The following is a 47875-nucleotide window of genomic DNA, read 5'->3' as shown; positions in this document are numbered from 1 at the left end:
CGGATCGAGCGCCCTTCGGCGTAAAGCTGGGCAATCCTGTAGCGGTCATCCAGCGACAGCTGGGCGTAGGTTCGGTCCATCGCAACACCCTAGTCTGGTGTTGCACTTCGTTTGAGAACTCAGCGGACCCATAGCCTCCGAACGCGTGGCTTCAAGAAAACACTGGCCACAGCGCGCAGCAATTCTCCAGCGTGTATGGGTCCCCGCCTTCGGGGGGACGACATGCGGAGGGTGTCACACTGCTATCACTGCGCCGGCTTGATCTCCCAGCTCACGCTGACATTCACGCGCAGCACTTCCTCGCCTTGCGCCACCGGAGCCGATGCCACGTCGGCGCCCATCTTGCGCAGCATCATCGGCGCCGGAGCGCTGCCGGAGTCCTCGGAGATACTGATCGGCGCGCCGAGCTTAACGCCGGCAGCCTTGGCGTAAATCTCCGCCTTGCGCCGCGCATCCGCAATCGCGTCGCTGCGCGCATCGTCGAGAAGTTGCGACGCCTTGGTCACCATGAAATTGATGCCGCCGACCTCATTGGCACCCGACGACACTAGCGCGTCGATCGTGCCGGCCACCTTGGTCACGTCGCGTACGCGGATGGTGACGCGGTTACTGGCGCGATAGCCCGAGATAACGTTGGGGCCAGGATTGGGATTGGGACGGGTCTGCTGCGCATATTGCGGAAACAGCGACAGCCGCGACGTCTGCATGTCCTTCTCGGCAATGCCAGCACTCTTCAGGGCCGCCAGCACCTTGGCCATCGCGGCATTGTTGGCCTCAGCAGCCTCGCGTGCGGTCTTGGCGTCGGTTGTCACGCCGCCATCGACGACAGCAAGATCCGGCGGCACCGACACGGTGCCTTCGCCGGAGACGGAAATCGTCGGCGGCGGATTGACCTGCGCGAGCGCAGGAGTGGCGATGAGCGCAATGGCCAGCGAAGCGAGAGCGAAATGATTTGTCATGCCCATTCTCTCGCGACCGTCCAAGGCTTCTTTATGACCAGAGGCTATGACCGAGCTACGGCTCGACTACTTCAGCGGCACATAGACATTGATGACCAGCTTGTCTTCCGCCGTCTTCAAGGGATCGGTCATGTATTCCTCGATGAACGTGTCTTTCGCCTCTAACTTCTTGTCATCGAGGTGATTGGTGATCGCCTCATAGGTGTTGTCCATATTGTCGTAGGAGCCGCGATGGACGAACTTGAGCGCCTTACCATCCGGCGACAGGCCCATCTTCATCGCCTTCGGCAGGTTCTTCACCTCCTGATCGACCGGGATTTCCGCGAGGAAGGTAAAGCCGGTGTCGTCGGTGGTCGTATAGACGATCATCGGGTTGCCGGATGATTTGACGCCCTGTTTGTCGAGCACGGTCGTGATCTGCTTGAACGCATCCATCAGCGTATCGAAGGCCGTGTCCCAGTTCGCCTTGCCGACGAACGTCACCATCTGCTTCGGCGACAGCGTGATTTCCTCGCCGAACGGATCGGCAACCTGGACCTGAGGCGCGGGTGGCGTTGCAGGGGCCTGCGCCGCGGCGGGCGGCGTTGCCGGCGCGGCGGGGGCCGGCGTCTCCGATGTGGCGGGAGCGGGAGTGGTAGGAACCGTTGCCGCCGGAGCTGGTGTCGCCGGCGCGGACGGGGTGGCCGGGGTGCTTGCCGCTGGCGGCGTGGCGGGTGGAGATTGCGCCCAGGCCGCGGCGTTCAGCGTCAGCGCGGCTGCCGGGATCAGCGCCGCAGTGGCGAGGCGGGACAGGCGAGAACGGGTCATTCGAAGGGTCTCCTGTGACATCCTGCGGCGCAGCGTCCGGCAACATGCGCGATACGGCACCATGGTAACACGCAGCCGCGGCTTTCGTCCCCTCCCCAAATTGCGGAGGGCCATTCAAAACAACCGACACAGAATAGCCGCACTGGTCAATCGGAGCGGCCTAGCCATATAAGGCAGGGATAACGGGACACGACATGAGCGCACTGGCCAACCATTCCTTCGCCAAGATGAACGGCATCGGCAACGAGATCGTCGTGATCGACCTGCGCGATACCGCATCCGGTATCACGCCTGCCGACGCCCGCGCCGTGGCCACTCCCGAAGGCGTGCCCTATGACCAGTTGATGGTGCTGCAGAAGCCCCGGCTGGCCGGCACCGACGCCTTCGTCTCGATCTACAACAATGACGGCTCCGAAGCCGGCGCCTGCGGCAACGGCATGCGTTGCGTAGCGCGGCAGACTTTTGCCGGTGGCGACAAGACGGCGCTCACATTCGAGACCAAGGCCGGCCTGATCAATTGCTGGCAGGGACCGGCGCCTGACCTTTACACGGTGGACATGGGCACACCGAAGTTCGGCTGGCAGGACATCCCGCTGGCCGAGGAATTCCGTGACACCCGCGGCATCGAGCTGCAGATCGGCCCGATCGATGCGCCGATCCTGCACACGCCGTCAGTAGTGAGCATGGGCAATCCGCATGCGATCTTCTGGGTCGAGGACATCCAGGCCTATGACCTCGAGAAGTTCGGGCCGCTGCTGGAAAACCACCCCATTTTCCCGGACCGCGCCAATATCACGCTGGCGCATATCGTCGGTCGCGATCACATCGTGATGCGTACCTGGGAGCGCGGCGCCGGCCTCACCAAGGCCTGCGGATCGGCCGCCTGTGCAACGGCGGTGGCCGCCGCCCGTCTCCGCCGGACCAACCGCACGGTGCATATGACACTGCCCGGCGGAGAACTCACCATCGAATGGCGCGAGAGCGACGACCACGTGCTGATGACGGGTCCGGCCGCGTTTGAGTATGAAGGCACGTTCGATCCGAAGCTGTTTGCTTCGGTCGCCTGAAGCAGACCTTCCGCGTCAGGCCGCCCGAACCCTTCCCGACCTACCCGCCATCGGCACCGGCATTCCCTCTTTTGCTTGGGCATGTTCTTTTACTCAACCATTGGTTGTTGTACGCTGATCCGACGCGCCTCGCGACGATGCGCGATGGAGGTGAGACATGCCGTCAGTCATCAGGGTCAATTTCGCAGGCAACACGAATGGCGAACCAGGCGCGACAACGGTGCCCGCCACGCCCGGCGGCGGGCCGGCTTACGAGTTGAAATTTTTCAACAATAGCGCTTCAACACAGACATTCGTCTGCTTTCAATCCAGCCAGAGCCCGCCTTCCGGGCTTGTCCCTGCCTGGTTCGTCATGCGGGTCGGCCCCAGGACGGAGCTGATCTTTTCCTGGCAGCCGACCTATGACTTCGTCTGGATGGAGAGCGGCACGCTCGCGCCGGGCATCACATTCACTGCGGTAGAGCTCTTGCCGGCGACATTGCAGGCCAGCAGCCTTGTGACATTGACCTATGGCAGCGGGGCCTTTGGCTTCATTGACCAGCGGCAGGGGCGAAGCGACTCCCTGATGATCACATGCGACGGGACAATCCCGATGGATACGGCAAGCGTCGGCATTGGCATGGCCGGATCAGCAACCGAGGTGATGCAGGCCGCGCCGAACATGACATTCACCTTCACGTCGACGGCGAGATACTGGATGACGCTCACTGATGTCGTGCAGGGCGAAATCTTCGATCCGTCCAAGCTGGCGGTCGTCGTGCCATTGGTTTTCGAACCGAACGTGTGTGCACTCACCGTCACGTTAAACCCCGATGGCACGGTGACAGTTCAGGACGGTGCTGCCGCGTGAGCTTAGCTCATCAAAGCGCCGCTGATGCAGCGCTATTCCGGTGCGTCATTCCCCGTTCCAGCCGCACGCTTTGAGCCGCTCATGCAGATGCGGCGGGGCCGGCGCGACGACGCGGATTGGGTCCTTGTTGCGCGAGATCGGAATCACGATCTCGCGGGCATGCAGATGCAGCGTCGGCTCACCGAATCTTGGCCCGCTGCCGTAGATATTGTCGCCGACGATCGGGAAGCCTGATGACGCGCAATGCACGCGCAGTTGATGCGTCCGACCTGTCACCGGCTCCAGCGCCAGCCAGCTCATGTCGCCACCGCGGCCGAGCACGGTGAAATTCGAGACGGCCTTGAGACCCTCGGGATCCGGCTTCATCCACCAGCCCCGGTCGGCATTCAGCCGCCCGAGCGGCATGTCGATCACGCCCGACTCCTCGGCAGGGCCGCCCTCGACCACGGCCCAATAGGTCTTGCGGATACGGCTGTGCTTGAACAGCAGGCCCAGCGACGCCGTGGCCTTGCGGTGCCGGCCGAGCACCAGGCAGCCCGACGTGTCCCTGTCGAGCCGATGTGCCAGAACAGGGGCGCGCGGCAGGCCATAGCGCAGGAATTCGAACGAGGTTTCCAGATTGGCGCCACCCTTGGGGCCGCGATGCACCGGCAGGCCAGCCGGCTTGTCGATCACCAGCATCAGGCCGTCACGGTGCAGCACCCGCGCCAGAATCTCGGCCTCGGTCAGCTCCACCGCATCGGTGCGGGGTTCCAGCCGGGGCTCGGCCTCCAAGCTTACGTCTTCGTCACTTTCACTGGTCATACTTTGAATCATGGCGCGAAACGGCTAACACACCCCCGACATGAGCGACACTCCCGAAACGCCAAAACTGAGCTGGTGGCGACGGCTCTCCGGCGGGCTGAAGCGCACCTCAAGCGCCCTTGGCACCGCGGTCGCCGACCTCGTGACCAAGCGCAAGCTCGACCGCGCCATGCTCGAGGACATCGAGGACGTGCTGCTGCGCGCCGATCTGGGTACCGAAGTGGCGGCGCGGATTTCCGCTGCCGTCGGCCATGGCCGCTACGACAAGGCGATCTCCGCCGACGAGGTCAAAACCGTCGTAGCCACGGAGGTCGAGAAGGTGCTCTCGGCGGTCGCGAAGCCGCTGGTGATCGACACAACCCACAAGCCGTTCGTGATCCTCGTGGTCGGCGTCAACGGCTCCGGCAAGACCACCACCATCGGCAAGCTGGCGTCCACCTTCTCCGCCGAAGGCCGCAAGGTGATGCTCGCCGCCGGCGATACGTTTCGCGCCGCGGCCATCGAGCAGCTCAAGGTCTGGGGCGAGCGCAACAAGGTGCCGGTCATCGCCGGCGCGCAGGGTTCGGATTCGGCGAGCCTCGCCTTCACCGCCGTCACCGCGGCGCGCGACGACAATCGCGACGTCCTGCTGATCGACACCGCCGGCCGGCTGCAGAACAAGACCGAACTGATGGTCGAGCTCGAGAAGGTCGTGCGCGTCATCAAGAAGGTTGATGCAACGGCGCCACATGCGGTGCTGCTCGTACTCGATGCCACGGTGGGACAAAACGCGCTGTCGCAAGTCGAAGCGTTTCATCGTACGGCTGGCGTCACGGGCCTCGTGATGACCAAGCTCGACGGCACCGCGCGCGGGGGCATCCTCGTGGCTCTTTCAGAAAAATACAAACTACCGGTGCATTTCATCGGCGTCGGCGAAGGCATCGACGATCTCGCGCCATTCACCGCCAGGGATTTCGCGCAGGCGATTGCAGGAATTGAAAGCTGACATGACTGACGTGATCGACAAGAAGCAGCCGCACCCGCTATTCAAGCTTGCCACCGAGCTCGGCCCGCTGATCGTGTTCTTTGTCGCCAATGCGAAGTTCAACCTGTTCGTCGCGACAGGCGCTTTCATGGTGGCGATCGTCGCGGCGATGATCGCGTCTTACGTCGTGGTCAAGCATGTGCCGATCATGGCGCTTGTCACCGCCGTTATCGTGCTGGTGTTCGGCACGCTGACGCTGGTGCTGCATGACGAGACCTTCATCAAGGTCAAGCCGACCATCATCTATGGCCTGTTCGCAGCGATCCTCGGCGGCGGCCTGTTGTTCGGCCGCTCCTTCATCGCCATCATGTTCGACCAGATGTTCAATCTCACACACGAAGGCTGGCGCGCGCTGACCTTGCGCTGGGCGCTGTTCTTTTTTGCCATGGCGCTTCTCAACGAAGCGATCTGGCGCACCCAGAGCACGGATTTCTGGGTCACGTTCAAGGCATTCGGCGTGATCCCGCTGACCATGGCCTTCGCGGTGGCGCAGATGCCGCTGATCAAGCGCTACAGCATCGAGCCGGCCACGCTCGCGGAGAGTGCGGCGGACGAAGGCGATCTGAGGAAGTAGATAGTCGCGCGGCGTTTTTCGTTCTGACCTGAGTCACCCGCCACAAACACCGCCCTCATCCTGAGGAGCGGTCGTCTTCGACCGCGTCTCGAAGGATGTGCCCAGCGCTCCTCATGGTTCGAGACGCGCGCCAAAAGGCGCGCTCCTCACCATGAGGACTGAGTTTGGCGGGACTATCACACCGCCAGCGTGCCGGCCTTGGCTGCCGCGTAGCGCTCGCCGACCTTTGTCCAGTTGACCGTATTCCACCATGCCTTGAGATAGTCCGGGCGGCGGTTCTGGTAGGTCAGATAATAAGCATGCTCCCAGACGTCGTTGCCCATCAGCGCGCGTTTACCGTCCATGATCGGATTGTCCTGATTCGGACGCGTCTCGATCGACAGCTTGCCGTCCTTGTCGACGATCACGAACACCCAGCCAGAGCCGAACTGACGGCCACCGGCGGCGTTGAAGTCGGTCTGGAATTTCTCGAGGCCGCCGAGGTCGCGATCGATCGCAGCGAGCACATCGCCTTCGGGCTTGCCACCATTCGGGCCCATGATCTGCCAGAACATGGTGTGGTTGGCATGGCCGCCGAGATTATTGCGCACACCGGTGCGGATTGCGTCAGGCACGCTGCCGAGATTGCCGAGCACCTCGACCAGCGGCTTCTCGCCGATCACCGGCGTATCCTTGGCGAAATTGTTCATGTTGGCGACATAGGCGGCGTGATGCCTGTCGTGATGGATCTCCATCGTCTTGGCATCGATATGCGGCTCGAACGCCGCGACCGGATAGGTCAGCGGCGGCAGGATGAATGGCGCATTGCCGGCTGCAGGCGCCGCGGCCTGGGCAAACACGGTGCGCGGAGCGATGGCCGCGGCAGCGATGCCGGTCGCAGCGAGCATGAGATGGCGTCGGGACATCGATGACATGGGGCTTCTCCCTTGAATATGGACGGCTGCGTCTGGCAAATACGCACCGCATCTCTGGCAGTTTCGTGTGCGGGCATTGTGACGCAGCGGGACATAGCACATCACAGGTCTGAGATACCGTCTCACATGGGGCGAATCATGATCCGCCGGGCCGGACGCTGCGTTGGCCGTCGCGGTGCTTCAGGAGATAATGCAAGCCGACCAGGGCCGCAGCCATTCCCGAGATCGCGCCGATGGCGAGCGCCCAGCGCGGACCGAATCGATCAGCGGCCCAACCGACGATCGGCGCACCGATCGGCGTACCACCGAGTGCAATCGCCAGCAGGATCGCCATCACGCGACCGCGCATGACCGGCTCGGTCGAGAGCTGCACCAGGCTGCTTGTCGAGGTGGTCACGGTTTGAGCTGCAATACCGATCACGATCAGCGCAACACCGAACAACCAGTAATTCGGCATGGCGGCGGCGAGGGCGAAGCCTGATCCGAACACAGCGGTCCCGATGATCAGGAGACTGAGGCGCGGCCTGCCGCGCCGCGCCGCCAGCAGCGAACCGATCACCGACCCGACCGCCATGATCGATGTCAGGACGCCATACTGGCCGGCGCCGGCATGAAAGACCGTGACCGACATGGTCGAGATGAAAATCGGAAAGTTCAAACCGAAGGTGCCGATCAGGAACAGCATCAGCAGGATGGCTTTCAGGTCCGGCCGTTTCCAGACATAGCGAAAGCCTTCGACCAGACTGCCGCGGCCACCTGCGGCACGCTGCGTCGGATACATCTCATCGGCGCGCAGCAGCATGAGGGAGCCAAGCACCGCCATGAACGAGACCGCATTGAGAATGAACACCCAGCCGGAGCCGACATGGGCAATCAGGAGGCCAGCAACCGCTGGACCGATCATCCGCGCCGCATTGAACGAGGTAGAGTTGAGCGCGACGGCATTCGACAGATCGGCCTCGATGACCAGTTCGGAGACGAAGGTCTGCCGGGCCGGAAAATCGAAGGCCGCAACACAGCCGAGCAGAAGCGCGAACACATAGACATGCCAGAGCTGCACGTGACCGCTGATGAGGAGTAGACCCAGCCCGAGCGCCAGCACTCCCATTGCCACCTGTGTCGCGATCAGCAATTTGCGGCGATCCAGATGATCGGCGGCATAACCCGTGAACGGCAGCATCAGAAGCATCGGCCCGAACTGCAGCGCCATCATGATGCCAACCGCGGTGGCGTTGTTGTCGGTGAGCTGCGTGAGCACCACCCAGTCCTGCGTGGTGCGCTGCATCCACGAGCCGATATTCGACACCAGCGCGCCACCTGCCCAGACGCGATAGTTGAAGCCGCGCAGCGAGCGGAAAGTGCCGGTGGCGGATGCGCTCATGAGCCAAGCGGCGTGTTGCCGCCGTGAAGGCGCCCGAACAGCCGCGCTGTAAAGATCGCCATCAGCAGAGCGCCAAGACCGAAAGCGGTGACATCGATCGTGGAATGCAGATCGAAATCACCAACGCGGACGAGGAGGAGATAGCCGATCACCAGGTTGACGAAGCCCCAGATCACATTGACCGTCGATGATGACAATCCCTTGCCCGGCGGGTTCGCGAACGGACTTTGAAACGGCCGACCGGACACGCCGCTGACGAGATGCGGGATCACATTGATGAGGAAAGCGCCGCCGAAGAACCAGGCGAGATAATGAAGCCAAAGCATGTCACACGCTCCGTTTGTCGAGCAGGTTGATGATATCCTGCGTGGTGCCGGTCTCACCGAGTCGCGGGAACACCTTGGCGATGCTGTAATCATGCGCTTCGGCGCGCATATCCGTCATCGCATCGATCGCGAGCGTGACGTTGAAGCCCGCTTCATAGGCCTGCCGCGCAGTAGCTTCGACACCGGTCCCCGTCGCAACGCCAGCGATGACGACTTGCGCGACACCGCGCGACTCCAGTTGCTGTTGGAGATCGGTCGTGGCGAACGCGCCCCAGCTGTTCTTGGTCACGGTGATATCGCAGGATTGCTGATCGAGTTCGGGGATGAGATCGGTCCAGCCCTCGGCAAGCGGCACCGATCGGCGCAGCTGTTCGGTGCGGCCCGGCGCACCGCCGGCCACGTTGACGAGCACGACCGGCAATTCGCGGACGCGAAACGCATCGAGCAGCAAACGGGTCTGCTTCAGGACGTCCCCGATCGGATGCACCGTCGGCAGCGCGACGATGCCTTGCTGCAGATCGACGACAACAAGTGCCGTGTTCAGATCGAGCGTGGTGAGGGGCATGGGGCTGTCCTTTGAATTCGGTGGCGCGATCAGGCGTCGACGATGCGCTTGAGCAACCCGATGCTGCCGGCAAGCTGATCCTGCTCGGCGGCGGTCAGGGTTTTCTGGATAGCGTGGAACAGCCAGTCCTCGCGGGCGGCGCGGCCGACACGGATCCATTCCTTACAGGCAGGGGTGAGCGCCCAGATGGTCTGGCGTCCGTCATTCGGATCGGGAGTGCCGCTGACCAGCCCGGACGTCTCCAGCGCCACCACCGTGGCGCCCATGGATTGCGGCCGCACGCCCTCAGCGCGAGCGAGGTGGGTCACCGTCGCCGGGCCGTCGCGATCCAGCCGACTCAGCACCGACACCTGGGACATCGTCAGGTCGCCGATGCCGGCCTTTTCGCGCAATTTGCGCTTTACCTGACCGATCAGGTCGCGAATCTCGGTCGCCAATGCCAATGCCTGGGCATCTTCGGGGTTGTCACGATGGTCCATCATGACTTCGGACTACAGGATACGAAGGAAAACTACAAAGGAAGGCTTCGTAGTTTGGCATCACATCTCTGTGCGCCGCATGGTGAGGCGCCTTACCCGCGGCTCGTCTTCTCCCTCCCCTTGTGGGGAGGGTGGCTGGCCGTCAGGCCAGTCGGGTGGGGGTGCCACGGACGGCAGCGTCTGTGGAGAGACCCCACGGGCCTCGCAGAACAATCACAAACAAAAAGGGCGGCCTCTCGGCCGCCCTTTCGCATTCACTATGTCGCGAAAATTACTCCGCTGCAGTCGCGCCTTCGGCGGCCTTCTGCTTGGCTTCGAGGTCTTCGCCGGTCTCCTGATCGACAGCCTTCATCGACAAACGCGTCTTGCCGCGATCGTCGAAGCCGAGCAGCTTGACCTTGACCTTGTCGCCTTCCTTGACGACGTCGGAGGTCTTCTGGACGCGACCGCCGGCTAGCTGGCTGATGTGAACCAGACCGTCCTTGGCGCCGAAGAAGTTCACGAACGCACCGAACTCCATGACCTTGACCACGGTGCCTTCATAGATCGCGTTGAGCTCCGGATCCGAAGCGATCGACTTGATCCACTTGATCGCAGCCTTGATCGACTCACCATCGCTCGAAGCCACCTTCACGGTGCCGTCGTCTTCGATGTTGACCTTGGCGCCGGTCTTTTCGACGATCTCGCGGATCACCTTGCCGCCGGTGCCGATCACTTCACGAATCTTGTCGGTGGCGATCTTGAAGGTCTCGATGCGCGGCGCGTATTCGCCGAGCTCGGCACGGGCGTTGTTGAGCGCCTTCGACATCTCACCGAGAATGTGAATGCGGCCTTCCTTGGCCTGACCCAGAGCGACCTTCATGATCTCTTCGGTGATACCGGCGATCTTGATGTCCATCTGCAGCGAGGTGATGCCGGTATCGGTACCAGCCACCTTGAAGTCCATGTCGCCGAGGTGATCTTCATCACCCAGGATGTCCGACAGAACCGCGTATCGGGCGCCTTCGAGGATCAGGCCCATGGCGATACCCGCCGTCGGACGCTTCATCGGAACGCCCGCATCCATCAGTGCCAGCGAAGCACCGCAGACCGACGCCATCGACGACGAACCGTTGGACTCGGTGATTTCCGACACCACGCGCACGGTGTACGGGAACTCGTGGTGACCCGGCAGAACCGGATGGATCGCGCGCCAGGCGAGCTTGCCGTGGCCGATTTCGCGACGCTTGGTGCCGCCCATACGACCGGTCTCGCCGACCGAGTAGGGAGGGAAGTTGTAGTGCAGCAGGAACGTCTCTTTGTACGTTCCCGACAGCGAGTCGATATACTGCTCGTCTTCACCGGTGCCGAGCGTGGTCACGACCAGCGCCTGGGTTTCACCGCGGGTGAACAGCGCCGAACCGTGGGCGCGCGGCAGCACGCCGACTTCGGCGACGATCGGACGAACCGTCGTCAGGTCGCGGCCGTCGATGCGCTTCTTGGTGTCGAGGATGTTCCAGCGAACGATCTTCGATTCCAGTTCCTTGAAAACGCCGGCGATGCGGAGCTTGTCGTATTTCGGCTCCTGACCTTCCGGGAAGTAGTGCGCCATCGCCTTCGCCTTGACGGCGCCGACGGCAGCGTAGCGGTCCTGCTTCACAGGGATCGCGTAAGCAGCACGCAGTTCGGCTTCGACGAGACCGAGCATTTCCTTCTCGATTTCGCTGTCATCGATGGTCTTGACCTCGCGCGGCTCCTTGGCGGCCTTCTCGGCGAGTTCGATAATCGCCTTGATGACCGGCTGGAAGTGGCGGTGACCGAACATCACGGCGCCGAGCATCACGTCTTCGTTGAGCTCCTTGGCTTCCGATTCCACCATCAGCACGGCATCGCCGGTGCCGGCGACGACGAGGTCGAGATTGGTGTCGGCCATCTCGTCGAGGGTCGGGTTGAGGACGTATTCATCGTTGATGAAGCCGACGCGGGCTGCACCGATCGGACCCTGGAACGGGGCGCCGGAAATCGTCAGCGCAGCCGAGGTGGCGACCAGCGCGAGAATGTCCGGATCGTTCTCCATGTCGTGCGACAGCACGGTAACGACGATCTGGGTTTCGTTGCGCCAGCCATCGACGAACAGCGGGCGGATCGGACGATCGATCAGGCGGGAGACCAGCGTCTCCTTCTCGGTCGGACGACCTTCGCGCTTGAAGTAGCCGCCGGGAATGCGGCCGGCTGCATAGGTCTTCTCGATGTAGTCGACGGTCAGCGGCAGGAAGTCGATGCCATCCTTGGCAGTCTTCGCGGCGACGACGGTGGCGATAACGACGGTCTCGCCATAGGTCGCGATGACGGCGCCGTCAGCCTGACGGGCAACCTTGCCGGTTTCCAGCTTGAGCGGACGACCGCCCCAATCGATCTCGACGGAGTGAACATTAAACATCTTAGGTTTCTTTCATGGGTTCACGGAGGACGTGACGGCCAAAAACACTGAAGTCCAAAACACAAAAGCCATGCGCAAGACGGCAAGAAGCTGTTCGCGATGTCGCGAAATCAGCGTCCGGCGATCCTGCCATGGCTCTGGTATTCTGAATGGCGTCCATCCTTCCGATGGTCGCGGGGATCTTTGGAGGATCGCGCCGCGCGACGGGCACCTTGCCCGTCATCGTCCAGTTGCCGGATTGCTTCTGAACGTTATCGCGAAAGCCGCACATGGCTTCCGCTACAAAAAACGCGCGCAAAGGGTTTTTGCGCGCGTGATTTCGCTTAGCGGCGAATGTTGTGCTTCTCGAGCAGCGCTTTGTAGCGCGCCTCGTCCTTGCGCTTGATGTAGTCAAGCAGCGAACGACGCGTCGAGACGAGCTTCAAAAGACCACGACGGGAATGGTTGTCCTTGGTGTGGGTCTTGAAGTGTCCGGTCAGGTTGGCAATGCGCTCGGAGAGAATCGCAACCTGAACTTCCGGCGAACCAGTGTCGCCGGTCTTGTTGGCATTGGTCTTGATGACTTCCGCTTTGCGTTCTGCGGTAATCGACATCGTCAGTTACTTTCTTTGCGGGCCGAACTGGCGGTCAGTCCGGTCAGGTTAAACACGCGCTTGGGGATGAGTTCGCCATTGCCAACTTCAGCGAGGGCCAATAATCGCCCTGCCACCGTGACATAAACTGTGCCGCTACAATCGGGCGCATCCCGTCCGCGCAACAAAACGGCCTGGCCCCGATGGAGCCTTGCCGCATCCGCCCGTGTGACGGCCAGTGCCGGGATGTCGTCCAGCGCGGTCTCAACGGGCAGTAGCGCGTCGGCGAGGCTACCCTCGCCAGACGCGGCTCTATCGCACAAAGCCTCCAACTGTTCCAGCGGAATCATGTCGGCTTCGGCGAAAGGTCCGACCAGGGTACGCCTGAGCGCACTGATATGGCCGTAGCAGCCGAGCAAACGGCCGATATCGCGGGCCAGCGCGCGCACATAAGTGCCCTTGCCGCACTCGGCCTCGAACACGGCGTGGTCGCTATCTGGCTGTTCTGTCAGGACTAATTCGTGAATCACGACCGGTCGGGGAACCAGCGGCACCACCTCGCCGTCGCGGGCAAGATCATAGGCGCGCTCGCCCTGAATCTTGATCGCCGAGTATTGCGGCGGGGTCTGTTCAATATTGCCGGTAAATTGCGGCAGCAGCGCCCGGATCTGGTCGGCCGTTGGCCTATTCGGGCTGGTGAAGGTCGCACGGCCCTCGGTGTCGTCGGTATCGCGCTCCTCGCCCCAGGCGACTGTAAAACGATAGCGCTTGCGGCCGTCCATCACGAACGGAACCGTCTTGGTGGCTTCGCCGAGCGCGATCGGCAGACCGCCGGACGCCAGCGGATCGAGGGTACCGGCATGGCCGGCGCGCTTGGCCTGGAACAGGCGCTTGGCGATCGCGACCGCCTGGGTCGAGGTCATGCCGATCGGCTTGTCGAGGATCACCCAGCCATGGACGTCGCGCTTGTCGCGCCGGACCTGGCCCTGCTGACGCTGCTTGCCGCCCTGATGGCGGGGATCGTTGTTGCCGCGATGACCCTGATGCTGATGCTGACGCTGGTCATTGCCGCCGCGGTCACCTTGCTGACCGTGGTCGCCGTGCTGCACGGCCGGAGACAGGGTGGACTCGCCATTGCCCGCTTCATCGAGGCGTGAATCGAGGGCGGCGGCTGGGGTCGTCACAGTCATTCGTTTTCGTCCGAGTCTGGTTTGAGGTCGCGCGCAACGGCAGGCGTGCGCAGGAGTTTGTCGATGCGCTCGGCTTCGTCGAAGCGCTCATCGATGCGGAAGCGAAGATCGGGGGCGTATTTGAGGTTCACGCGATACGCGACCTCGGTTCGCAGGAAGCTCTTGTTCGCCGCGAGCGCCTTCAGCACCGGTTCGGTGTTCTGGCCGCCGAGCGGCATCACATAGACGGTGGCGAGCTTGAGATCGGGCGACATCTTCACCTCGGGCACGGTGATGATGGTGGTCTGCAGAACGGGATCGTGGACCCCACCCTGGGACAGGATATCGGCAATCGCGTGGCGCATCAGCTCGCCAACGCGCAATTGACGCTGCGAGCCGCCCGGCGCCGCGGACTTCTGGTGATGCTTGGGCATCGGTTTCCCTACGAAAACAACATACGTCATGGCCGGAATTGTTCCGGCCATTCACGTTTTCAACGACTGAAATTCAAAGACGTGGATGCCCGGCCATCTAGCGAAGCTAGCTTCGCGCAGGCCGGGCATGACATCTCGTTAAATCCGGTCTCTCTGTAAGATTTGGACTTACAGGGAGCGCTGGATGGTCTCTACGCGGTAACACTCGATCACGTCGCCGGCGCGCATATCGCCGTAGTTCTCGAACGCCATGCCGCATTCCTGGCCTGACGCCACTTCCTTCACTTCGTCCTTGAAGCGCTTCAGTGTCGACAGCTTGCCTTCGTGCACCACGACGTTGTCGCGGATCAGACGCACATTGGCGCCGCGTTCCACGGTTCCGTCGGTGACGCGGCAACCCGCAACCTTGCCGACCTTCGAGATGTTGAACACTTCGAGGATCTGCGCATTGCCCAGCATGGTTTCGCGCAGTGTGGGCGCGAGCAGACCGGACATGGCTTTCTTCACGTCATCCACGAGATCGTAGATGATGTTGTAGTAGCGGATTTCGATGCCGTTGCGCTTGGCAGCCGCGGCAGCTTCCTTGTTGGCACGAACCGAGAAGCCGATGATGGCGGCGTTGAAGCCTTCCGCCAGCGTGACGTCCGATTCCGAAATGCCGCCGACGCCTGCATGCAGGATCCGCGCCGTGACTTCGTCAGTGCCCAGTTTTTCCAGCGAACCAAGGATCGCTTCGAGCGAGCCCTGCACGTCGGCCTTGATGATCAGCGGGAAGTCCTTGCGACCCGTCGTCTTGAGCTGGCTCATCATCTGCTCGAGCGAGCCGCGCATGCCGTTGGTGGAGGCCGCGGACTTCTCACGCTTCTGATGCGCACGGTAGCCGGTGATTTCACGGGCGCGGGCTTCGTTCTCGACCACGGCCATACGATCGCCGGCTTCCGGCGGACCGTTGAAACCGAGCACTTCGACCGGCACCGACGGACCTGCTGCGGTCAGCGTCTCGCCCTGATCGGAGATCAGCGCGCGGACACGGCCCATTTCGGCACCGGCCACGATGATGTCGCCGACCTTCAGGGTACCGCGCTGAACCAGCACGGTCGCCACCGGACCACGACCACGATCGAGCTTGGCTTCGATCACGGTACCTTCCGCCGGACGTTCCGAATTGGTCTTCAGGTCGAGAATATCGGCCTGCAGCGCGATCATTTCCAAGAGCTTGTCGAGGTTGGTCTTGTTCTTCGCCGACACTTCGACGTCGACCACGTCGCCGCCGAAGGATTCGACCTGCACGTCATGCTGCAGCAGTTCGGTGCGCACGCGCTCCGCCTTGGCATCGGGCTTGTCGATCTTGTTGATCGCCACGATCATCGGCACACCCGCCGCCTTGGCGTGGTTGATGGCTTCGATGGTCTGCGGCATGACGCCGTCATCGGCCGCCACCACCAGGATGACGATATCCGTGACCTTGGCGCCGCGGGCGCGCATCGCGGTGAACGCGGCGTGGCCCGGCGTATCGATGAAGGTGATCTTCTTGCCGCTTTCGGGCGAGGTCACCTGATAGGCGCCGATATGCTGGGTAATGCCGCCGGCTTCGCCGGCCACCACATTGGCATGGCGCAGCGCGTCGAGCAGCGAGGTCTTGCCGTGGTCGACGTGGCCCATGACGGTCACGACCGGCGAACGCGGTTCGGTATCGGTGGAATTGTCGACGACGTCGAACAAACCTTCTTCAACGTCCGACTCGGCAACGCGCTTGACGGTGTGGCCCATTTCTTCGGCCACCAGCTGCGCGGTGTCGGCGTCGATGACGTCGTTGATCTTGTGGATCGCGCCCTGCTTCATGAGCAGACGGATAACATCCACGGCGCGCTCGGCCATACGGTTGGCGAGTTCCTGAATCGTGATCGCTTCCGGGATCGTGACTTCACGAACCAGCTTTTCCTTCGGCTCGTTCGACTGATGACCCTTCAGACGCTGGGTGCGGCGGCGGAACGAGGCAATCGAACGCTCGCGGACGTCGCCGGCCGACAGCGCGGTGACGACGGTGAGACGGCCGCGCTCCTTCTGCGGACCGGGCTTGGCAGTGGGCTTCGGCGCGATCACGGGGCGCGCAGCGCCACCGGGACCACGGCGAATGACGCGTGGACCTTCATCCTCGTCGGTGCCGTCGGCAGCGACGCCGGGCGCACGCGCAGGCGTAGTTGAGGTGGCGCCGGGACGGGCCGTCGTCGTGGCCGGCTTGGCTGCCTTCGCATCGGCTTCAGCCTGACGGCGCTTGGCCTCGACTTCGGCGCGGCGCTTGGTTTCTTCTTCCTGGCGGTGACGCTCTTCCTCGGCCTTGCGACGGGCTTCGGCGGCTTCACGCTCTTCCTGTTCCTTGAATTCCTTGGTGTTGCGGCGGGCAGCCTCGATCTCGGCGAGGCGGCGCTCTTCCTGCTCGCGCACGCGGGCATCGGCCAGCGCGCTGGCGCGGGCATTGCGCTCTTCTTCGGTCAGAGTGCGGAGCACGACGCCCGAACCCGAACGGGCCGGAGGCTGCGGGCGCTGCGGCGCGCGCGACGGCGGCGCTGCGGGAGGCGGAGCGGAGCTGCGTCCTGCGGGAGAAGGTGCAGCAGTGCGGGAAGCCGGTGCGGCCGGTGCAGGCGCAGCAGCGCGCGCAACCGGCGCCGCGGGCGCAGCAGTTGCAGCGGGAGCAGCCGGCGCAGCAGCAACGGGAGCTGGTGCAGCAGTCTCGACAGGTGCGGGAGCAGCAGTTGCTGGCGCGGCGACAGGCGCAGCCGCGGGCGCATCGCCGGGCATACGGCGCTTGCCGCGCTTCTCGACCACCACCTGCTTGGTGCGGCCATGGCTGAAGCTCTGGCGCACAGTGCCCTGCTCGACGCGCGGCTTGAGCGTCAAGGTCTTGCTGGGAACGCTCAGAGTCTTGTCACCAGGCGTTTTCGTATCAACCATTCAGCAGTCCTAATCTTGTTGCGTTGTGCGCGGTCGCACAGTCGTCGAAGTTTCGATCAGCGAGATCGTTGGCGTCAGCGGCTCCGTCTCCGGCGCAGCAGTTGTCAGCGAAGCTTTGGCGCTTGCGTTGATGTCGTCGTCAGCCAGCCGGTATTGGACCAGAGTCTGGCTGCGCGACAGGAACGTTTTGCCCGCCGGGCCCGTAAGCACGGCAGCATGTATCACATTTGACCGCCCCAATGCCAAATCCAATTCATCGGAGCTCAAAACAGTAAAGATCGGCAGTTTCGCCGCGTCGTCGCCGGATTCCACGTCAAATTCCACGCGTTGCCGGGCGATGCCGTCCAGTTTGCGGATTCCGTCGGGGGCGCCGTTGGAGGCGTGGAGCAGAACACCGACCGTTCCACGACGCAGGGCATCCTCGACTTTGGTGAAGCCGGAAACCACCTGACCGGCCTTGGCGGTCATGGCCAGCGCCTCGATGACGCCGCGCACCATGAGCTTGTCGGTGTCGTCGGCCAGTGTCGGCGACGCTTTGACGGCTTTCTTGAAACCCTTGGCAAAAAGATTGCGCTTGGTCGCCTCGGCCACCGCCTTGCGGGAGGCCGTGACCCAGAGGCCGCGGCCGGGAAGCTTGCGCTTCAGGTCCGGGATCGCCTCGCCCGTGGGCGCGACGACGAACCGGATCAGTTCATCGATCGGGCGCACGCTCCGCGTGACCGCGCACATCCGCTCGGTCCCGGGCTTGGTGCTCCGGGGGCCGTTATCCAGATCTGCTTGGTCAGCAATGGCGAGCATGCGCGTGGCATTATCCTTACGCTTCTTCGGTGGCGTCGAGCGGCGCACCCTTGTCGAGATCGGCCTGGGTGATCCAGCCGGCTACGACGCGGGCCTGCATGATCAGATGCTCGGCGTCCTCACGCGAAATTTCGCTGGCATCGAGAATGCCCGGGTGCTTGGTCGGCTCGGAGCCTTCCTTGCGTTCGGTCCAGCCCACCAGATCGTCAGTGGCGCAGCCGGCAAGATCCTCGACGGTCTTGATGTCGTTTTCGCCGAACTTGACCATCATCTTGAGGGTCACGCCCGGAACGTCCTTCAAAGCGTCTTCCACACCCAGTTCCTTACGTTTGCCTTCGAGTTCAGCTTCGAGCTGCTCGAGGTATTCACGTGCACGGCTCTGCAATTCGGCCGCTGTTTCGTCGTCGAAGCCCTCGATGCCCGACAGTTCCTTGGCATCGACCATCGAAAGTTCTTCCACCGAGGTGAAACCTTCCGACGCGAGCAGCTGACCGACGACTTCGTCGACGTTCAGCGCTTCCATGAAGACGCGCGTGGAATTTTCGAAATCGGCCTGGCGACGTTCGGATTCTTCCTGCTCGGTCAGGATGTCGATATCCCAGCCGGTCAGCTGCGAAGCCAGGCGCACATTCTGGCCGCGACGGCCGATCGCAAGGGATAGCTGGTTATTCGTGTCCGGAACGACAACCTCGATGCGCTCACGATCTTCATCGATCACGACTTTCGAGACTTCCGCCGGCGCCAGCGCGTTCACCACGAAAGTGGCGATATCCGGCGACCATGGAATGATGTCGATCTTCTCGCCCTGCAGCTCGTTGACCACGGCCTGCACGCGGGAACCACGCATACCGACGCAAGCGCCGACCGGATCCACCGACGAGTCGCGCGAGATCACGCCAATTTTCGCACGCGAACCGGGATCGCGGGCCACGGCCTTGATCTCGACGATACCGTCATAGATTTCAGGCACTTCCTGCGCAAACAACTTGGCCATGAACTGCGGATGGGTGCGCGACAGGAAGATCTGCGGACCGCGGGTCTCGCGGCGCACGTCGAACACATAGGCGCGAACGCGGTCGCCGTTGCGGAACACTTCGCGCGGCAGCATCTCGTCGCGACGCACGATGGCTTCGCTGCGGCCAAGATCGACGATCACCGAACCGTATTCGACGCGCTTGACGATGCCGTTGACGATCTCGCCGATGCGATCCTTGAATTCCTGGTACTGCCGGTCACGCTCGGCTTCGCGCACCTTCTGCACGATGACCTGCTTGGCGGACTGCGCGGCGATACGGCCGTATTCCAGCGGCGGCAGCGTGTCGGCGATGGTGTCGCCGATCTGCGCACCCGGATTGGCGCGCTGCGCGTCAAACAACGAGGTCTGGAAAGACGAATTCTCGACGTCCTCTACCACCAGCATGTGGCGGGTCAGAGAGAGCTGGCCGGTCTTGGGATGAATCTCGGCATGCACATCGGTCTCGGAACCGTAACGCGCGCGGGCCGCTTTCGCGATCGCCTCTTCCATCGCCTGGATGACGATGTTGCGGTCGATCGATTTTTCGCGCGCGACGGCGTCGGCGATCTGCAGCAGTTCGAGTTTATTGGCGCTGACAGCGGCCATAGCTCATTCTCCTTCGATGGGATCGATTTCGCCTCGGCGCGCACGGTCGGCGGCCAGACGATGTTCTTTGGTATTCTTCGGCAAAGGCTTCTTGGCAGCTTTCGCGACCTTGAGTTTCGGCTTCGGCGCAAAGCTCTTCTTGGGATCGCTGCGCTTGGCATGCGGCGCCGCCGGCGGCGCCAGACCGAGCTCCCGCTTGAGATCGATCTCGGCGTGCTTGCCGCGGCGCATGGACTCGGCGATCAGTTCGTCGGTCAGGACCAGACTGGCATTGGAGATGTCTTCCAGCGGCAACCGCGTGATGGGGTCCTCGCCGTCGCGGGCGCCTTCGCGGTCGATCAGCACGACATCGCCTTCGATAGCGCCGAGCAGGCCACGGAAGCGTTTGCGGCCGCCGACGGCGACAGCCATCTCGATCTTAACCAGATAGCCATGATAGCGCTCGAAATCGGAGCGCCGGACCAGCGGACGATCGATGCCGGGCGAAGAAATTTCGAGGCGATAGGCGCGCTGGATCGGATCGGCGACGTCCATCACCGGCGACAGCGCGTGTGAGATCGCCTCGCAGTCCTCGACCAGCATGGTGCCATCCGGCCGCTCCGCCATGATCTGCACGGTGCAGCCGAGCTCGCCGGAAATCTTGATCCGCACCAGCCGGTAACCGAGGTTTTCAAGCACGGGCGTGGCGACTGCCGATACCCGCGCCGCAGCACCCGGCTCGATCACCAGGCGCGGCTCGGAAAGCAGCTCGGTATCAACGGTTTCTGGGTTTTGGTCGGTCATGTCCAGGATCGAAGTATTCCGGTTGGAAGATGTCTGAATTCGCGTGCCGCCTGCAGATAGGGTCGTGTCGCGTCGGGCTTTCGGCCCTTCCTTGGACCCGGACGAGCCTCGCCGGAATTATCGGCCAAGGTCCATTCAGGTAATAAAAAAGAGCGGGTCCCGAGGGGCCCACTCTCAAACGTGATCGTATGAGAACCTAATAAGTTGGGGGCGATATAGCCGTTTTCCGGCACCCCGGCAAGGCCGCAGTGGCTGTCTCGCAATATTTCTGCAACCCGCGGTAGCCTAATCCTGCGGCTAACCGTTCCTTCATCAACCCCATCTAGGGTGCCCCAGCCTTTCCGTATGGTGGTGTTGAGTATTTTTTGATGGCTGAGGCGAAATCGCTCATTCCGGGGCTGGATAACATCGTCAGAGATGGCGATCCCAAGCGCCGCGGCGAGGCCGTGCGTAAGATTTCCGAGCTTTTCCTGCGGGGCGCATCCCGTTTTCAGCCGGCCCATGTCGATCTGTTCGACGGCGTTCTGACGAGTCTGGTTCCACAAACCGAGGTCGAGGCACGCAGCGCGCTGGCCGAACGGCTGTCCGATCTCGTCAACGCACCGCCGCAACTGGTGGCCCTGCTCGTCCGCGATGACGAAATCCTGATCGCCGGGCCGCTGCTGCGCCGCTCTCCTTTGATCGACGAACCAACACTGGTCGATATCGCCAAGGCCCAGGGCCAGTCGCATCTGCTGGCGATCTCCGATCGCTCGACACTGACCCCGCGCATTACCGATGTGATCGTCCGCCGTGGCGACCGCGACGTGATCCGCCGGGTCGCCGGCAATGCCGGTGCCGCTTTCTCGCAACTTGGCTATACCGGCCTCATTCGCCGCGCCAGCGATGATGGCGCGCTCGCCGTCACGGTCGGGCAGCGCGACGATCTCGCGCCGGAACAGCTCAAACACCTGTTGGCGCAGTCGGTCGAGGTGGTTCGCCGCCGGCTGTTCGACGCCGCCGCGCCAGAACTGCGCAACGCGATCAACCGTGCGATGCAGGACATCACCGGCGCGCCGACGCATCTCGCCGTCACCCGCGACTTCGCCACCGCGCAGCGTGCCATTCGCAAGCTCCACCAGGCCGACGAGCTGGACGAAGGCGCTTTGTTGCGCTTTGCCCGCGCCCATCAATATGAGGAAACCGCCGCCGCCCTCGCCGCTCTGTCGGGCGTGCGGATCGGGACCATCGACCAGCTCCTCAAGGGCGACCGCGACGATCCGATGCTGATCCTCGGCAAATCGATCGGGATTTCCTGGGCCACCGTCCGCGCCCTGATGACGCTGCGTCTCGGCCCCGGCCGTTCGCCTGCCGCCGCCGATGTCGAGGAAGCCCGGCAGAATTTCGAGCGTCTGGTGCCCGCCACGGCGCAGCGTGTGCTGACCTTCTGGCAGACCCGCGAGACCGCCTCAGCGATCCCCCTGCCGCTCTGATCCGCTGGGGTTCTCGGGGGCCGCTGCCCGGCGCTCCCGTTTGCGCCACTCCGCCACAAAACTCACGAACGCCGCCAAGGCCGGCGGCGGTTGCCGGCGGCTCGGATAATACAAAAACGGGCCCGGGAATGGCGGCAACCAGTCCTCCAGCACGCTGACCAGAGTGCCGGTCGCGAGGTCGTCCCGGACATAGCCCTCAAACACCGCATAAAAGCCAAGTCCGTCCCGGGCCGCTTCCAGCCCGAGCCGGGAATAGCTCGCCAGCAGCGGCCCCCGCGGCGGGATCCGGACTACCTGGCCGTCCTTTTCGAATTCCCATTCCGGAATCGAACCGTTGTCGAAACGGGTTCTGATGCAGCAATGCTGCAGCAATTGCTGCGGTGCAACAGGTCGCCCATGCTGCGCAATATATTGCGAAGAAGCTACCATCACGAAGCGCTGCGGCGGCCCCAGCGAGACTGCGATCATGTCCTGCGCCAGATCCTCGCCATAGCGAATGCCGGCGTCGAACCCCTTGGCGACGATGTCGATCAATGACGTCTCGGCAACGATCTCAAGCTCAACCTGCGGATATTGCTGCAAAAATGGCGTAACCATCGGCGCCACGACGATATCGATGGCTGGTGCTGGACCGTTGATCCTGAGGCGGCCAGACGGCACATCACCGAAATCGCGAACTTGCTGCAGCGCAGCATGAACATCGCCCATGGCTGGAGCTATTTTGCGTTGCAGCAATTCTCCAGCCTCGGTGAGTGCCACACTGCGCGTTGTGCGATGCAGCAACCGAACACCGAGCCGCTCTTCCATGTCGCGCAGCCGCTGGCTCAGGCTGGACACCGAGACATGGGTCTCCACCGCAGCCCGCCGGAAATTCCGGGTCCGGGCCACCGCCAGAAAGGCCGCGAGATCGCGCAGGTCGAGATCGCTCATTGTTCGACAGAGTGAACAAGCCTTTCGGGATTGTCCAGCTTATCGGATCAATGGAGCGGGCTCATATCGGGGCGGCAGCGGCAAAGGATCGGTCCGGCCGCCTTCTGGGAGAACCACCATGAAACACCTTCAACTCGGAAAGACTGGCCCCACAGTGGGCGCGCTCGGCCTCGGCTGCATGGGCATGTCGGATGTCTACGGCCCGGCCGACCGAGGCGAAAGCATTGCCACCATCCACGCCGCGCTGGAGGCCGGCGTCACCCTGATCGACACCGGCGACTTCTACGCCATGGGCCATAACGAGCTCCTGATCGCCGAAGCCTTGCGCGGCCGCAACCGCGACAACCTGCAGCTTTCGGTCAAATTCGGCGGTATGCGCGATCCCGCCGGTGCCTTCATGGGCTTCGACAACCGCCCGATAGCAATCAAGAATTTCGTGGCCTATTCGCTGGTTCGGCTCGGCGTCGAGGTCATCGACATCTACCGCCCCGCGCGGCTCGACCCCAATGTGCCGATCGAGGACACCGTCGGCGCCATCGCCGACCTGATCAAGGCCGGCTACGTCAAACATATCGGCCTGTCCGAAGTCGGCTCCGAGACCATCCGCCGTGCCCACAAGGTGCATCCCATCACCGACCTGCAGATCGAATATTCGCTGATCTCGCGGGGCATCGAGGATAACATCCTGCCGACCTGCCGGGAACTCGGCATCGGCATCACGGCCTACGGCGTACTCTCGCGCGGCCTGATCGGCGGCCACTTCACCAAGAACGGCATGAACGCGAAGGACTATCGCAGCCACAGCCCGCGCTTCAGCGCCGCGAATATCGATCAGAATCTGGCTCTGGTTGAAAAAATCCGCACCATCGCCAACGACATCGGCGCCTCGGTCGCGCAGGTCGCGATCGCCTGGGTCGCCGCACAGGGCCAGGACATCCTGCCCGTGGTCGGTGCCCGCCGACGGGATCGGCTGACGGAAGCGCTGGGTGCACTGGATGTGAAACTCACGCCCGCACATCTCAGGGCGCTAGCGGAGGCGATTCCAGCAGACGCTGCGGCTGGTGGCCGTTATCCGGACGAGCACCTGGCGCATATGGACAGCGAGAAGAAGCGCGCCTGAGGCAAGCGCACCGAACTCTCCGCATGTCGTCCCCGCGCAGGCGGGGACGACGACGGAGACAAGCCGCATCGTCTCACAAATACGCGCTCAGATCCCTGATGCTCGGCGCATCCCCGTTCAGCGGATTCGCCGGATCGCGCCCGTAACGCAGCGTCTCGAAGCGCATGTTGCGGGCGTCGATCATCAGCAGTCGCCCGACCAGCCCCTCGCCGAAGCCAACGATCTCGCGGATCGCTTCCAGCGCCATCATCGAGCCAACCATGCCGGCCAGCGCACCCATCACGCCGGCTTCCTGACAGCTCGGCACTGTGCCCGGCGGCGGCGCTTCGGGAAACAGACAGCGATAGGTCGGGTTCAATGCGCCCGCGGCATTGGTCTCATGCGCACGGATCGTGGTCAGCGACGCATCGAAAGTGCCGAGCGCCGCGGAGATCAGAGTTTTTTTCGCGAGATAGCAGGCGTCCGATAACAGATAGCGCGTGGTGAAATTGTCGGAGCCGTCGAGCACGAGATCGTAACCCGACAACAGCGCCATCGCATTCGCCGCATTGAACCTGACGGCATGGCCGACAAATCTGACATGCGGGTTGAGCGCATGGATCTTTGCGGCGGCGCTGTCGGTCTTCAACGCGCCGATATCCGGCGTTGCGTGAATGACCTGCCGCTGCAGGTTTGACAGCGACACCGTGTCGTCATCGACCACACCGAGCGTGCCGATGCCCGCGGCCGCGAGATACATCAGTGCCGGTGCACCAAGCCCGCCGGCGCCGATCACCAGCACTTTCGCGCCCTGCAGCGCGGCCTGGCCGGGACCGCCGACCTCGCGCAACACGATATGGCGCGCATAGCGCTCGAGCTCGTCGGCATTCAGCATCGTATCGTGACATCCTCATCCGGCATTGTCGTGAACCCTTCCCGCGCTGTCACCGACCCACGAGATGTGTTTAATTCCACCGAAATCAATCACCAGCTTCAAGACCGGACATGTCATGAGATCGATGCTTTCAGCAACATTGATGATCGTGGCAGCCTCGGCGGCGCACGCCCAGGTCCAGGCAACACCTCCCGCGGTGCAGGGTGTGAAACCCAAGCCGGTCACCACGACGCCGATCCGCCCGGCGCTGCAGACCCCCGCCGACACCGCCAATGCCATGGCGCAGGCCGAACGGCTCGGTATCCAGTCGGATCTGGCGTGGACCGGGCAATATAACGGCGCCATCACCGGCGAGGTCTCGGATCGCATGGTCAATGCGATCAAGACGTTCCAGAAGGACAATGGCGCGAAACAAACGGGTGTGCTGAACCCGCAGGAGCGCGATCTGCTGCGCGCCGCGGCGAAAAAACTTCAGGACAATGTCGGCTGGAAAATGGTCACCGACATGGTGACCGGCGCACGGCTCGGCATTCCCGGCAAGCTGGTGCCGCAGCAGGCCTCCGATGCGAACGGGAGCAAGTGGTCGTCCTCCACCGGCACGATCCAGATCACGCTGGCGCGCCGCAAGGAAGACGCACCGTCCACTGCAAAGCTTGCCGAGACCGAACGCAAGGAGCCCGGACGCAAGATCGACTATCAGGTGGTGAAGCCGGATTTCTTTGTGTTGTCCGGGTTGCAGAACCAGAAGAAGTTCTACATTCGCGGCCAGTTCAAGGACTCTGAGGTCCGCATCCTCTCGATTTTCTACGATCAGGCCACCGAAGGCACGATGGAGCCTGTGGTGATCGCGATGTCATCGGCCTTCAACGCTTTCCCCGCGGGTGCGCAGGCGATGGGCCCGCCGCCACGCAAGAAGGTCGAATATGCGTCGGGGATCGTCGTGAGCGATGACGGCGCCATCGTCACCGACCGCCAGGTGGTCGATGGCTGCATGTCCATCGTCGTGGCCGGCTATGGCAATGCCGACAAGCTCGCCGAGGACAAGGTGCGCGATCTCGCACTGCTGCGCATCTATGGCGCGCGCGAGCTGAAGCCGCTGTCGCTCGGCACAGGCGCTGCGAAGCCGAATCTCGATCTCGTGGGCATTGCCGATCCGCAGAACCAGGGCGGCGGCGCAGCGATCACCAGCGTGAAGGCAGCCACCACGCCGGTCGGCACCGGCACAGAACTGGCGCTGTCGCCCGCGCCGGGTCTCGGCTTTTCCGGCGCAGCCGCCATCGACAGCGACGGCAAATTCGCAGGCCTTGCGCAATTGAAACCATTGCTTGTGGCCGGTCCGCCGAACGCGACACCACAGGCGGCGCTGGTGCCCACGGAGCTCGTGCAGAATTTTGTGAAAGCAAATGGCGTGAACGCAAACGGCGCCTCGACCGATGCCAGAGCGGCGATGGTCCGCGTGATCTGCGTACGGAAGTAGCTATCGGGATCCGGAGCGCGCCAACGCTTCTCTAATCCACTTCCTCGTACATCGAATCCATCTGCGCCGCGAACGGCGTCGCGCGCGGCGGCGGTGCCGCCGGTGCGCGGATGATCCGGCGTTCAAGCTGTTCGCGGTTCTGCTGCTCGATGAATTTCACTGCGAAACCGCCCTGGAGATGGCGCACCACGCGGCCGACGCAGGCGCCGACGGCGAGCGGCGTTCCGACCTCCGGCTGCACATCGGCGGAGACTGCAGCACCGGACACCGACATGTCGACGACGAAGCAGCTTTTCATGCTGCCGTCAGCGAAGGTCAGCATGGAATGCGGGCTCGCGGGAATGAGGCGCGCCTGCTTGCGCTCTTCGCGCACCGTGGGGTCTTTCTGGAATTTCTCCAGCCAGGTCAGCTTGTCCGAGAGCTTCTGACGCATCGGCGGCGTCATGTTGAGTTCGAGCAGGAAGCTACCGGAGATGGTGTCGCTGATGCGACCTTCGAGCTGACCGAAGTCGCTGAAATAGGGCGTGATGCGATCGCCGATACGACCGACGACCGGCACGTCGACGATCATCCGGAACGGCGAGACGCGGCTGGTCCGGCAGGCAAAGCTGCGCGGATTGCCTTCGGCATCCAGCCAGTTCGACAGCGTATATTGCCCGCTGACGACAACATTGACGGCGCGTTGCTTGAGGAATTTTTCGACAGACACACGTTCATCCTCTACGGTACATTTCCACCACCATAGAAAATCCAACCACGCCAGCATTTGCGCCCGCCTTGGTTATTGCGCTACTTATATACCCTTTCAAGTTGAAGAAATATTACCGGCAAAATCCCGGCGATCTAACGGAGGATGCTCTGCCTCAGCCGGGCACCCGCCCCTTGATGGCATTGGCCCGGGCACTGCAGGTGATACGGCCCGTTGGATCCTCCGCAAGTCCCGCCCGGACACGCGATTTGAGCTGCGCGATCTCCTCCGGTGTCATCACCGTCAGAGCTGCCTTTACCGATGGCCCAGCGGACGAGGCCGACCAGAAGTCGTCGAAATCGGTGAACTCCCTGGTGACATCGATCACGCGGGTTTCGACGTCCACCAGGCCGGCAGAGGTCCACAACGACTGCATCACGTCGAGGCGTGACGCGTCCACGCCCGGCGGCAGCGACGGCACCTGGCCCATAGTCCTGAGTTCACCGAGGATCGGCTGCAGCGGAAAGCCGCCGCCATCCATATCCCAGGCATAGGCGGCCACCGTGCCCCCGGGCGATACGACGCGCACCATCTCCGCCACGCCCTTCGATGGCTCCGGCACGAAGAAGATCACAAGCGCCATCACGGCCACATCGAAGGATTTGTCGGAAAACGGCAGCGCCATCGCATCGCCCTGATGAAACGCGGCCAGCGCCGCGCCCGGCCGCGTTCGCGCATAAGCGAGCTGCGGCTCGGAGGGATCGATGCCGTCAATCACCGACGGCGCATGCCGCTCGGCGATGAGCTGCGTGAACGCACCATTGCCGCAGCCGACATCAACCCATGCGAGCCCCGGCAGCGGCGCTACCCAATCCAGAAAGACCTCGCCGGCGCTGCGGCTCCACACGCCCATCATGCGCTCATAGGACGCGCCGTCGTTGAAGCGGATGGAGGGAGACGATGCATCGGTCATGGGGAGTCCTCAATACGGTGTTGGCGGCAGATCATGGCCGGAAATGCCGGGCGCGCAACCACGTTGCCTTCACGGTGGGATCGGCGCGATGCGCACGCATCGGCACGGTTGTTGCTTGGTTTATCGCAAGCAGAACAGTTCGCGACGTCCCGAGACGTCACCCTGTTACAGAGGAGAGCGAGATGAAGGTCGGCGTATTCATTCCAATCGGGAACAATGGCTGGTTGCTCTCTGAAAATGCCCCGCAATACATGCCAACTTTCGACCTCAACAAGGAGGTGACGCTCAAGGCCGAACATTACGGGCTCGATTTTGTGCTCTCGATGATCAAATTGCGTGGCTTCGGCGGGAAAACCGAATTCTGGGATCACAATCTGGAATCCTTCACCTTGATGGCCGGGTTGGCCGCAGTGACCAAGCGAATAAAATTGTTCGCCACGGCAGCGACGCTCGTGATGCCTCCCGCGATTGCCGCGCGCATGGCTGTGACCATCGATTCGATTTCACATGGCCGCTTCGGCCTCAATCTCATCACCGGCTGGCAACGTCCCGAATATTCGCAGATGGGGCTTTGGCCGGGCGATGACTATTTCGCACGCCGCTACGAATATCTGTCGGAATATGTCGAAATCCTGCGCGAGCTCTGGCAGACCGGCGCATCCGATCGCAAGGGTGAATTTTTCCAGATGGAGGACTGCCGCGTCAGCCCGCGGCCGCAGGCCGACATGAAGATCATCTGCGCCGGCCAGAGCGGCGCCGGGATGGCCTTCTCCGCACAATATGCCGACTATAATTTCTGTTTCGGCAAAGGCGTCAACACCCCGACAGATTTCGCACCGGCTGCCGAACGTCTGATCGAGGCCACACGGGACACGGGCCGCCACGTGACGACCTATGTGCTGTTCATGGTGATCGCAGCGGAGACCGACGAAGCCGCGTTTGCAAAATGGGAGCACTACAAAGCCGGCGTCGATCACGAAGCCGTCGCCTGGCTGGGCGTACAGGGTGCCGTCGACACGAAGTCCGGCAAGGACACCAATATCCGCCAGATGGCGGACCCGACCTCAGCGGTCAATATCAACATGGGGACCTTCGTCGGCTCATTCGCCAACGTCGCCCGCATGCTCGACGACGTCGCCACCGTGCCAGGCACCGAAGGCGTATTGCTCACCTTCGACGACTTCGTTCAGGGCGTTGAAGACTTTGGGCAGCGCATTCAACCCTTGATGACATCGCGCAAGGGGGTGGCAGAGGCCGCAGCCGCCGCATTGAAAGATATGTGACTGTCGATATTCAGTGACCACGCACCGGCAAGATCGGGCCGACTCGGTGTCACCTCTGACACTTCGGGCACCAGAACGTCGATCGCCCGTTCTGCACGAAGCGCTTCACAATGCCCGAACAGCCATCGGTCTGGCACGGCTCGCCTTCGCGGTCATAGACCTGAAACGAATGCTGGAAGTAACCCAGCTCGCCATCGGTCTGGCGGTGATCGCGCAGCGACGAGCCGCCGGCCTTGATCGCCTGGTTCAGCACCTCATGGATTGCCGTGACCAGCCGTTTGGAATGATCGGTCGGCTCGCCCTTCTTGGTCGCCAGTGTCGCGGCCAGCCGCCGCGGTGACAGATGCGAGCGAAACAGCGCCTCGCAGACATAGATATTGCCGAGACCGGCGACGACGCGTTGATCGAGCAGCGCGGCCTTGAGGCTGGTCTTCTTGCCTGCGGTGGCGCCGGCCAGCATGGCCGCATCGAAGGCGTTGCCCAGCGGCTCGGGGCCGATGTCCTTCAGGAACGGCTCGTTCTCGATCTCGCTGCGCGCAAAGATCTTCATGAAGCCAAAACGGCGGGGATCGTTGTAGATCACCGACGGGCCCGACGACATGTGGAAGACGACGTGATCGTGTGCCCGCTCGTCGCTGCGCGGATGATGGAAGGCACCCGGCATCACATTTTCTTCATCAGGCGCATCGGACACCACCCGGAATGAACCGGACATGCCCAGATGCATCAGCAGCACATCGCCGGAATCCAGATCCGCCAGCAGATATTTGGCGCGGCGGCCAAGGCTGGCGACGGTCCGGCCCTGCAACCTGCCGGCAAAATCCGGCTGAAACGGAAACCGCAGGTCTTTTCGCCGCAGCTCCAGACGGGTGATCTTCGACCCCTCCATGGCCGGCTGCAGGCCGCGGCGGACGGTCTCGACTTCGGGTAATTCAGGCATGATTCACGTCATTCACGCGGTGTGGTTGTTCAGAAGTTCTCTGCAGAGCTTGCCGTTAACTCAACCAGAGAACTTCTGAACCAAAACCACACCCAGCTGATATATTTTTAGTGTCCTTGTAAAATCCGAAGTTCGCTTGAGGGTGCGGCAATGACGGCGAACTTCGGATTTTGGACACTAATGAGGCTGACGTGATAGCCCCATTGCCGCAGGCGCGCTATGGTCCGCCGCGATGAGGCTTTTGAGATGAAAACGATGGATCAGCCGGGCGAAACCACCCATTTCGGCTTCAGGGACGTCCCGGTGGGCGACAAGCAGACGCTGGTGAACGATGTGTTCCACAGCGTGGCCCGGCGCTACGACCTGATGAACGATCTGATGTCCGGCGGCATGCATCGCGTCTGGAAGGACGTGATGATCAATCAGCTCAACCCGCCGCGTTCGGATGCGCCCTTCGCCCTGCTGGATGTTGCCGGCGGCACCGGTGACATTTCCTTCCGCGCCGCCAAGGCGTCGGGCCTCGGTTTCTCGGCGACGGTCTGCGACATCAACACCGGCATGCTCGATGTCGGCCGCGAGCGCGCCATTACCCACCATCTCGAACATCAGGTCTCCTTCGTCGAGGGCAATGCAGAAGAGTTGCCGTTCGCCGACAAGAGCTATGACGCCTATACGATCGCCTTCGGCATCCGCAACGTGCCGCGCATCGACCGCGCGCTCAGTGAAGCTTACCGCGTGCTGAAGCCGGGCAGCCGTTTTCTCTGTCTCGAATTCTCGACCGTCGACGTGCCCGGCCTCGACAAGATCTATGACCTGTTTTCGTTCAAGGTGATCCCGCCACTCGGCAAGGCCGTCACCGGTGATTCCGAATCCTATCAGTATCTCGTGGAATCGATCCGCAAGTTTCCGAAGCCGCCGATTTTCGCCGACATGATCCGCGAGGCCGGCTTCTCCCGCGTGAAGTATGAACTCCTCTCGGGCGGCATCGTCGCGCTGCATTCGGGCTGGCGTTTGTGATCTCTGCACTCAATCATATGGCGCGGCTGGCCCGCGCCGGCTTCGTGTTTGCGCGCGAAGGCGTGTTCGGCGTCGTCGATCCCTCGCTGGTGCCGCCGCCGGGACAGCTCGCGCTGCGCATGGCGCGGCTGATCGAACGGCCCGGCGCAAAATCCGGCGCGCGGCTGTCACGCGCACTGACCCGGCTCGGCCCGGCCTATCTCAAGCTGGGACAGTTTCTCGCGACGCGGCCCGACGTGGTCGGCGTTGCCATGGCGCGCGATCTCGAAAGCCTGCAGGACCGGCTGCCGCCGTTCTCCCTGACCGAAGCCGAAGGCGTCGTCGCCGCTTCACTGGAACGCCCTGTGGCGCAGCTCTATGCGAGCTTCAGCCCGCCGGTCGCCGCGGCCTCGATCGCGCAGGTGCATCGCGCCGAGATCGACAAGGACGGTGTCCGCAAGACCTACGCCGTGAAAGTGCTGCGCCCGAATGTCGCCGCGCAATTCCGCCGCGACCTCGGCGATTTCGCTTACGTCGCCCATAAGGCTGAAGAGCATTTTTCCGAAGCGCGGCGCCTTCGGCTGATCGAGATCATCAATACCATGTCGCGCTCGGTGGCGATGGAGATGGATCTTCGTCTCGAAGCCGCAGCACTGTCCGAGATGGCGGAGAACACCCGCAACGATCCGGACTTCCGCGTCCCGGAAGTGGACTGGGATCGCACCTCGCACAATGTGCTGACGATGGAGTGGATCGACGGCATCGCGCTGAACGATCACAAGGGCCTGGAAGACTCCAACGTCGATCTGCCGGACCTTGGCCGCAAGGTGATCCAGAGCTTCCTGCGCCACGCGCTGCGCGACGGCTTCTTCCATGCCGATATGCATCCGGGCAATCTGTTCCTCGATCCTGACGGCCGCCTCGTCGCGGTCGACTTCGGCATCATGGGCCGACTCGGTCTGAAGGAGCGCCGCTTCCTCGCAGAAATTTTGCTGGGCTTCATCACCCGCAACTATCGCCGCGTCGCCGAAGTGCATTTCGAGGCCGGCTATGTGCCCGGCCATCACTCGGTCGAAAATTTTGCGCAAGCGATCCGCGCCATCGGCGAGCCGATTCACAATCGCACCGCCGAAGAAATTTCGATGGCCAAGCTGCTGACGCTGCTGCTCGAGGTCACCGGTCTCTTTGATATGCGCACGCGGCCGGAATTGATCCTGCTGCAGAAGACCATGGTCGTCGTCGAAGGCGTCGCGCGAAGCTTCGATCCGAAGCTCGACATCTGGAAGGTCGCCGATCCCGTCGTTCGCGAATGGATCGAACGCAATCTCGGACCACTCGGCAAGATTCACGGCGCCCTCGCCGGCGCCGGCGAACTCGGCAAGGTGGCCGGCAGCCTGCCGGCCCTGGCAACGCGGGCGCTGACAGTGCTGGAACAGTTGGAGACCATGACCCGGGATGGCGTCAGGCTCGACGACGCAACCATCGCCGCCATCGCGCGGGCACGGGCGAAGCAGCTCCGCTGGCGCACGGTTGGCGTCTGGGTGATCGCGTTGTCATTCCTTGGGCTCCTGCTGTCGATCCGCTAGAGTGATTGCAATGCTGGCATTTTGTGCTAGCATTGCTGTCATAACGAGCGTGAGATTATCATGGCCAGCCTGACTATCCGCAAACTCGACGACGCGATCCGCGATGAATTGCGACTGCGTGCGGCTCGCAACGGCCGATCGGTCGAGGACGAGGTGCGGGTGATTTTGCGCGAGGCGTCGCAAGACGGCCTCAAGACTGACGCAAGATTTCCGCAAGACGCGCCAGACCCCGAAAACTCACGCAAGCCATTGAAAAACATCGGCGATCAGCTCCGCGTCACGCTGATCATCGGCGGCGGAATCGCGGCCTATAAAGCGCTCGACCTGATCCGCCGGCTGAAAGAGCGCGGCATCCACGTCCGCGTGGTGCTCACCCGGGCCGCGCAACAATTCGTCACCCCGCTGGCCGCCAGCGCGCTGTCCAACGAGCGTGCCTATACCGACCTGTTCGACCCGCAGAGCGAATTCGATGCCGGGCATATTCGTCTCGCGCGGGAATGCGATCTGATCGTCGTCGCGCCGGCAACCGCCGACCTGATGGCGAAGATGGCCAATGGCCATGCCGATGATCTGGCCTCTGCGATTCTCCTGGCCGCCGACAAACCGATCCTGGTCGCGCCGGCGATGAATCCGCTGATGTGGAATAACGCCGCGACGCGCCGCAATGTCGGGCAATTGCAGCGTGACGGCGTGCGGATGATCGGGCCTAATGCCGGCGAGATGGCCGAACGCAACGAAGCCGGTGTCGGTCGCATGGCCGAGCCGACCGAGATTGCGATTGCGGCTCACACCTTCCTGCGTCCGCCGCGCGCGCAGCCGCTGGCCGGCAAGCGCGTGCTGATCACCGCAGGCCCGACCCATGAGCCCATCGATCCCGTGCGCTACATCGCCAATCGCTCGTCGGGCAAGCAAGGCTATGCGATTGCCGCCGCGGCACGGGCTGCCGGCGCCGAGGTCATTCTCGTCTCCGGCCCTGTCGATCTCGACGAGGTGCCGGGCGTGTCGATGACGCATGTCGAATCCGCGCGCGACATGCTCGCCGCGGTTCAAGCCGCACTGCCAGTGGACATCGCGATCTTCGCGGCGGCCGTGGCCGACTGGCGCGTGGTCAATGAGGGCGCGCAGAAGCTGAAGAAGACGGCCGGCAACGCCATGCCGCCGCTGCAGCTCACGGAGAATCCCGACATCCTCGCGACGATCTCGAAACTATCCGAGCATCGGCCACCGCTGGTGATCGGTTTCGCCGCCGAGACCGAACACCTGATCGACAACGCCAAAGCCAAGATCGCGCGCAAGGGCTGCGACTGGATCGTCGCCAATGACGTATCGCCCGCGACCGGCATCATGGGCGGCGACGACAATACCGTGCATCTGCTGACGCGCAGCACGGACAGCGCGGATATCGCCGTTGATTCGTGGGCGCCGATGAGCAAGGAACAGGTCGCGACGACCCTGGTCGCGCGAATCGCCGACACCGTGACGCAATCCACGAAAGACCAATCATGAGCGCTGCCATCCCCGTTCAGGTCGACGTCCAGCAGCTCCCGCATGGCGCTGGCCTCGCGCTACCGGCCTATCAGACCGCGCATGCTGCCGGCCTCGATCTGCTCGCCGCGGTTCCCGAAGACCAACCGATGATTCTCGCCCGCGGCAAATATGCGCTGGTGCCGACCGCGCTGACCATCGCGCTGCCGCCGGGCTATGAGGCGCAGGTGCGCCCACGCTCCGGCCTTGCCGCCAAGCACGGCATCACCGTGCTGAATTCACCAGGCACCATCGACGCCGATTACCGCGGCGAGATCGGCGTGCTGCTGATCAATCACGGCCTCGCGGATTTCACGATCAAACGCGGCGAGCGAATCGCCCAAATGGTGATCGCGCCGGTCACGCATGCGGAACTCGTGCTGGCCGCGGCGCTGAGCGAAACCGAACGCGGCAGCGGCGGCTTCGGATCCACCGGCCGCTAGCGCGTATTTCGTCACATCGCGCAGCATTTAAATCAAATGCGCCTGCATTTTTTAACCGGGGACTCTGCGTTCACGGTCTGGACTCTTACCCGGCGACTCCCGAAGCGGATATTGTCGAACGATTCGCGATCGGGAGGGGCTGGTCGGGAAGACGTGCGGTTTGGGGCGAATGATGTCAGGCGTGATCGCGGCGATGCGTCGGACCTTGCTGTCGTGCACTTTCATAGTGCGCGACGGGCTTGTCGGCATCAGTGCGTCTGCACTTCTGGCCACCTCCTCGGCGTCGGCCGCCGACGAACCCTTCATTACCCAGACGCTCGCCAATCTGCTCGATCTCGATCGCCAGGAAATCGCTGCGCTGACGACAGCCACAGCGGTGCTTGGCTTCTCGGTCGTCTCCGCCATCCTGCTGATGCACAACCGCATTCGCTCCGCCAAGACCGAGGCGAAGCTGCGCGCCGAGCTGCATACGCTGCAGGTTGAATCCGACCGCTTTCGCGCCTTGCTGTTCACCGAACCGCAGGTGCTGATCGCCTGGGCTGCGGGCGAAACCCGCCCCGATATCTCCGGCGACACCGCATTGATGATGTCGCACGACCCGCAGCAGCATCAGCCGCAGCGCATTCTCGCGTTCGGAACATGGCTGCCGCCGGAACCCGCGCTGCGGATGGATCATGCCGTCGACGCACTGCTCGATGCCGGCGAAGGTTTCCTGCTCAATCTGACGACCTCCAGTGGCCGCGCCATCGAGGCGATGGGCCGCGCCATCGGCGGTCAGGCCATTGTCCGGATTCGCGAATTGAGCGGTTTGCGCCGCGAGCTCGCCGAAGTCTCGCTGCGTCACAAGGAACTTGCGGAAGAAGCCGAGATTCTTCGCGGCTTCGCCAATGCCGCGCCATGGCCGATCTGGGCCAAACAGGCCGATGGCCGATTGAGCTTCGTCAATGCGGCCTATGCGCGTGCGACTGAAGCGACTGATACGGGCGATGCGGTCGGTCGCAATCTGGAACTTCTGGACAGCGACGACCGCAGCAATCTGGCGCGGGCGCTGAACGACAACCAGCCCTTTGCCGCGCGCGTGCCGATCGTGATCTCCGGCGAACGGCGCATCTTCGACGTCCATGCGGCGAAAGTCGCCAGTGGCAGCGCCGGCATGGCCATCGATGCCAGCGAAGCCGCCGCGCTATCAGCCGCCTTGGTGCGGATGGCCGAGGCGCATCGCCGCACGCTCGATCAGCTGTCGTCGGGCGTCGCCGTATTCGACGGCCAGCGCCGCCTCGCCTTCTACAACGACTCCTATCGCCGGCTGTGGGATCTCGACCGCACCTTCCTCGACGGCAATCCCGACGATTCCAGTGTGCTCGACCGTCTCCGTGCTGCGCGAAAACTGCCGGAGCAGCCCGACTTCCGCGCCTGGAAGGCCAAGCTGCACGAAGCCTATCGTGCCGTCGAAGCCCATAAGGATGTCTGGTATCTGCCGGATGGCCGCGCGCTCTCGATCGTCACCACGCCGAATCCCGAAGGCGGCGTCACGTATCTGTTCGACGATGTGACCGAGAGCCTTGAACTGGCGCGGCGCTTCGATGGCCTGATCCGCGTTCAGCGCGAAACGCTCGACAATCTTGCCGAAGCCGTCGCCGTGTTTGGCAGCAACGGTCGCGCGCAACTGTTCAATCCGGCTTTCGCCAAGATGTGGAAGCTGTCGGACGAAGCGCTGGAACAGCGTCCGCATATCGAAATGGTCGAGACCTGGTGCCGGCCGTTGTTCGACGACACTCCGACATGGCAGGCGATCCGCAGCGCCATTACCGGGATCGACAATCGCAAGTCTGTTCCGCTCAAGCTCGAGCGCAAGGACGGCAGCGTGCTGGCCTGCATGACCATGCCGCTGCCTGACGGCGCGACCATGCTCACCTTCCAGGACATCTCCGACGCCGAGAATGTCGAGCGCGCGCTGCGCGAGCGCAACGAGGCGCTGGAGACCGCCGACCAGATGAAGGTCGACTTCGTCCACCACGTCTCCTACGAGCTGCGCTCGCCGCTGACCACGATCATCGGCTTCGCGCATCTGCTCAGCGATCCCGTGACTGGCCCGCTGATGCCGAAGCAGGCCGAATATCTCGACTACATCACCACCTCGACCGGTGCGCTGCTGGCGATCATCAATAATATCCTGGATCTCGCCACCATCGATGCCGGCGCGATGACGCTAAATCTCGGCCCGATCGATATCCGCAAGACCATCGCTGCGGCGGCCGAAGGCATTCAGGACCGATTGGTGCGCGACCGCATTGCGCTGCAGATCGATGTCGATCCCGCCATCGGCAGCTTTACCGGCGACGAAAGCCGTGTCGTGCAGGTGCTGTATAATCTGCTCGCCAATGCCGTCGGCTTCTCGCCGCATGATGCCGCAATCACGCTGACCGCGCGACGATCCGAACACACCATCACCTTCACCGTCACCGATCGCGGCCCCGGCATTCCGCCCGAGGTAAAGGACAAGGTATTCGACTGGTTCGAGAGCCACGCCAATGGCTCGCGCCACCGCGGCGCAGGACTTGGCCTGTCGCTGGTGCGCTCCTTCGTCGAGCTGCATGGCGGCAAGGTCCGCGTCGATTCCGCGGTCGGCAAGGGCACCACCGTCAGCTGCGACTTCCCCATCGACCAGACCGCGCATCGCAACGCCGCCGAATGACCGACCCCATCATAAACGAGTCCTGCACATTTTCGCTGGCGCTCGCAAATGAGGCGGCCACTGCGCAATTGATGGCCGACCTCGCTCTGCTGATCGGCCCCGGCGATGTCATCACGCTCTCGGGCGATCTCGGCGCCGGCAAGACGGCCGCGGCACGCGCGATGATTCGCTATCTCGCCAGCGATTCTGAACTCGAAGTGCCGAGCCCGACCTTCACGCTGGCGCAGAACTATGACCTGCCGTCGTATCCTCTCATCCATGCCGATCTCTATCGTATCAACGACGCGAGCGAACTCGAGGAGATCGGCCTATCGCCGTTGCCGGACGACGTGGTCGCGCTGATCGAATGGCCGGAGCGCGCCGATGGTACGCTGCCGCCAGATCGCATCGATATTGCGCTCAGCCATCGTCCGGCACTGGGCTCCGTGGCGCGTGCCGCGGAGATCACCGGTCACGGCAAGGCCGCATCGATCGTTCTGCGCCTGAAAGCACTGCGTGAATTTCTCGAAGAAGCGCGCTATCTCGACGCCACGCGCCAGCGCATGGCCGGCGATGCGTCGACGCGCTCCTATGCGCGGCTGATCCGCGGTGATGACGTCTTCATCCTGATGAATGCGCCGAAGCGGCCGGATGGTGCGCCGGTCTATGACGGCAAGTCCTATAGCGCGGCAGTGCATCTGGCCGAAGACGTCAAACCCTTCGTCGCCATTGCAAACGGTTTGCGCGCGCAGGGGATCTCCGCGCCGGCGATTCATCACGCCGACCTCGATGCGGGTTTCCTGATTACCGAGGATTTCGGCACGGCGCCGGTGACCGAAGGTGAGCCGCCGGCGCCGATCGCCGAGCGCTATCAGACCGCAACCGATATGCTCGCAATGCTGCACGGCAAGACGCTGCCGGAGACGCTGCCGCTGTTGCCGCATGTCGACTATGCCATTCCCGTCTTCGACACCGACGCATTGCTGGTCGAGATCGGCCTGATGCCGGAATGGTATCTGCCGGACCGCGACGCGCCGCTCGCAGACGACGCCCGCACTGAATTTGTCACGATGTGGCGCGAGCTGCTGGCGAAGCCTGCTGCGGCACCGAAGACCTGGGTACTGCGCGACTTCCATTCGCCGAATATCATCTGGCTCGACACCCGCGAGGGCATCAACAAGGTCGGCGTAATCGACTTTCAAGACACGGTCCTCGGCCCCGCCGCCTATGATCTCGTCTCGCTGCTGCAGGATGCGCGTATCGATGTGCCTGAGCAGTTGGAGCTGACCATGCTGACGCGCTACATCAAGGCGCGGCGCGCAGCCGATCCCGCTTTCGATGCCGCGGCTTTTGCCGAACTCTATGCGATCATGTCGGCACAGCGGAACACACGACTGCTTGGTACATTTGCGCGGCTCAACCGCCGCGACGGCAAGCCGCATTATCTCAAGCACCAGCCGCGGATTTGGACCTATCTCAACCGCTCGCTGGCGCATCCGACGCTGGCGCCGTTCCAGCAGTGGTATGCGGCGCATGTGCCACCGCCGCGAGCCTAGAGCCTTTTGTATTGACGCGTTTTCTCGACGCGAACCGGTATCCACCTCACGCGAAAACGTTCTAACACTTCCTTAACCACTTATTAGTCGCACACACTCTATCCTGCGCTTGAGCCCTGCACGTGCGGGGCTTGGCGTACTGGACAAGGGACGTGTCATGACGGAGCGGCGTGCCGGAGATCGGGTCGTTTTCGAGCGCGGCTTTCCTGCGCACATGATGGGCATCGACGGCACCTGGCGTCGCTCCTGCATCATGGAAGATATTTCCGAGACCGGCGCCAAACTCACCGTCGATGGTTCTGTCGAAGGACTGAACCTGAAAGAATTCTTCCTTCTGCTCTCGTCAACCGGACTTGCCTATCGTCGCTGCGAACTCGGCTGGGTCAATGGCGACCAGATTGGTGTGAACTTTCTCAAACCGAACGACAAAAAGAAAAAGACGAAACGTTCCGAGACACAGGAGGCAGAAACGTGACTGTGCAGACGGGTGCTATTGTCGCATCCGCGTCATCTCGGCCGATTATGGCTCGATAGGTTCATGCATGCGACACGCCGCCGTGCTACCATTATTTCAGCTCAAAAATTCAAGAACGATTCCATCAAGGCCCATTCTTCTACCAAGGCCAATGTCACCATGTCCGTAAAGCCCACCAAAGCAATGGTTCTCGCCGCCGGCCTAGGCCTGCGCATGCGACCGCTCACCGACAATCTGCCGAAGCCGCTGGTCCCTGTCGCAGGACAGCCGCTGCTGGATCACGTGCTCGACAAGCTCGCCGCTGCCGGCGTGACCGAAGCCGTCGTCAATGTGCATTACCTGCCCGACCAGATCATCGATCATGTCGCGATGCGCACCAAACCGAAGATCACCATTTCCGATGAGCGCGATCAGGTGCTCGGCACCGGCGGTGCTGTGGTGAAGGCGCTCCCGCTGCTCGGTAACGAGCCGTTCTATCATCTCAATGCCGACACGATGTGGATTGACGGCGTGCAGCCGAATCTCGCGCGTCTTGCGGAGGCCTTCGATCCCGCCCGCATGGACATCCTGCTCCTGATGGCACCGACCGCCAACAGCATCGGCTATGCCGGATGCGGTGACTACGCGATGCTCACCGATGGTGCGCTGCGTCGCCGTAAAGAAAATCAGGTCGTGCCGTTCGTCTATGCCGGCGTCGCGATCCTATCGCCCGCTTTGTTCAAGGATGCTCCATCTGGTGAATTCTCGCTGACCGAACTGTTCGACAAGGCCAATGAACAGGAGCGCCTGTTCGGCCTGCGCATGGAGGGCGTCTGGATGCATGTCGGCACGCCCGATGCCGTGCGTGCCGCCGAAGACGCGTTCCTCGCCAGCGTCGCCTGAGTTTCCTGCGACTCCCGCCGCCCTTCCAGCCATGCCATGATGCACCCTGATCACGAATCAGGGTGTTCATGCGCGTCTTCAATATTCCATCCTCGGCGCCGTTTCTGCGCACGCTGATCACCGCGCTCGTCGACGGTGATCTCGTCGAGGGATTTTCCGCGCGCAAGGCGCCGGAAAAACTGGCCGAAGTCACCCTGTATCTGCCGACCCGACGCGCCGGCCGCATGGCGCAGGAGATCTTTCTCGACGTGCTCGGCACCGACGCCGTGCTGCTGCCGCGTATCGTGCCGCTCGGCGATGTCGATGAGGAGGAACTGGCCTTTGCGCAGGCGGCATCGCCCGAGGCTCTTGAAAGGCTGGATGCTCCCGCAGCACTCGACGGGTTGCAGCGCCGTCTGCTGCTGGCGCAATTGATCGCCGCCTGGGCGAAACAACTCGCGCCGGACGATCCCACGCAGACGCCTCTCGTGGTCGGCGGCCCGGCCTCGACGCTCGCACTCGCCGACGATCTCGCGCGATTGATGGACGACATGGCGACGCGCAAGGTCGACTGGAGCACGCTGGACGGGCTGGTGCCCGATGCACTCGATCAATATTGGCAACTCACGCTGCAGTTTCTCAGCATCGCCAAGGACGTCTGGCCAGGCATCCTCGCTGCGCATGATGCGATCGAACCAGCCATCCGCCGCGATCTCTTGATCGACGCGGAAGCGGCGCGCCTGAAGGCGCACAAGGGTGGACCGATCATTGCGGCCGGCTCGACCGGCTCGATGCCGACGACGGCGAAATTTCTGCGCGAAGTCGCAAAGCTGCCGCAAGGCGCCGTCGTCTTGCCGGGACTCGATACCGATCTCGACGACACCGCATGGAATCTCATCGGCGGCAGCAAGGATGCATTCGGCCGCACAGAGTCGTCCGCATCGAATCATCCGCAATTCGCGCTGCATGCGCTGCTCGAACGTTTTGGCATCACGCGTCGCGACGTGATGACCCTCGGCACACCGTCACCTCAAGGGCGCGAATTGCTGGCGTCGGAGGCGATGCGGCCGTCCAATGCCACGGCACAATGGCATACGCGACTGGCGCAGCCGGCCGTGGAGCAAAAGATCGCGGCCGGCATGCAGAAGCTCGCCGTGATCGCCGCCGCCAATCCGGAAATGGAAGCGCTGGCCATCGCGATTGCGATGCGCGAGGCCCATGAACTCAAGAAATCCGCTGCGCTGGTGACGCCCGACCGCGCACTGGCACGCCGGGTGATGGCCGCGCTCGGACGCTGGAATCTGAGCTTCGACGACTCAGGCGGCGACGCGCTGACGGAGACCTCGGCCGGCATCTTCGTGCGCCTCATCGCGGAGGCCGCAGCGGAGCAGCTTGAGCCGGCAACATTGCTGGCGCTGCTGAAACATCCGCTGTTTCGTCTTGGCGCCGCGCCGAACGCCTGGACAGATGCCATCGAGACGCTCGAACTCGCGCTGCTGCGCGGCACGCGGCCGACGCCCGGCACCGCGGGACTCGCGCAGGACTTCGCGCGCTTCCGCGATGAACTCGGCAAGCTGCGCCGCCGCGAAGCGTCGATGCTGCATGGCGCCGAACCGCGCGCAAAACTGAACGACGACCGGCTTGACCGCGCGGAAGAACTGATCGAGGGATTGCGCGCCGCGCTGGCGCCGCTGGAAGGCATCCACCCCATCAGGCCGATCGATTTCGCGGAAGTCGCCTTGCGGCATCGCGAGGCGATCAAATTGTTGTCGCGCGACGACAGAAGCAACGATGTCGCACTTGTCGGGCGCGAGGGCACGGCGCTGACCAAGGCATTCGACGATCTCGTCGTCATGGAGACTGTCGCGACCGAGAGCAGCGATGAGGAGCGGCTGCGCCCCAGCGGGCTGATGATGCAGCTCCGCGATTATCCCGATGTGTTTCAGACCGCCTTCGCTGACCGCATCGTGCGCCGGCCCGAAGTCGCCAATGCCAGCTTGCGCATCTATGGCCAGCTCGAAGCGCGGCTGACGCAATCGGACCGCGTGATTCTCGGCGGTCTCGTCGAAGGCATCTGGCCGCCCTCACCGCGCATCGATCCGTGGCTGAGCCGCCCGATGCGGCATCAGCTCGGGCTCGATCTGCCGGAGCGCCGCATTGGTCTTACCGCGCATGACTTCGTGCAGTTGCTCGGCACTGAAGATGTGATCCTCAGTCACGCCGCGAAAGTTGGCGGCGCGCCGGCCGTCGCGTCGCGCTTTCTGCACCGGCTCGAAGCCGTTGCCGGCGAGACCCGCTGGGAGGCCGCGCTGGCCGCGGGCGAGCATTATGTTCGCTATGCCGAAGAGCTCGATAAACCCGAGACCGTCACGCCGATCGCCCAACCGGAGCCGCGGCCACCACGCGCCGCACGCCCGCTCAGGCTGTCGGTCACCGCCATCGAGGACTGGCTGCGCGATCCCTATACGATCTACGCCAAATATATTCTGGGTCTGGCGCCGCTCGATCCCGTCGACATGCCGCTGTCAGCAGCTGACCGGGGATCGGCGATCCATGCGTCGCTTGGCGACTTCACGATGGAATACAGCAAGGTGCTGCCGGACGATCCCGCGCGTGAGCTGCGCAGGATCGGCGATCAACATTTTGCACCCCTGATGGCGCGCCCTGAGGCGCGCGCATTGTGGTGGCCGCGTTTTCTGCGCATCGCGTCGTGGTTTGCGGCCTGGGAAATCGACCGCCGCATCAATGTCGCCAGCATCGACGCGGAAGTGCGCGGCGAGATCAAGATCCCGCTCGATCACGGTCGCACCTTCCATCTCTCAGCCCGCGCCGACCGCATCGAGCATCGCAGCGACCGCACCTTTGCGCTGCTCGACTACAAGACCGGGCAGCCGCCGACCGGCAAGCAGGTCCGCATGGGCCTGTCGCCCCAACTTACGCTCGAAGCCGCGATCCTGCGCGAAGGCGGATTTGCCGGCATTGCCGCGGGCTCGTCCGTGAGCGAACTCGTCTACGTCCGGCTCAGTGGCAACAATCCGCCCGGCGAAGAGCGACTGCTCGAACTGAAGATCGAGCGCAAGGATGAACCGCAGGATCCCAATGATGCCGCCATCGAAGCGCGCGCCAAGCTGGAAGCGCTGATCCGCAGCTTCGAGGACGAGGCCACGGCCTATACGTCGCTCAGCCTGTCCATGTGGTCGAACCGCTATGGCAGTTATGACGATCTGGCGCGGATCAAGGAGTGGTCAGCCAATGGTGGCGCTGGCGGCGGAGGCGATTCATGAGCGGCCCGCGCAACATCCCGCCTGCGGCGAGCGCCAAGCAGCAGCTGGCGTCCGATCCCGCGTCCTCGGTGTTCGTCTCGGCAAATGCCGGCTCCGGCAAGACCTATGTGCTGGTCAATCGCGTAATCCGGCTGTTGCTCAACGATGTGGCACCAGAGAAAATTCTCTGCGTGACCTTCACCAAGGCCGCGGCGGCGAACATGGCGGAACGCGTGTTCACACGGCTCGGTCACTGGGTCACGCTTGACGACGCTGCGCTTGATGCTGAGATCAAAAATGCCGGCGCTGTTCCCAGCCGCAAAGTGCGCGAGCGCGCGCGCGAATTGTTCGCCAGTGCGCTGGAGACGCCTGGCGGCCTGAAAGTCCAGACCATCCACGCGCTGTGCACGCGGCTGCTGCAACAGTTTCCGTTCGAGGCCAATGTGCCGGCGCGGTTCAGCGTGCTCGACGACCGCGACCAGAACGAAATGATGGAGCGCGCCAGCCTGCAGGTGTTGTTGCAAGCAGCCGCCGCACCCGACAGTGCCGAAGGCCGCGCGCTGACAACGGCCATGACATCGGCGGCGGACGTGACGTTCCGCGACGTGGTGCGCGAGGCGAGCCTTTCCCGCGATCAGTTCCTAGCCTGGATCGCGCGCGCCGGCTCGACCGACGCCGCGATGGCGCAGCTCTCTGCGACGCTCGGCGTTGCGCCCGGCGACAGCCGTGAAAGCGTCGAGCTGGAGATCATCGACGGGCCGCATCTGCCGCGCGAGCGCTGGATACCCGCTGCCGACATCTTCGCAACCGGCAGCAAGACCGATAACGATCAGGCCGCGCGGCTGCGTGAGGCTTTGGCATTGTCGGGCGCCGAGCAGGTCGAGAAATATCTCGAACTGTTTCTGACCAAGGACCAATCGCTCCGGAAATCGCTGGCCACCAAGAAGATCGCCGACAGCCGGCCTGATCTGCTCGCCGCCCTGCAGCGCGAGGGCGACCGCGTGATCCCGCTGCTCGAACGCCGCCGCGCCGTCGCCATGCGCGAACGCACCCAGTCGCTGCTGGTGATCGCCAGCCAGGTCGCGGAGAATTATCGCCGCGAAAAGAACGAGCGCGGGTTGCTGGACTATGACGACCTGATCGCGCGGACGCTGGAGATGCTCGATCGGGTGTCGTCGAGCTGGGTGCATTTCAAGCTCGACCGCGGCGTCGATCATGTGCTGATCGACGAGGCGCAGGACACCAGCCCGCGGCAATGGGACATCATCACCCATCTGATTTCGGAATTCACCTCCGGCGAAGGCGCGCGCGACGGCCTCAAGCGCACCATCTTCGCGGTCGGCGACGAGAAACAATCGATCTTCTCGTTCCAGGGCGCGGCGCCGCGCGAATTCGACCTGCGCCGAAAGGCATTGCAGAGCCGGTTCAAGGATGCCGGGATGAAGTTCGATCCCGTCGCATTCAGCCATTCATTCCGGTCGGGGTCGGCGATTCTGCAATCCGTGGATCACGTGTTTCGCGACGAAGCGATCTTTCGCAGCATCCACGCTGTCGAAAACGGCTATCCGATTCATGAAACGCTGGACGATGCCGGCCCCAGCCTGATTGATCTGTGGGAGCTGGAGCAGCCCGACGACCGACCGAGTATCGAAGGCTGGCAGGCGCCATTCGATAGGAGTTCCGAGACCAGCCCGGAAGTGAAGCTCGCGCGCCGTGTTCAGGCCGAGATCAAGGATCTGATCGCGGCGAAGACCGAAACAGGTCCGATCGGAAAACGCCGCGCATTGCGCTATGGCGACATGCTGGTGCTGGTGCGCCGCCGCGGCAAGGCGTTCGACGCCATCATCCAGGCATTGAAACATGCCGGCATTCCCGTTGCCGGCGCCGACCGGTTGAAACTCACCGAACATATCGCCATCATCGACCTGATGAATCTGGCCGACGCGCTATTGCTGCCACAGGACGATCTCGCGCTCGCGACGGTGTTGAAGAGCCCGCTGTTCGGACTCGACGACGATGATTTGTTCAAACTGGCCTGGGAGCGCACGGGCTCGCTGCGCAACGCGCTCGTCGAGAAAGCCGCAGGCGACGACAAGCTCGCCGGCGCGCTGAAGCGGCTCATTGCCTGCGAGAAGCGCTTTGCCAGCGAGACGCCTTTCGCGTTCTACGCCTGGCTGCTTGGCGGTGATCACGGCCGCGCGCGCATCCTGCGCCGGCTCGGCCATGAGGCCAATGATGCGCTCGACGAATTTCTCGAACTTGCGCTCGGCTATGAGCGCAAGGCGCCGGCCTCGCTGCAAGGCTTCGTCGCCTGGCTGCGTGCGGCCGACACGGAAGTGAAGCGCGACATGGAAATCACGCGCGACGAGGTTCGCGTGATGACCGTGCACGGCGCCAAGGGTCTCGAAGCGCCGGTCGTGTTCCTGGTCGATACCACATCGTCGCCAGCGGATTCGCAGCGGCTCAACCTGATCCACCTCCCGCAAGGCAATGCCGCGCCGAACGCACCGGGCGTCGTGGTCTGGGCCGGCAAGAAGGCCGACGATCCACCGGCGGTCGCAGCTGCACGCGCTGACATGATCCGCGATACCGAGGACGAATATCGCCGGCTGCTTTATGTGGCGATGACGCGCGCGGCCGATCGCCTGATCGTCGGCGGCTGCATGCCCGGCAATCGCAACGAGGTGCGGCCGCTGTCCTGGTACGATCTGATTCAGAAAGGCCTCGAGAACTCGGGCCTTCATATGCAGCAGGTGCCGCCACCGGACGGCGTGGTGAAACGCTATACGCGGGTGGAAGACGTCGTACCCGCGCCGGGCACTGCAACGCCTGTCGCTGCGGCTGCACCGATCGTGCTGCCGGCGTGGCTGCGCGACAAGGTCGGCGACCAGCCGCGCCGCGAAAGCCTGCTGCGTCCATCGGATGCCGACGACGATGACGACGGGCGCGGCCAGCGCTCGGGCGAATCCGAACGGCTGCGCCAACTGGCACTACAGCGTGGGAACCTCGTGCACCGGCTGCTGCAATCGCTGCCCGACATTGCCGCCGAGAAACGGCGCGAGACCGCGCTGAATTTCCTGTCACGCAATGCGGCTGACTGGACCGGGGTGGAACGCGAGGCCCTAGCCACGCAGGTGTTGTCGTTGATCGGCGATCAACGCCTTACCGAGCTGTTTGCTCCGGGCAGTCGTGCCGAGGTGGCTGTGGCCGGACGACTGACGCGCAAGGATGGGTCACCCGTGCTGGTGTCGGGCCAGATCGACCGGCTGGTTCTGACCAAGACCGAGATCCGGATCGTCGACTACAAGACCAACCACAACCCGCCGCGCAAGCTGATCGAGGCGCCCAAGGCCTATATTCGGCAGCTGGCGCTGTATCGCGGCGTGCTCGCCAAGTTATACCCAGATCGGCCGACCCGGGCCGCCCTGCTCTGGACGGAAACGCTTGAAATGATGGAGATTTCCGGTGCTGCGCTGGACGCGGAGCTGGCCGCTATCATCTCACTGTGACCAACCTTGACCCGGCAAGGGGGCGTTCATAGGTTGGATGCATCATTCCAGCGCGCGAATCTTCCAGCGCGCCCTTCATTGAACAGGACGAGGATACGACAATGGCCGTTGGCAAGGTGACAGACGCCGATTTCGAAGCAGAAGTGCTCAAGGCGACCGGGCCGGTCGTGATCGACTTCTGGGCCGAATGGTGCGGTCCGTGCCGCATGATCGCGCCGGCACTCGATGAGATCTCTGCTGCAATGGGCGAGAAGGTCACCATCCTAAAGCTCAATGTTGACGAGAATCCGAAGACCGCCTCCAAGTATGGCGTGATGTCGATTCCGACGCTGATGATCTTCAAGGGCGGCGAAATGGCCTCGCGCCAGGTCGGTGCGGCGCCGAAGGCGAAGCTGCAGCAGTGGATCAGCGCCGCGGTGTGATCGCGCTGCGCTATATCTGAGAGTTCGAACGGCCGGTGATTATTTCACCGGCCGTTTTCGTTTGACGTGATGGAGCTCACCTTCTCAATTGTCGTCCCCGCGAAAGCGGGGACCCATAGTCACGATCACTGTGTTTGAAACGGCAGAGCCGTCGCTACAGCATTTCAACTATGCTCTCGGCGTGTATGGATCCGCTGAGTTCTCAAACGAAGTGCAACACCAGACTAGGGTGTTGCGATGGACCGAACCTACGCCCAGCTGTCGCTGGATGACCGCTACAGGATTGCCCAGCTTTACGCCGAAGGGCGCTC

Annotated in this window: 41 protein-coding genes; 19 read left to right on the top strand and 22 right to left on the bottom strand. The window is 63.1% G+C overall.

All coding sequences use genetic code 11. The features are described from left to right. Positions 1-245: 245 nt before the first annotated feature. A complete protein-coding gene (locus A4A58_RS16955) occupies positions 246-959 on the bottom strand; it encodes an SIMPL domain-containing protein (RefSeq protein WP_068734181.1) in 714 nt (237 codons plus the stop codon). A gap of 66 nt (positions 960-1025) precedes the next feature. Continuing rightward, positions 1026-1766, bottom strand: coding sequence for a GyrI-like domain-containing protein (locus A4A58_RS16950; RefSeq protein ID WP_068734165.1), 741 nt, complete (start codon positions 1764-1766; stop codon positions 1026-1028). A 194-nt stretch (positions 1767-1960) separates the two neighbouring features. Here A4A58_RS16950 and dapF point away from each other — a divergent pair, with 194 nt between their 5' ends. Together dapF and A4A58_RS16940 are read left to right on the top strand one after the other, a co-directional pair. Continuing rightward, positions 1961-2833 carry a diaminopimelate epimerase gene (gene dapF, locus A4A58_RS16945; RefSeq protein WP_068734163.1) on the top strand — a complete coding sequence of 291 codons (873 nt, stop codon included), beginning with the start codon at positions 1961-1963 and terminating at the stop codon, positions 2831-2833. A 220-nt stretch (positions 2834-3053) separates the two neighbouring features. Continuing rightward, the gene (locus tag A4A58_RS16940; RefSeq protein ID WP_139069872.1) at positions 3054-3683 is read left to right on the top strand and encodes a hypothetical protein; all 630 of its coding nucleotides are present in this window, start codon (positions 3054-3056) and stop codon (positions 3681-3683) included. Between the two features lie 45 nt (positions 3684-3728). Here the strand turns inward: A4A58_RS16940 and A4A58_RS16935 are convergent, their stop codons facing one another. After that, positions 3729-4364, bottom strand: a complete 636-nt coding sequence (locus A4A58_RS16935; protein ID WP_244499789.1) for an RluA family pseudouridine synthase — start codon at positions 4362-4364, stop codon at positions 3729-3731. A 163-nt stretch (positions 4365-4527) separates the two neighbouring features. Here A4A58_RS16935 and ftsY point away from each other — a divergent pair, with 163 nt between their 5' ends. Continuing rightward, positions 4528-5472, top strand: coding sequence for a signal recognition particle-docking protein FtsY (gene ftsY, locus A4A58_RS16930; RefSeq protein ID WP_068734159.1), 945 nt, complete (start codon positions 4528-4530; stop codon positions 5470-5472). A 13-nt stretch (positions 5473-5485) separates the two neighbouring features. Then, entirely contained in the window at positions 5486-6085 is a 600-nt protein-coding gene (locus tag A4A58_RS16925; protein WP_068734177.1) for a septation protein A, read from the top strand. A 176-nt stretch (positions 6086-6261) separates the two neighbouring features. On the opposite strand, the gene A4A58_RS16920 is transcribed toward A4A58_RS16925, so the two are convergent. The 14 genes from A4A58_RS16920 to rimP form a co-directional block, all read right to left on the bottom strand. Then, positions 6262-6999: a superoxide dismutase gene (locus A4A58_RS16920; RefSeq protein WP_068734157.1), complete on the bottom strand. Its 738-nt coding sequence runs from the start codon at positions 6997-6999 to the stop codon at positions 6262-6264. Positions 7000-7135: 136 nt separating this feature from the next. Then, the gene (locus A4A58_RS16915) at positions 7136-8380 is read right to left on the bottom strand and encodes an MFS transporter (protein WP_068734155.1); all 1245 of its coding nucleotides are present in this window, start codon (positions 8378-8380) and stop codon (positions 7136-7138) included. Next, positions 8377-8706 (bottom strand): hypothetical protein, encoded by a 330-nt coding sequence (locus A4A58_RS16910; protein ID WP_068734154.1) that lies wholly within the window; start codon positions 8704-8706, stop codon positions 8377-8379. Before A4A58_RS16910 ends, A4A58_RS16915 begins: the two co-directional genes overlap by 4 nt. Before the next feature lies 1 nt (position 8707). Next, positions 8708-9271 (bottom strand): isochorismatase family protein, encoded by a 564-nt coding sequence (locus A4A58_RS16905; RefSeq protein WP_068734151.1) that lies wholly within the window; start codon positions 9269-9271, stop codon positions 8708-8710. Positions 9272-9300: 29 nt separating this feature from the next. Next, positions 9301-9753, bottom strand: a complete 453-nt coding sequence (locus A4A58_RS16900; RefSeq protein ID WP_081421914.1) for a MarR family winged helix-turn-helix transcriptional regulator — start codon at positions 9751-9753, stop codon at positions 9301-9303. Positions 9754-10021: 268 nt separating this feature from the next. Beyond that, on the bottom strand, positions 10022-12169 hold the full coding sequence (gene pnp, locus A4A58_RS16895; protein ID WP_068734149.1) for a polyribonucleotide nucleotidyltransferase: 2148 nt from the start codon (positions 12167-12169) through the stop codon (positions 10022-10024). 1 nt (position 12170) lies between these two features. Next, positions 12171-12467, bottom strand: coding sequence for a hypothetical protein (locus tag A4A58_RS31265; protein ID WP_068734147.1), 297 nt, complete (start codon positions 12465-12467; stop codon positions 12171-12173). Positions 12468-12492: 25 nt separating this feature from the next. Beyond that, the gene (rpsO, locus tag A4A58_RS16885) at positions 12493-12762 is read right to left on the bottom strand and encodes a 30S ribosomal protein S15 (RefSeq protein WP_068734145.1); all 270 of its coding nucleotides are present in this window, start codon (positions 12760-12762) and stop codon (positions 12493-12495) included. 2 nt (positions 12763-12764) lie between these two features. After that, entirely contained in the window at positions 12765-13931 is a 1167-nt protein-coding gene (truB, locus tag A4A58_RS16880) for a tRNA pseudouridine(55) synthase TruB (RefSeq protein WP_081421913.1), read from the bottom strand. Continuing rightward, positions 13928-14344 (bottom strand): 30S ribosome-binding factor RbfA, encoded by a 417-nt coding sequence (rbfA, locus tag A4A58_RS16875; protein ID WP_068734171.1) that lies wholly within the window; start codon positions 14342-14344, stop codon positions 13928-13930. Before rbfA ends, truB begins: the two co-directional genes overlap by 4 nt. Positions 14345-14512: 168 nt before the next feature. Beyond that, positions 14513-17296, bottom strand: coding sequence for a translation initiation factor IF-2 (gene infB, locus A4A58_RS16870; protein WP_068734142.1), 2784 nt, complete (start codon positions 17294-17296; stop codon positions 14513-14515). A 9-nt stretch (positions 17297-17305) separates the two neighbouring features. Next, positions 17306-18094 carry an RNA-binding protein gene (locus A4A58_RS16865; protein WP_081421916.1) on the bottom strand — a complete coding sequence of 263 codons (789 nt, stop codon included), beginning with the start codon at positions 18092-18094 and terminating at the stop codon, positions 17306-17308. 16 nt (positions 18095-18110) lie between these two features. Then, complete coding sequence (gene nusA, locus A4A58_RS16860; RefSeq protein WP_068734140.1) at positions 18111-19715, bottom strand: transcription termination factor NusA; 1605 nt, start codon at positions 19713-19715, stop codon at positions 18111-18113. A gap of 3 nt (positions 19716-19718) precedes the next feature. Then, positions 19719-20498, bottom strand: coding sequence for a ribosome maturation factor RimP (gene rimP / locus A4A58_RS16855; protein WP_068734138.1), 780 nt, complete (start codon positions 20496-20498; stop codon positions 19719-19721). A gap of 368 nt (positions 20499-20866) precedes the next feature. Here rimP and A4A58_RS16850 point away from each other — a divergent pair, with 368 nt between their 5' ends. Next, the gene (locus A4A58_RS16850) at positions 20867-21970 is read left to right on the top strand and encodes a DUF2336 domain-containing protein (protein WP_068734136.1); all 1104 of its coding nucleotides are present in this window, start codon (positions 20867-20869) and stop codon (positions 21968-21970) included. Here the strand turns inward: A4A58_RS16850 and A4A58_RS16845 are convergent. After that, positions 21947-22900, bottom strand: coding sequence for a LysR family transcriptional regulator (locus A4A58_RS16845; protein ID WP_068734134.1), 954 nt, complete (start codon positions 22898-22900; stop codon positions 21947-21949). The two genes, A4A58_RS16850 and A4A58_RS16845, sit on opposite strands and share 24 nt — an antisense overlap. Positions 22901-23018: 118 nt before the next feature. Between A4A58_RS16845 and A4A58_RS16840 the strand changes: the two genes are divergently transcribed. Then, a complete protein-coding gene (locus A4A58_RS16840; RefSeq protein WP_068734132.1) occupies positions 23019-24020 on the top strand; it encodes an aldo/keto reductase in 1002 nt (333 codons plus the stop codon). Positions 24021-24093: 73 nt separating this feature from the next. Here A4A58_RS16840 and A4A58_RS16835 read toward each other — a convergent pair whose 3' ends face one another. Further along, positions 24094-24894 carry a HesA/MoeB/ThiF family protein gene (locus A4A58_RS16835; RefSeq protein ID WP_068734130.1) on the bottom strand — a complete coding sequence of 267 codons (801 nt, stop codon included), beginning with the start codon at positions 24892-24894 and terminating at the stop codon, positions 24094-24096. Positions 24895-25009: 115 nt separating this feature from the next. Between A4A58_RS16835 and A4A58_RS16830 the strand changes: the two genes are divergently transcribed. After that, positions 25010-26371, top strand: coding sequence for a serine protease (locus A4A58_RS16830; RefSeq protein ID WP_068734128.1), 1362 nt, complete (start codon positions 25010-25012; stop codon positions 26369-26371). A 31-nt stretch (positions 26372-26402) separates the two neighbouring features. Here the strand turns inward: A4A58_RS16830 and A4A58_RS16825 are convergent, their stop codons facing one another. Then, a complete protein-coding gene (locus A4A58_RS16825) occupies positions 26403-27080 on the bottom strand; it encodes a PilZ domain-containing protein (RefSeq protein ID WP_068734126.1) in 678 nt (225 codons plus the stop codon). A 154-nt stretch (positions 27081-27234) separates the two neighbouring features. Further along, on the bottom strand, positions 27235-28032 hold the full coding sequence (locus A4A58_RS16820; protein WP_068734124.1) for a class I SAM-dependent methyltransferase: 798 nt from the start codon (positions 28030-28032) through the stop codon (positions 27235-27237). A gap of 182 nt (positions 28033-28214) precedes the next feature. Here A4A58_RS16820 and rutA point away from each other — a divergent pair, with 182 nt between their 5' ends. Next, positions 28215-29315 (top strand): pyrimidine utilization protein A, encoded by a 1101-nt coding sequence (gene rutA, locus A4A58_RS16815; protein WP_068734122.1) that lies wholly within the window; start codon positions 28215-28217, stop codon positions 29313-29315. A 49-nt stretch (positions 29316-29364) separates the two neighbouring features. Here rutA and mutM read toward each other — a convergent pair whose 3' ends face one another. Next, positions 29365-30255 carry a bifunctional DNA-formamidopyrimidine glycosylase/DNA-(apurinic or apyrimidinic site) lyase gene (gene mutM, locus A4A58_RS16810; protein WP_068734120.1) on the bottom strand — a complete coding sequence of 297 codons (891 nt, stop codon included), beginning with the start codon at positions 30253-30255 and terminating at the stop codon, positions 29365-29367. A 255-nt stretch (positions 30256-30510) separates the two neighbouring features. Between mutM and ubiE the strand changes: the two genes are divergently transcribed. From ubiE to trxA, 11 genes are all read left to right on the top strand, one after another. Beyond that, on the top strand, positions 30511-31272 hold the full coding sequence (gene ubiE / locus A4A58_RS16805; protein ID WP_068734169.1) for a bifunctional demethylmenaquinone methyltransferase/2-methoxy-6-polyprenyl-1,4-benzoquinol methylase UbiE: 762 nt from the start codon (positions 30511-30513) through the stop codon (positions 31270-31272). Further along, positions 31269-32837, top strand: coding sequence for a 2-polyprenylphenol 6-hydroxylase (ubiB, locus tag A4A58_RS16800; RefSeq protein WP_068734118.1), 1569 nt, complete (start codon positions 31269-31271; stop codon positions 32835-32837). Before ubiE ends, ubiB begins: the two co-directional genes overlap by 4 nt. A gap of 60 nt (positions 32838-32897) precedes the next feature. Further along, positions 32898-34343 (top strand): bifunctional phosphopantothenoylcysteine decarboxylase/phosphopantothenate--cysteine ligase CoaBC, encoded by a 1446-nt coding sequence (gene coaBC / locus A4A58_RS16795; RefSeq protein ID WP_068734116.1) that lies wholly within the window; start codon positions 32898-32900, stop codon positions 34341-34343. Beyond that, positions 34340-34804 carry a dUTP diphosphatase gene (dut, locus tag A4A58_RS16790; protein WP_068734114.1) on the top strand — a complete coding sequence of 155 codons (465 nt, stop codon included), beginning with the start codon at positions 34340-34342 and terminating at the stop codon, positions 34802-34804. The genes coaBC and dut overlap by 4 nt, the downstream gene beginning before the upstream one ends. A 172-nt stretch (positions 34805-34976) precedes the next feature. Then, entirely contained in the window at positions 34977-37499 is a 2523-nt protein-coding gene (locus A4A58_RS16785; RefSeq protein WP_068734168.1) for a sensor histidine kinase, read from the top strand. Next, positions 37496-39034: a tRNA (adenosine(37)-N6)-threonylcarbamoyltransferase complex ATPase subunit type 1 TsaE gene (gene tsaE, locus A4A58_RS16780; RefSeq protein WP_068734112.1), complete on the top strand. Its 1539-nt coding sequence runs from the start codon at positions 37496-37498 to the stop codon at positions 39032-39034. The genes A4A58_RS16785 and tsaE overlap by 4 nt, the downstream gene beginning before the upstream one ends. A 157-nt stretch (positions 39035-39191) precedes the next feature. Further along, positions 39192-39509, top strand: a complete 318-nt coding sequence (locus tag A4A58_RS16775; RefSeq protein ID WP_068734110.1) for a PilZ domain-containing protein — start codon at positions 39192-39194, stop codon at positions 39507-39509. A 159-nt stretch (positions 39510-39668) separates the two neighbouring features. Beyond that, positions 39669-40391, top strand: a complete 723-nt coding sequence (locus A4A58_RS16770) for a nucleotidyltransferase family protein (RefSeq protein WP_068734166.1) — start codon at positions 39669-39671, stop codon at positions 40389-40391. A gap of 68 nt (positions 40392-40459) precedes the next feature. Further along, positions 40460-43654 (top strand): double-strand break repair protein AddB, encoded by a 3195-nt coding sequence (gene addB, locus A4A58_RS16765; RefSeq protein WP_068734107.1) that lies wholly within the window; start codon positions 40460-40462, stop codon positions 43652-43654. Beyond that, positions 43651-47142: a double-strand break repair helicase AddA gene (gene addA / locus A4A58_RS16760; RefSeq protein ID WP_068734106.1), complete on the top strand. Its 3492-nt coding sequence runs from the start codon at positions 43651-43653 to the stop codon at positions 47140-47142. Before addB ends, addA begins: the two co-directional genes overlap by 4 nt. 101 nt (positions 47143-47243) lie before the next feature. After that, on the top strand, positions 47244-47564 hold the full coding sequence (trxA, locus tag A4A58_RS16755) for a thioredoxin (RefSeq protein WP_068734104.1): 321 nt from the start codon (positions 47244-47246) through the stop codon (positions 47562-47564). The last annotated feature ends 311 nt before the right edge of the window (positions 47565-47875 follow it).

Source organism: Tardiphaga robiniae (genome assembly GCF_001618955.1).
GTDB lineage: Bacteria > Pseudomonadota > Alphaproteobacteria > Rhizobiales > Xanthobacteraceae > Tardiphaga > Tardiphaga robiniae_A.
This window is presented reverse-complemented; position numbering and strand designations above follow the sequence as displayed.

Bases quoted from the DNA above. Each gene is read 5' to 3' on its own strand.
- A4A58_RS16955 (WP_068734181.1), bottom strand. From the start codon at position 959: ATGACAAATCATTTCGCTCTCGCTTCGCTGGCCATTGCGCTCATCGCC.
- A4A58_RS16950 (WP_068734165.1), bottom strand. From the start codon at position 1,766: ATGACCCGTTCTCGCCTGTCCCGCCTCGCCACTGCGGCGCTGATCCCG.
- dapF (WP_068734163.1), top strand. From the start codon at position 1,961: ATGAGCGCACTGGCCAACCATTCCTTCGCCAAGATGAACGGCATCGGC.
- A4A58_RS16935 (WP_244499789.1), bottom strand. From the start codon at position 4,364: ATGCTGGTGATCGACAAGCCGGCTGGCCTGCCGGTGCATCGCGGCCCC.
- ftsY (WP_068734159.1), top strand. From the start codon at position 4,528: ATGAGCGACACTCCCGAAACGCCAAAACTGAGCTGGTGGCGACGGCTC.
- A4A58_RS16920 (WP_068734157.1), bottom strand. From the start codon at position 6,999: ATGTCATCGATGTCCCGACGCCATCTCATGCTCGCTGCGACCGGCATC.
- A4A58_RS16915 (WP_068734155.1), bottom strand. From the start codon at position 8,380: ATGAGCGCATCCGCCACCGGCACTTTCCGCTCGCTGCGCGGCTTCAAC.
- A4A58_RS16910 (WP_068734154.1), bottom strand. From the start codon at position 8,706: ATGCTTTGGCTTCATTATCTCGCCTGGTTCTTCGGCGGCGCTTTCCTC.
- A4A58_RS16905 (WP_068734151.1), bottom strand. From the start codon at position 9,271: ATGCCCCTCACCACGCTCGATCTGAACACGGCACTTGTTGTCGTCGAT.
- A4A58_RS16900 (WP_081421914.1), bottom strand. From the start codon at position 9,753: ATGATGGACCATCGTGACAACCCCGAAGATGCCCAGGCATTGGCATTG.
- pnp (WP_068734149.1), bottom strand. From the start codon at position 12,169: ATGTTTAATGTTCACTCCGTCGAGATCGATTGGGGCGGTCGTCCGCTC.
- rpsO (WP_068734145.1), bottom strand. From the start codon at position 12,762: ATGTCGATTACCGCAGAACGCAAAGCGGAAGTCATCAAGACCAATGCC.
- truB (WP_081421913.1), bottom strand. From the start codon at position 13,931: ATGACTGTGACGACCCCAGCCGCCGCCCTCGATTCACGCCTCGATGAA.
- rbfA (WP_068734171.1), bottom strand. From the start codon at position 14,344: ATGCCCAAGCATCACCAGAAGTCCGCGGCGCCGGGCGGCTCGCAGCGT.
- infB (WP_068734142.1), bottom strand. From the start codon at position 17,296: ATGGTTGATACGAAAACGCCTGGTGACAAGACTCTGAGCGTTCCCAGC.
- A4A58_RS16865 (WP_081421916.1), bottom strand. From the start codon at position 18,094: ATGCTCGCCATTGCTGACCAAGCAGATCTGGATAACGGCCCCCGGAGC.
- nusA (WP_068734140.1), bottom strand. From the start codon at position 19,715: ATGGCCGCTGTCAGCGCCAATAAACTCGAACTGCTGCAGATCGCCGAC.
- rimP (WP_068734138.1), bottom strand. From the start codon at position 20,498: ATGACCGACCAAAACCCAGAAACCGTTGATACCGAGCTGCTTTCCGAG.
- A4A58_RS16850 (WP_068734136.1), top strand. From the start codon at position 20,867: ATGGCTGAGGCGAAATCGCTCATTCCGGGGCTGGATAACATCGTCAGA.
- A4A58_RS16845 (WP_068734134.1), bottom strand. From the start codon at position 22,900: ATGAGCGATCTCGACCTGCGCGATCTCGCGGCCTTTCTGGCGGTGGCC.
- A4A58_RS16840 (WP_068734132.1), top strand. From the start codon at position 23,019: ATGAAACACCTTCAACTCGGAAAGACTGGCCCCACAGTGGGCGCGCTC.
- A4A58_RS16835 (WP_068734130.1), bottom strand. From the start codon at position 24,894: ATGCTGAATGCCGACGAGCTCGAGCGCTATGCGCGCCATATCGTGTTG.
- A4A58_RS16830 (WP_068734128.1), top strand. From the start codon at position 25,010: ATGAGATCGATGCTTTCAGCAACATTGATGATCGTGGCAGCCTCGGCG.
- A4A58_RS16820 (WP_068734124.1), bottom strand. From the start codon at position 28,032: ATGACCGATGCATCGTCTCCCTCCATCCGCTTCAACGACGGCGCGTCC.
- rutA (WP_068734122.1), top strand. From the start codon at position 28,215: ATGAAGGTCGGCGTATTCATTCCAATCGGGAACAATGGCTGGTTGCTC.
- mutM (WP_068734120.1), bottom strand. From the start codon at position 30,255: ATGCCTGAATTACCCGAAGTCGAGACCGTCCGCCGCGGCCTGCAGCCG.
- ubiE (WP_068734169.1), top strand. From the start codon at position 30,511: ATGGATCAGCCGGGCGAAACCACCCATTTCGGCTTCAGGGACGTCCCG.
- coaBC (WP_068734116.1), top strand. From the start codon at position 32,898: ATGGCCAGCCTGACTATCCGCAAACTCGACGACGCGATCCGCGATGAA.
- dut (WP_068734114.1), top strand. From the start codon at position 34,340: ATGAGCGCTGCCATCCCCGTTCAGGTCGACGTCCAGCAGCTCCCGCAT.
- A4A58_RS16785 (WP_068734168.1), top strand. From the start codon at position 34,977: ATGTCAGGCGTGATCGCGGCGATGCGTCGGACCTTGCTGTCGTGCACT.
- tsaE (WP_068734112.1), top strand. From the start codon at position 37,496: ATGACCGACCCCATCATAAACGAGTCCTGCACATTTTCGCTGGCGCTC.
- A4A58_RS16775 (WP_068734110.1), top strand. From the start codon at position 39,192: ATGACGGAGCGGCGTGCCGGAGATCGGGTCGTTTTCGAGCGCGGCTTT.
- A4A58_RS16770 (WP_068734166.1), top strand. From the start codon at position 39,669: ATGTCCGTAAAGCCCACCAAAGCAATGGTTCTCGCCGCCGGCCTAGGC.
- addB (WP_068734107.1), top strand. From the start codon at position 40,460: ATGCGCGTCTTCAATATTCCATCCTCGGCGCCGTTTCTGCGCACGCTG.
- addA (WP_068734106.1), top strand. From the start codon at position 43,651: ATGAGCGGCCCGCGCAACATCCCGCCTGCGGCGAGCGCCAAGCAGCAG.
- trxA (WP_068734104.1), top strand. From the start codon at position 47,244: ATGGCCGTTGGCAAGGTGACAGACGCCGATTTCGAAGCAGAAGTGCTC.